Here is a 53006-nt window from a genome sequence, read left to right as displayed (position 1 = left end):
CCCGGGGCCAACAACTCCCCGGCCAGCGCCTCCACATCCAAATACCCGCGTTGCGCATCCTCGCGTCCCTGCATAAGACCAGTCTTAACCACCACGCTCACGAGTCCAGCCGACGCGCCCGCCTCGCGGATAATTCAGCAGTCTCCTAGGCGTCCGGGACGACGGCGATCTCGGTTTCGCTGGGCGGCTTCACCGGGAGGAGGACCAACAGTCCGGCGAGGAGCACCACCATGATCCCCAGGATGCCCCAGCGCTGGGCCTCCCCTTCAGCCACCAGCGGCGTGGCAACGGTGATGCACAGCGTGAACAGCGTCGGGGCCAGGAAGCTGACGGCCCGGCCCGTGGTTGCGTACAGGCCAAACAGTTCTCCGGATTCGCCCTGCGGTGCCAACCTCGCCAGGTACGCGCGGGAGGACGACTGGGCCGGCCCCACGAACAGGCAAAGGAACAGCCCGAACACCCAGAACGTGGTGCTGCCGGCCCAGGCCGTGCCGAAGAAGACGTAGTCGCCGTTGCCCAGCACCAGGATCACCGTCCCGGCGACCAGCAGGCCGGTCAGGGAGCCGAGGATCACGGCCTTGGGACCGACCTTGTCGTCCAGGAATCCGCCGACGATGGCTCCCGCGGCAGCCACGATGTTGCCGAAGATGGCGAAGAAGATGACCTGCGAAAGTTCGAAGCCGAAGGTTCCTGCCGCAATGATCCCGCCGAACGTGAAGACCGCCGCCAGCCCGTCCCGGAAAATGGCGCTGGCCAGCAGGAAGAAAATCGTGTGCGGGCTGGTCCGGTAGATCGCCTTGATCCTGCGCATGAGCAGCCCGTACGACGCGAGGAACCCGAGGTTGGCTCCGCGCCGGGCCCTGGGCAGTTCCGGGACAGCGAACATTACGGGCAGCGCGAAGATGAAGAACCACAACGCCGAGAACACTGCCACCAGCCGGATGTTGAGGCTGTCCTGGGTGGAGGCGCCAAACCACTCGAAGCGGGGCTGGACGAAGAGCTGAAGCACAATCAGCAGGGCCACGATTCCGCCGAGGTACCCCATGCCCCAGCCGAAGCCGCTGACCTTGCCGATGTTCCGCGGCGTGGAGATCTGCGCCAGCATGGCGTTGTAATTGACCCCGGCGAACTCAAAGAAGACGTTGGCCAGCGCGATCAGCGAGACTCCCAGCAGCAGGAACTCCGGGCCGGGGTACACGAAAAAGCAGAGCGCCGTCAGGAGCGCGACGACGGCGGTGTTGACTCCCAGCCACAGCTTGCGCCGGCCGCCGGTGTCCGAACGCTGTCCGGTGACGGGCGCCAGCAGTGCGATCGCCGCCCCCGCGATGGCCAGGGCTCCGCCGAGCACCGCCGATGCCTGGTCTTCGCCGCCGAACGCCTTGGAAGTCAGGTACACCGTGAAGACAAAAGTGGTCATGACGGCGTTGAACGCTGCGGAGCCCCAGTCCCAGGCGGCCCACGCCAGAATGCGCCCCTTGTTCGAGGCCTTGTTCCCGGCTTCGAGTTCCGACGACGGCTGCATGGCCTCGGGAGCGGCGGCGGAGTTCATAGGCAGATGCTATCCGCCCGCGGCGAACACTGACGGGAAACTCTCCCGCGGACCCGGGAAACTTGCGCCAACTTCCGGCGGTGAAGGGAAAAGTGTCAGTGCCCCCTTGATAAACTGTCGGGACCGAACCCAACGAATGACCGCCTGCTCCAACTTTTGATAATCGAATTCCTGACTTTGCGGAGATACCAGTGATCACAGTCCTTGCCGTGCACTTTGCGGTTGCTGCTGTGGCGCCGCTTATCTTCCGGAAATTCGGTCGGAGTTCGTTTTATGCGCTGGCGGCCGTGCCCGCCGGCTCCTTTGTCTGGCTGCTGCTGCAGCACGGCGCCGTCTACGGCACGGCGCCCCAGCACGCCGCTGGAGGTCCGGGACAGGCCGCCGAGGTCATCCCGTGGATCCCTGGCCTCGGCATCGAGTTTGCCTTCCGCCTGGATGCCCTGGCCTGGGTCATGTCCCTGCTGGTGCTCGGCGTGGGCGCCCTGGTTCTCGTGTACTGCGCCCGGTACTTCAAGAACAAGGACAGCTACCTGGGCGGCTTCGGCGCCCAGCTTCTGGCGTTCGCCGGGGCGATGTTCGGCCTGGTCACCGCAGATGACCTGCTCCTGCTGTTCATCTTTTGGGAACTCACCACGGTCCTGTCCTATCTGCTGATCGGCTACGCCCGCACCCGCCTCGCTGCCCGCCGCTCCGCCCTGCAGGCACTCATGGTCACGACGGCGGGCGGCCTTGCCATGCTCGTTGGCCTGATCATGCTCGGGGCCAGCGCCGGCACCTACCGGATATCAGCCATCCTGGAACAGGCGCCCGGGCTGGTCGGCGGGCAAACGGCGGGAGCCGTGGGCGCCGCCGTCGTACTGATCCTTATTGGCGCAGTCACCAAATCCGCGCTCGTCCCGTTCCACTTCTGGCTTCCGGGAGCCATGGCCGCCCCCACGCCGGTGAGCGCCTACCTGCACGCCGCTGCGATGGTGAAGGCCGGCGTCTACATCGTGGCACGGCTGGCCCCGGGATTCACCGATACGGCGTACTGGCTCCCCATGGTGCTTGGGCTGGGCCTCGCCACCATGCTCGTGGGCGGGTACCGGGCACTGCGGCAGACCGACATTAAGCTCATCCTGGCCTACGGCACCGTCAGCCAGCTCGGCTTCCTCACCATGGTGGTGGGCCTTGGCAAACCCGACGCGGCGCTCGCGGGCCTCGCCATGCTGCTGGCGCATGGACTCTTCAAGGCCACGCTGTTCCTGGTGGTTGGCATCATCGACCACCAGTCCGGCACGCGCGATATCCGCAAGCTCTCCGGCGTCTTCCGGTCGTCTCGTGCCCTCGCGGTCGTGGCCGCGATCGGTGCCGCCTCCATGGCGGGTGTCCCGCTGCTGGGAGGCTTTGTGGCCAAAGAATCCGTGCTCGAGGCCTTCGTCCACTTCGCGGGCGAGCCCGGCTACGGACCGTGGGGCGCGGTGGTCCTCGCCGGAGTGGTGCTCGGATCAGTGCTTACTTTTGCCTACAGCGCCCGGTTCCTGTGGGGCGCCTTCGCGGAGAAGCCGGGCGTGGACCGTACGCCGTTCAAGGCAATCAAGCCGTCCTTCCTCGCGGCGCCCGCCGTCCTGAGTTTTCTCACCATCGTTTACGGCCTGTGGCCAGCGCCGGTGGACAGCTGGATCCAGCCGTACGCTGCCCTGTTCGCCGGGGGAACGGCCGACGCCGGGTCCGGCGGAGGTGCCGCCGGGCACCTGGCGCTGTGGCACGGTTTCACTCCGGCGCTGGGGCTGACGGCCGTCACCTTCGCACTCGGCCTTGCCATGTTCTACGCCCGCGGGCTGGTGGACCGAGCGCAGAGCGCGGTCCCCGGATGGATTGACGCGGACCGCGGCTACCAGCTGACCATCGGCGCCCTGGACGACGCCGCCGTGTGGATCACGGGCCGCACGCAGCGTGGTTCGCTGTACTTCTACCTCGCCGTGATCCTGACCGTCGCGTTCGTGCTGCCGCTGACCGCCCTCATCGCCGCTGGCAAGCCGCTGCCGGAAGGGCTGTACTTCATCGACCCCAACTCGCCGCTGCAGATCGTGGCGGGGGCAGGCATCGTGATCGGGGCCCTGGCGGCAGTCCGGGCCAACAAGCGCTTCCTGGCGGTGCTCATGGTCTCGGTGACCGGCTACGGCATTGCCCTGATGTTCGCACTGCAGGGCGCGCCGGACCTGGCGCTGACACAGATGCTGGTGGAAACCATCATCCTGGTGGCCTTTGTCCTGGCCATGCGCAGCCTGCCGGCCGAACTCCGGGACCGCACCGGCGGCAAGTACCGCGTTGTCCGCGTGATCATCGGGCTGGCCTTTGGCGCCACCATGGTCTTCGCCGCCATCCACGCCATGGGTGCCCGGGTTGCTACGCCGGTGTCCCTGGAGTTCCCGAAGCTCGCCTACGAGGGCGGCGGCGGGCTGAACATCGTCAATGTCACGCTCGTGGACATCCGGGTGTGGGACACGTTCGGCGAGATCTCGGTGCTCGCGCTGGCCGCGACCGGCGTCGCCAGCCTGATCTTCATCCGCGGCCGCGGCGACGGCATCCGCGCATCGGCCACAGTGGCCGAGGGCACGGTGGGCCGCCGCAGGGGAGTGGACAAGTCGTCGCGTGACGGCGCCGCCTTGGCGCTGAGCCGCAAGTTCGCCGCCGCCTCCCGCGACGCGTGGCTGGTGGCAGGCCGCACCATGGCGCCCGAACGGCGCTCCATCATCTTTGAAGTGGTCACGCGGCTGATCTTTCACTCGATGATCATCTTTTCCCTCTACCTGCTGCTGGCCGGGCACAACCTTCCCGGCGGCGGGTTCGCGGGCGGGCTCATGGCAGGGCTGGCCCTCACCCTCCGCTACCTGGCGGGCGGACGCTACGAGCTTCGGGAGGCCACCCCCATCAGCGCCGGAACCCTGCTGGGGATCGGCCTGGCAACGGCCGCCGCGTCCGGCGTGGCCCCGCTCCTGCTGGGCGGGCAGGTGTTCCAAAGCGCCATCGTTGAGGTGTGGCTGCCGGTTTTCGGGGACATCAAGTTTGTCACGTCCACCATCTTCGACACCGGCGTCTACATTGTGGTGATCGGGCTGGTGCTGGACGTGCTGCGCAGCCTGGGAGCCGAGATCGACGAGCATTTCGAGGAACAGCCCGGGCAATCCGCCGAGGGGCAATCCGCCGGCCCGCATGCCGAAGCCGAATCCGCCGAAGCCGAATCCGCCGAAGCCGAACCCTCCGAACGCGAACCTTCCGAAACCCAGGCGGCCGAGGACAGCCCGTCTGCCGGGGACCGGGGGCCCGGCGTCCCGGCCGAGACCACCGCGAGGGGACAGGCATGAGCGTCAACCTCACCCTGCTGACACTCATGGGCGCGCTGTATGCGTGCGGCATCTACCTCATTCTCGAGCGCAGCCTCACCCGCGTGCTGCTGGGCCTGATGCTGCTGGCCAATGCCACCAACCTGCTGATCCTTGCCACCGGCGGCTACGCCGGCGCGGCCCCGTTCTTCAGCAAAGACACGGACCCGGGCGCCTACAACGACCCCCTGCCCCAGGCACTGATCCTGACATCGATCGTGATCTCCTTCGCCGTTACCGCCTTTATGCTGGGCATCATCTACCGGACCTGGGTGCTGGCCCGCCAGGACGAGATCCAGGACGACGTCGAGGACCGCCGCGTCGCGGCAACACCCAGCTTCGATGCCGAGGACGACGCCGTTATCCCGGTGGAAACCTCCGAGTTCCCGCTCACCATGCTCGGCTCCGACGGCGCGGCTGTGTCTGACTCGTCCGCAGCTGAAGCCGCCACTGAAGCCGCTCCCGCGCCGGCCGCAGTCCCGGCGGGCGGAGGAACCATCTCCGCCGAAGATGCCGCGCGGGAAGAGAAGCCCGGCTCCGCCAACCTCGACATCAACACTGAAGGAGGCGGAAAGTGAGCATCGCAAGCCTGGCCCCGCTCGCCGTCGTTCTTCCCATCCTGGGCGCAGCCCTGACGTTCGTGCTGATCCGGCGCTCGCGGGCACAGCGGGCAGTGAGCATAGCGCTGCTGTCCCTCACCCTGCTGCTCGAATGCCTGCTGCTGGCCTCCGTCTGGGACGGCGGAACGGAGGCGGTGAACATCGGTGGCTGGCTGCCGCCCTGGGGGATCGTGCTGGTGGTAGATCAGTTCTCCTCGCTGATGCTGGTGGTGTCCTCCGCGGTGAGCCTCGCGGTCCTCGTGTACGCCACCGGTCAGGGCATGGCCGACGGCGACGAGGACGCCCCCGTGTCGATCTTCCACCCCACGTACCTGATTCTCGTGGCAGGTGTCTCGAACGCATTCCTCTCCGGTGATCTCTTCAATCTCTACGTCGGCTTCGAGATCCTGCTGACCGCCAGCTACGTTCTGATGACCCTGGGCGGGACAGGTCCGCGCGTCCGTGCCGGCGTCACGTACGTGGTGGTCTCGGTAGTCTCCTCAGTGCTGTTCCTGATCGCGATCGCCATGATCTACGGGGCCACCGGCACCATCAACATGGCGGACCTCGCCATCAAACTTGCGGAGCTGGACCCGGGCACCAAAACGCTGCTGCACGTCATGCTCCTGGTGGCGTTCGGCATCAAGGCCGCCGTGTTCCCGCTGTCCTTCTGGCTGCCTGACTCTTATCCCACGGCACCGGCCCCCGTGACGGCAGTGTTCGCCGGCCTGCTGACCAAGGTGGGCGTCTATGCCATGGTGCGCACAGAGACCCTCCTCTTCCCCGGCGACACCCTCAACTCACCGCTGATGGTGGCTGCGCTGCTGACCATGGTGGTGGGGATCCTGGGTGCCCTGGCCCAAAGCGACATCAAGCGTCTGCTGTCCTTCACCCTGGTCAGTCACATCGGCTACATGGTGTTCGGATTGGCCATGTCCTCGGTGGCGGGCCTCGCCGCTGCCGTGTTCTATGTGGCCCACCACATCACCATCCAGACCAGCCTCTTCCTGGTCACCGGCCTGATCGAGCGCCGCGGCGGAAGCTCGTCCGTGGACCGGCTGGCGGGGCTGGCCAAGCTGTCGCCGCTGCTGGCTCTGCTGTTCTTCATCCCCGCCATGAACCTCGCGGGCATCCCGCCGTTCTCCGGATTCCTTGGCAAGCTGGGGCTGATGCAGGCCGGCATCCAGCTCGGCACCCCGCTGGCCTACTCGCTGGTCATCGGCGGCGTTGTGACGAGCCTCCTGACCCTGCTGGCGGTGGCCAGGGTCTGGAACCGTGCGTTCTGGCGGAAGGCCGACGACGCCGAGCACCCCGACCCCGTCCTGCTCGCCGACACCAAGGATTCGGCCACGGGCCACCGGGCGGGCAAGCGCAACGTCGTCCTGCTGCCCCGGACCATGGTGGGCTCCACGCTGGGCCTCGTGGTCCTTGGCGTGGCGCTCACGGTCTTCGCCGGCCCGCTCTTCCGGGTGGCGGGCCAGTCCGCTGAGGCCATGCTGGACAGGTCTGCGTACATCCAGGCGGTGCTGGGCGAGCATGCGCCCGTTCCGGGCCTGGCCGTGGGTGGCAGCGCCCTGAAGGGCAGCACCCTGGACGGCAGTGACCCGGGCGGTGGCGGAAAATGAGCCGGAAGCGTATCTCCCTGCGGCAGGAACTGCCGCTGCTTGTATGGCTCGTGATCGTCTGGGGTGCCCTCTGGCAGGACTTCAGTCCGGGCAACCTGCTGTTCGGCGCCCTGCTCGCCGCCGTGGTGGCCCGCCTGTTCTACCTGCCGCCGGTGGAGCTGAGCGGGCGCTTCAGCATCCTCCGCGCCGTCCCGTTCGCCGTGCAGTTCCTTGGCAGGGTGGTGGCCGCCAGCTTCCAGGTTTTTTACCTGGCCGTGGTGCGGGGGCCCAAGGTGACCAACGCCGTCGTCGCCGTTCCGCTGCGGAGCCATTCTGACCTGATGGTGACCGCCACCGGGCACGTGATCTCGCTGATTCCCGGATCGCTCGTGGTGGAGGTGGACAGGTCCACGTCCACGCTCTACATCCACGGCCTGAACGTTAGGAACGCTGACGACGTGCTGAAGCTCCGCAAGGAAGTTCGGGACACCGAGGCGGGGCTGATCCGCGTCATGGGCACGAAGGAAGAACTTGCAGCCCTGAACCAGGAGGTGGGCGCATGATGGAGCTCGTCCTGACCGTGACCGCCGTGGTGTTGTCCCTGGCCGCGGCCGGTGCGATCGTGCGCATCGCCCGTGGTCCGTCGCTGCTGGACCGGGTCCTGGCGGCCGACGTCCTGCTGGCCATCCTGGGCGCGGCGCTGTGCATCGACATGGCCGTGAACAGGCACCTGAACAACCTGATGCTGCTGGTGGCGGTGTCCATCATCGGGTTCATCGGCTCAGTGACGGTGGCGCGCTTCGTGGCCGACCGGCGGGAGCACCTCAATGAATCCTGACGCCAATGCCGTGGACACGGTCGTCGATGCTGTCTCCGCCGTGTTCATGATCGTGGGGGCAGTGATGTCCCTGGCCGCGGCCATCGGCCTGCTGCGGTTCCCGGACCTCATGAGCCGCATGCACGCCGCCACCAAGCCACAGGTGCTCGGGCTGTTCCTGCTGCTTGCCGCCGTGGGCCTGCAGCTGCGCACGTGGTGGGTATGGCCGGTACTGCTCGTGGCGTGGATCTTCCAGCTGCTCACGGTGCCGGTGTCCGCACATATGGTGGGCCGGGCCGGCTACCGCACCAAGCACCTCCACCGGGAACTGCTCAGCACGGATGAGCTGGAAGCCGTTGTACTGAAGGCCGCCGAAGCGGCCAAGGCGCCGGATTCCGACGGCCGGTCACCTGCCGCGGAGTGAGCCGTTGCGTTCAGGCCTGGTCGGTGGGCATGACCCACAGCTCGCCGATGGAGGCGTGCCGTGGCCGGGTGACCATGTAGGCGACGCCGTCGGCGATGTCCTCGGGTGCGAGGACCTCCGTCTGCTCATAGAACGGATCGATCATCTCGCCGCGGACCTCGGGGTTGTTGTGTGACCCCAGTTCGGTGTCCGCGCCGCCGGGTTCCAGGACGCCGACGCGCACGTGGCGCTGGGTGACTTCCTGGCGAAGGGATTCGGTAAAGCCGTTGACGCCGAACTTTGTCAGGTTGTAGACGCCGTAGCCGTTCCAGGCGACCCGCCCGGCGATCGAGCTGATGTTGACGATGTCCGCGACCCGGCGCGTGCCGTCCTCGGCGGCTTTGAGCAGGTGCGGCAGGGCGGCGTGAGTGGTGTGGAGCAGGCCCTGGACGTTGATGGCGATCATGCGGTCCCACTCCGCGGGGTCGGCGCCGACGACCGGGCCAAGGAGCATGAGGCCGGCGTTGTTGACCAGGATGTCCAGCTGTCCGAAGCGCTCCACGGTCCGGTCTACGGCGGCCTGCGCCTGGGCGCGGTCGGTGATGTCGGCTTCGATGACCAACGCAGTGCCGCCGGCTTCTTCGATCTCGGCTGCCAGGGCCTCCAGGCGGTCCCGGCGCCGGGCGACGAGCGCGACGGACGCGCCGAGTGCAGCGAGCTGCCGAGCGGTGGCGGCGCCGATGCCGCTGCTGGCGCCGGTGACGAGGGCGGCAGTTCCGGTCAGTTTCGATGTCATGGCTGGGTTCTCCTCAAGATGTTAGTGCCGGTTTTGGGCCACCGGCAGCCATAGCAGTCCAGCGGGTTGGTGGCGGTGGGCTTTGCGGCGGGTTTGGGAGACGACGGCGGGACCTCCCGCCGTCGTCCGTTTGCGTTGCTGTCAGGCGTCGTCGTGGGCGAGGTTGCCGGAGAGTCGGCGGTGGGCGTCGGCCTGGTCCTGGAGTTCCTTGGCCCGGGTCTCGAATACTCCGACGGCGTCCGCGCCGGCTGCGAACCGCAGCGGCGGCTCATCCAGCTCGGCCAACTGGATCAGTGCGTCGGCGAGCTTCGCCGGGTCCCCGCCCTGCAGGCCGTTCATGCCCTTCCACGCGGCGACCGTCTGCTCTGTCCGCACGGCGTAGTCTTCGATGGTGGATACGGCGTAGCTGGTGGATTCCGGGGTGAGCAGCTCGGTGCGGAAGAATCCCGGTTCGACGATCATGGTACGGATGCCGAACGGGGCGATTTCCACGGCCAGGGACTCCGCCCAGCCCTCGACGCCGAACTTCGACGCTGCGTACGCGGTGAGGAACTCCCCGCCCGTGATCCCGGCGGTCGAGGAGATCGTGACGACCAGGCCCGAGCGCTGGGCCCGCAGGACCGGCAGTGCCGCGCGGGTGACGTTCATGGGCCCGAACATGGTGGTTTCAATCTGTGTCCGGAAGTCGTCCGGGGTGATTTCCTCAAAGAATCCGGCGTAGAAGTTGCCGGCGTTGTTCACCAGGACGTCGATGCGTCCGAAATGGCCAACTGCAGCCTGGATGGCGGCCGCCGCATCCGCAGGGTCAGTGACGTCGAGCTTCACCGCCAGCAGGTTCTCGTTTTCGCCTACGGCCTGGGCGACCCTTTCCGGGTTGCGGCCGCTGGCGACCACCGCGTGGCCGGCCGCCAGGGCCGCCTTCGCGATGTCGGTGCCCATCCCGCGGCCGGCGCCGGTGATGAACCAGACCTTCTTCTCGGTCATGTTTTCCTTCTGCTCTGTCTTGGTTTTCGTCTCAGTCATGGCTTTGGTTTCCCTGGGTATGTGGTCCCGGCTGCGCGTGGGGGCGCATCTCAGGGACGGCGGAGCCACCGGCAGAATCGCCGGTGATGGTGGTTTGGGGAGGCGATGCCGCCCAGCTGGCGAGGAACGCCAGCGCGTTTTCAGACGCGGAGCCCGGTTCGGCGGTGAAGGTGAACAGGGTCTGTCCCTCATCGCCGGGAAGGTCCAGCGTCTCGAACTGCAGGGAGAGTTCCCCGGCGACCGGGTGGTGGAAGCGCTTGGTCCCCGTGGTGTGGATCCGAACATCGTGCCCGGCCCACAGGGCGGCAAACAGACCGCTGCGCGTGGTCAGCTCCCCGACCAGCTCGTTCAGCGCCCGGTCGTGGGGGTTACGCCCTGCTTCCGAACGCAGCATCGCGACCGTGGTGGCCGCGATCGCACGCCAATCGGGGTAGAAATCGCCTGCACGCGGGTCGAGGAAGAGGTAGCGTGCCTGGTTCGGGAGCCGACCCGGGGTGTCCGGCCCCGACGGTCCGGCGAATTTGAACACCTCCGCGTACAGCGCACGGCCCAACAGGTTGGCGGCCAGTACGTCCGAGCGGCCGTTCTGCACCATGGCCACCACTCCGGTCATGCCGTCCAGCAGACGCAGCACCCCGGGACGGACCCGCTGCTGTGCCGGCCGGCGCGGCGTCCGGCGGGCCGGCGCGTTGGCCGTCCGGGCCAAATCCATCAGGTGTGCCCGCTCGGCCTCGTCCAGCTGAAGAGCAGCGGCCACAGCCTCGAGCACGGAGTCTGAGACGCCGCGCACGCTGCCGCGTTCCAGCCGCGTGTAGTAGTCCGTGCTCACACCGGCGAGCTGCGCCACTTCCTCCCGGCGCAGGCCGGGCACGCGCCGCAGCTCTCCATAGCTGGGAATACCTGCCTGCTCAGGGCTGAGCTTCGCGCGCCGCGAGATCAGGAACTCACGGACTTCTTCTTTTCTGTCCACAACCACCACGCTACGCAGCCCGAGAACCCGGTGGCAGTGTCTATCAGACACCCCCAAGCCGCCTGAAACAAAAGGGGCCTGTTCTCTGCCGGAGGCCTAAGCCAGCGCGCTGGCAGGTCCGGATCTCGGTGCAGTTGGTGTCGCCCGCGGTGCGAGATCCATGGTTGTGAGGCGCAGCCACAGCCAGAGCCGCTTCTGCGGGTCGTCCAGATCCAGGTACTCGGCCCAGATCATCTACGCCAACAACTACCAGACGATCCCGCTGCTCATCGTCGCCAGCCTATGGTACCTGCTGATGACAACCATCCTGAGCTTCTTCCAAACCAAACTCTAACGACGGTATGGCCGCGGCTTCGACGTCGCGCCGCGACGGACCCGCCAGCAAAAGGCCCAGCCAAAGACAAGGACAGCATGATGAACACCGCCATGGTGGAAGCCCAGGGTGTCCGCAAGAGCTTCGGCTCAACGGAAATCCTCAAAGGCATTGATCTGAGAGTCGAACGTGGTTCGGTGACCTGCCTGATCGGACCGTCCGGTTCCGGGAAGACCACTTTCCTCCGGTGCATCAACCACCTGGAAAAGGTCGACGCCGGTCGCCTTTACGTAGACGAACACCTGGTGGGCTACACCGAGCGCCACGGACGACTTTACGAAATGAAAGAGCGCCAGACCGCACGCTCACCGCTGAACGCGGGCATGGTTTTCCAACGCTTCAACCTCTTCCCGCACATGACGGTGCTGGAGAACATCGTGGAAGCGCCCGTCCATGTGCTCGGGCGTCCGCGGAACGAAGTCACCGCCGAAGCGCAGACGCTGCTGGACCGCGTCGGGCTCGGCGACCGGGGACACTCCTACCCCCAGGAGCTCTCCGGCGGGCAGCAACAGCGGATCGCAATCGCGCGGGCACTGGCCATGAAACCCAAGCTCATGCTCTTCGATGAACCCACGTCCGCACTCGACCCGGAGCTCGTCGGCGAAGTGCTCGACGTCATGAAATCCCTCGCCGAGGCCGGGATGACCATGGTCGTCGTCACGCACGAACTTGGCTTTGCCCGTCAGGTAAGCGACCAGGTCGTTTTCATGGATCAGGGGGTGGTCGTCGAAAGCGGACCCCCCGCGGAGGTCCTTGGTTCACCGCGGCACGAACGCACCCAGGCCTTTCTTTCAAAGGTCCTCTAAGAACATCAACAACTCCGGCCGGCCACCGCGCCGGTCACACGAAAGGAGTCCTCCCCATGCCTCGACGGCAGGTAACCACAGACCTCGCGCCCAGCCCGGCCGGACCCTACTCCCAGGCGATCGCCGCCAACGGCTTCCTCGTCACCCGGGCCAGACACCCCACGACCCCGGCTCGAACCACCGTCGGTTCATTCCTGGGCGACTTCCTGGTCGAAATCGACGTCGTCGCCGCCATACCGTAGCCAGCCCAGGAACTCCGCTGGGGAATGACCGCGGACCACGGCCCCGTCTGATGCAGTGTCCAGCATTAGTCGGGGCCGTAGTCGGCTCACCCGGAAGTGGCTAGACGATGTCCTGGGTTTTGGCGAAGCGGGTGATCGCCCGCTGTGTGCCCCGGTTGGCCAGCACCTGGATGATGGCGCTCACCGAAGCTGAAATGAGGGCAAAGGTGAGGGCCGAGCGGAGCGTCGTGGGGACGTCGTCCTTCCCGCCCTTGGGCGGCTTGCGGCCCGTGGTCTTTTCCCAGATGGTGTCCACGGCCTTGGTGCCGGCGAATCCGGCGAGCAGGCTAATGCCGGTGCCAAGCAGCTTGATGAAAAAACTCATTCCGAAACTCCTTGCGACGTGAATACAGACTGCCCCTAGCCTAGCCGCATGGACGCATGGATTTCCCGAAGCGCCCGCACCACCAGATCGTGGTCGGCCTTCTGCGGCAACCCTGAGACCGTCACCGTGGCTACCGCACCCACGCCTTCCACGTAAATGGGGAATGAGCCGCCGTGGGCGGCATACCTGGACTGGTCAAACCAGGCGTTGTCCTCGATGCGGCCCCCGCCGAGTCGGCCGCGCAGTCCCACGAGCAGGGACGGTTCCTCGTAGCGTGCTGCGGTCCGCTGCTTGGCCTTGACCCAGTGCTCGTTGTCCGGGGTGGCACCCTCCAGTGCCACATGGAACAGCACGTGTTCGCCCTTGGTGATGTCGACGGCGATGGGCAGGTTGCCGATCTTGCCGAGCTCAACCAGCAGGAGGCCGAGGTTGAGGGCGTCGTCCCTGCCGAACCGGGGAAACTGCAGCTCGGTGATTTCCGCTTCGATGCTGGCGATCAGGGCTGCCAGAGCGCCCGCCGGCTGCTCGGCGGCGGAGTCGGGGTCAAAAGCGGCTTGGCTGCCGGGATCCTGTTGCGTCATGGCCCCAATGTACTCCGCGCTGTCCTCGCGCCGCCCCGTCCCAGGCAACCTCTGTTCGCCGCCCTCTGGCGCCTCCGCGCACTTCCCGGATACCTCCCGGATTGTGACCGCGGCGCCGGTCTTCCGCGGCCGTCCCGGTGTAAACTGGATCAGCCCACAAGGGCAGATTTATCACGACAGGGGAGCGCCGCCGTCGGGCATCACTGGCAACTGCCAGCGAAACCGAGGATGGGCGCTGAGAGTGCGGACCGCCGCAGACCCTCGAACCTGATCCGGCTAGTACCGGCGCAAGGGAGTCGAGTTCTCAAAGTGTCCGGCAGCAGGCAAACCAACCGCCAGCAGCCGGGGAGCGCTTTCCCCTCCTGTTCCTCAGGAGGACCATCATGACAACTGCAACAATCAAGAAGACCGGCTACAACTGGCGCGTGGCTGACATCGTGGTGGCGGCACTGATCGCGGTCGCCGGCGGCGTGATTTTCTGGGCCTGGTCCCAGGGCGCCAACCTCATCTCCGCCCCCGTCAACGCCGTGTACCCGCCCCTCTCCGGCCTCTACGCCGGCGGCTGGATGATTCCAGCGGTGCTCGGCATGCTCATCGTCCGCAAGCCGGGTGCGGCACTGTTCTGCGAAGCCGTCGCCGCCACCGGCGAGCTGATCATGGGCTCGCAGTACGGCACCACGGTGCTGATTTCGGGCATCCTGCAGGGCCTGGGTGCGGAGCTCGTGTTCGCCGCCTTCATGTACAAGAAATTCAACCTCCCCGCTTCGCTGCTGGCCGGCGCGGGTGCGGGCCTGTTCTGCGGCCTGAATGACTCCTTCGCTCCGTGGGGCTGGAACATTGCGTACGCCGCCGGGGACAAGCTCGCGTATATCGTGTTCTGCGCCATTTCCGGCGCGGTCATCGCCGGCGTGCTGTCCTGGATCGCTACCCGCGGCCTGGCCAGGACGGGCGTGCTGAGCTCGTTCGCGTCCCGCAAGGCAGCCACGGAGCCCGTCTTCTCCTGATGCCCGCACATTACGACGGCGGCGTCCGCCCCGCCGCGGTCACCGCCCGCGGCTGGGGCTGGCGCCACGCGGGACGGTCCAGGCCCGCCGTCAACGCGCTGGACCTGGACATCCGGCCGGGGGAGCGGGTCCTGCTGCTGGGACCTTCCGGCGCCGGCAAGTCCACGCTGCTTCACGCCCTCGCCGGGGTTCTGGGTGACGGCACCTCGGGAAACAGCGCGGCCGGCGACGGCGGCCCTGCCGACAGCGACGACGCGGACGAGACCGGCAGCCTGCTGATTGACGGCGAACCGCCGCGCGCGCGGCGCGGCCGCGCCGGCCTCATGCAGCAGGACCCCGAAACGCAGGTGGTCCTCTCCCGCCTCGGCGACGACGTAGCGTTCGGTGCCGAAAACCTCTCCGTGCCCCGCGACGAAATCTGGACCCGCGTCCACGAGGCACTGGACGACGTCGGGCTCGCGCACCTTCCGATGGACCACCCGACGTCGGCCCTGTCCGGCGGGCAGAAACAGCGCCTTGCGCTGGCCGGCATCCTGGCGATGCGGCCGGGGCTCATCCTGCTGGACGAGCCGACCGCCAATCTCGACCCGGCAGGCGTGCTGGAAGTCCGCGACGCCGTGGGCCGCTGCCTCGACAAGACGGGCGCCACGCTGGTGGTCGTGGAGCACCGGGTAGCCGTATGGAAGGACCTGGTAGACCGGATCGTGGTGCTGCAGCCTGGATCCGGCACGCAGCCGGCGGTGCTGATCGACGGTACGCCGGACCAGGTTCTTGAACAAGCGCGCGAGATGCTCATTGCCGCCGGGGTCTGGGTTCCCGGATATGTCCCGGCCGCGCGGCAGCGGACTCTTGCCGGAACCTCGGCTGAAGTCACGGGCCAGCTGCTGCTCGCCGCAGAGGGCCTGGCCGTCTCACGCGAGCGGCCACGCCGCCGCGGCTTCAGGTCCGTTCCGCCCGTGCCTGTCCAGCGGGACATCACGGCCCAGGTCCGCGCCGGCGAAGCGCTGACCATTACCGGGCCCAACGGCGCCGGGAAATCCACGTTTGCCCTGACGCTCGCCGGCCTTATCCCGCCCGTTGACGGCAAGGTGTCCGCCACCGTGGAACTGAGCCGCGGCGCCGGGATCGACCCGTACAAGTGGCGGGCCGAGCAGCTGATCGCGAGGATCGGCACCGTGTTCCAGGAACCCGAGCACCAGTTCGTCACGGGCAGGGTCCTGGACGAGCTGCAGTTCGGCCCGCGGCACATGGGCCACGGCGAAGAGCGAGTTGACGAGCTGCTGGAACGGCTTCGCCTGACCGGTCTCGTGGACGCCAACCCGTACACGCTCTCCGGCGGGGAAAAGCGCAGGCTTTCCGTGGCCACGGTGCTCGCGGCCCATCCCCAGGTCCTGATCCTGGACGAGCCGACGTTCGGCCAGGATGCCAACACCTGGGCCGAGCTCGCCTCCTTCCTGTCCGAACTGCTCGACGCCGGCACCGCCGTGGTTTCCGTGACGCACGACCAGGAATTCACGCATGTGTTGGGCGGGACCGAGTTCAGGCTCGCCCCCCGGGGACTGGGTGAGCCCGGCACGCGTCAGCCGGGCACAGCTCAGCCCGCCACGCGTCAGCCGGGCACAGCTCAGCCGGGCACAGCTCAGCCGGGCACGGCCGGGCACGCCCTCGGCGCACCGGAAGAGGCCGCGACATGAGGGACGCGCTGAGCCTTTCCGGAAACCGGGCGCTGCTGACCCGGGCCAACCCGCTGGCCAAATTCGCCGCCGTCTTCCTCATCACCCTTGTTCTGGCCCTGTCCATCGACTGGATGTCCGCATCCGTGGCGCTGGCCTGCGAACTGCTGCTTTTCCCGCTCGCCGGCCTGACGTTCACGCTGCTCTGGCAGCGCGGCTGGCCGCTGATTGTCGCTGCCGCCGTGGGCGGCTGGAGCACCTCCATCCTGTCGCCGGACAGCGGGAAGGTACTGCTCGACGTCGGCATCTGGTCCATGAGCGAAGGTTCCCTCCAGCTGGGGCTGGGTTTCCTGCTCCGCGGCCTCGCGATTGCTTTGCCGGCGGTGCTGCTGATGAGCTGCACGGACCCCACCGACCTCGCCGATTCGCTGGCGCAGAAGGCCCGCCTGCCGCACCGGTTCGTGCTGGGCACTCTCGCGGCCATGCGACTCGTGGGGCTCATGGCGGAGGAATGGCAGACCATCGGCATGGCCCGGCGCGCCCGCGGCGTGGGGTCCCGGGGCAACCCGTGGCAGCGGCTGCGCGCCACCCTGGGGCAGAGCTTCGGCCTGCTGGTCCAGGCCATCCGGCGCGCGACCCGCCTCGCCGTCACCATGGAGGCGCGCGGCTTCGGCGGGGCCACACGGACGTGGGCCCGCGAATCGACCTACAGTCGCCTGGACATCTGGGTGCTGCTCGGCGGAGCCGTGATCGCGGCCGGCGCCGTGGTTGCTGCCGTATGGGCCGGGACCTGGAACATGGTGTGGCTCGAAGGGTCCTAGGTGTAGTTGGCCAGCGCCGGACTACCTTGTCATCCTCAGTTCGACGAGTCCTTCCCAGTCTTCAATGGCTTCCTTCGTTCCGTTGAACTCGAAGCCGTTGCGGCGGTAAAAGGCCTGGGCCCTGGGGTTGTCCTGGGCCACCCACAGGGCTGCGGGCTCGGCTCCGAGCGTTGCATCAAGAAGCCGTTGGCCCAGCCCGGAACCGTGGTGGGCTTTCAGCACGTAGATGCCCCAGAGCTCAGCCCTGCCGTCGGAACGTGCGTCAGCGGAGCCTGCCGCCGGCGGAAGCAGGCCGAGCGGATGTAGGCGCGGCGGAAGTGAGCCGGCAAATCCCACCAGCCGTCCGCCGACGTCTGCAACGAATTGGCGCCCGGCGTGGGCGCCGTTCAGTAGCCGGAGCCACATGGCCAGCCGCTCGTCCACGCTCTGCCTCGCGAAAAAGTCGGGGGACAGCAGTCCCGAGTAGGTCTCTCGCCAGCACTCGAGCTGGAGTTGGGCGAGGGTTTCCGCGTCTTCGATGGTGGCGGTCCGGATGGTGTCGGTGTGGCGCATGGCCCGAGTCTAACCATGGGTCAGGTCCTAACCACGGGTCAGGCCGGGGCTGCGGAGGCCTCCCGCCGTGCCTGGGCGTCCGGGTCAGATGCAGGAGTAGTCGTAGTCGAAGCCCTTGGAGACGAACTGGGTGAGGATAACCCGGCCGCCGGCGGTGAGGGGCGCGGCCGAGCAGTTGCCCTTGGCCCCGCTGGCCGTGCGGGCGCCGGGGAGCCAGCTGGGGAGGTTGTAGAGGTTGCTGCCGGGGCTGACCTGGCCAACGATCTGTCCCCACTGGACGCCGGTGGAATAGATGCCCACGTCCGCGTCGATGCTGTGGAAGAAGTCCGTCATGCCCTCAAGGTCTGCCCTGTTGGCGTCTTTGTTGCCGGACCAGCTGTTGCCCGTTTCCACATCCAGCCACCACAGATAGTCCTCCGGATTAGTGATGCTGCGGAGGTAGGCGTCATCGAAGGCCTTGGCATATCCGTACATGTAGGCACAGGGGACATCCACCTGCCCCTTGCACTCGCCGTAGGGGTTCGGCACGGTCTTGCCACCATAGTTGTTGCTTGTGGGCCACCAGGATCCGGCACTGCCGGGGTTGGCGGTGTTGACGTAGAGGGCCACGCCCGGCTGTCCAGTCAGGTCGGAAGAGATGTCATCTGCCCAATCCAGTTGCTGATGCAGGCACGGGTTGGTGGTGTTGGCCAGCCCGTTGTTGACGCCGACGATGGCGAACGCCGGGTCCTTGGGCAGGGCCTTGTTGCACTGCGGCCAGGACACGTCGTTGCCGAGCAGCGTGGTGCCGCCTGCCGAGGGCTGGGGCGCGGACGGTTGGGCCAGAGTCGACGGGGCCGCAGGCTGGGCTGGAGCAGCCGGGGCGGTGGCGGACGCCACGGCCGTGGGCTGCATGACGGAGGACTCCAGGGGAGTGCCATCGTCCAGGCGGGGGCCCGGCACGAAGCCCACCGCCGTGGCTACCACGAAGGAGAGAAATGCGGTGGCCTGCTGCCTGGAGGGGCGCTTCTCGCCGAACACCGCGGAGTTGAAAATGGACAAGGCGGCCTCCCGTTCCCTTAACTGGCCGCAACCGGTAGCGTTAGCTTGCTCCCGATGGCTTCCCGGGTCAAGGCCAGCGGCTATGTCGGTCCGCCGCCTCCCCAGACCTGGTGGCCTGCGCCCCGCTGCCTGCTGCCGGTAGCCTAGCCCGGTCTCGTTTATCGCACAGGGCGGGTAAATTCTGGAATCCAACGGGCACTAGCCCGACTCCGCCGCCAAAATACATCATTTGTGATATTTTTTTGTTATGACACAACAGACTGCTGAACACGTTGGACTCATGCTCCGCGACGCCCGCGGGCAGAAGGGCTGGACCCAGGGGCAGCTCGCCGCGGAACTCGGAACCAGCCAAAGCGCCGTCGCCCGAATGGAGCAGGGCAAGCAGAATCTGAGCCTGAAAATGATCCAGCGGCTTGAGGCGATATTCGGCCAGAGCATCGTAAAGCTCGGCAAGTCCCAGATGACCCACCTCCGCGTGGAAGGCGGCCGGACACTCTCTGGCTCCGTTGACGTCAACACCAGTAAGAACGCCGGCGTCGCACTGCTTTGCGCCAGCCTTATCAACCGCGGCACCACCACACTGCGCCGGCTGGCTCGGATCGAGGAGGTCAACCGGATCGTCGAGGTGCTCGTGAGCATCGGCGTCGAATGCATCTGGCTCAACGACAACGATCTGCAGCTCCGCCGGCCCGCCGTGCTGGACCTGGCGTCCATGGACGTTGAGGCTGCCCGCCGCACCCGCAGCGTGATCATGCTCCTCGGCCCGCTGCTGGACGAAACGGCCGAGTACCGGCTGCCCTACGCCGGCGGATGTGACCTTGGCACGCGCACAGTGGAGCCGCACATGCAGGCGCTGCGCCAGTTCGGACTTTCGGTGGAGGCCACCGCGGGCTTCTACACGGTGCAGGCGCCGACGTCGGACGCTCTTGACCGTTCCTTCGTGCTCACCGAGCGCGGAGACACCGTCACCGAAAATGCCATCATGGCCGCCGCCCACCGGGGCGGCACCACCATCATCCGCAACGCCAGCCCCAACTACATGGTGCAGGACCTCTGCTTCTATCTGCAGAGGCTGGGAGTGGAGATCGACGGCGTCGGAACCACCACGCTGAAGATCACCGGCAAGCCGTCCATCGACGTCGACATTGAATACTTCCCCTCCGAGGACCCCATCGAGGCGATGAGCCTCATCACCGCCGGTATTGTGACGAATTCCGAGGTGACCATCCGCCGCGTGCCCATCGAGTTCATGGAAATCGAGCTGGCCACGCTGGAGCAGATGGGCCAGAAGCTCGAAGTTTCGGGAGAGTACATGGCCCGCAACGGCCGCACCCGGCTGGTGGATGTGACCACCAAGCCCTCTGAGCTGCGGGCGCCGGAAGACAAGATCCACCCGATGCCGTTCCCGGGGCTGAACATCGATAACCTGCCGTTCTTCGCCGTGATTGCCGGCAACGCCGAGGGCCAGACCATGATCCACGACTGGGTCTACGAGAACCGCGCCATCTACCTCACGGAGCTGAACAAGCTGGGGGCCCGGGTGCAGTTGCTGGACCCGCACCGGATCTACGTCAACGGCCCCACCCGGTGGCGTGCCGCGGAGATCGGCTGCCCGCCTGCCCTCCGCCCGGCGGCGTGCCTGCTGCTCGCCATGCTTGCGGCGCGGGGCGTGTCTGAGCTGCGCAACATCTACGTCATTGAGCGCGGCTACGAGGACCTGGCCGAGCGGCTCAACACCATCGGCGCCAAGATCGAGTATTTCCAGGACTAGGTTTTCCCAGCACCAACAAAGCGCGAACAGACGCTGGAGCCCCTCCGCAGAGCGCGAGCGGACACTTCCGCCCCTCGGGCCAGCCTGCCGCGGGGCCCCAAGTGTTCGTTCGCGCTTTTCGTCATGTCAGGGACGTTTCGGCTGGTCTGACGGACAATGTACGCATGCGGACTTTTGGGGTCGAGGAAGAACTGCTGATCGTGGACCCGGGCAGCGGGGAGCCGTTGGCGCTCGCTGATGCGCTGCTCTCCGGCCGGAAGCTCGCGGCCGACGACGCCCCGGACAAACCGCGGCTGCTGCAGAAGCAGACCAGACCCGCTTGCGATGACGGGATGGGCTTGAGTGCCGAGCTCAAGCTCGAACAGATCGAGACCCAGACCCGGCCGTGCCTGGATTATGAGGAACTGCTCCGCCAGATACGCGCGGGCCGGGCGATGGCTGATGAGGCCGCCCAGCGGCACGGCGCACGGGTCGCGGCGCTCGCAACCTCGCCTTTGTCCCTCGCAAGCCACACGACGCCGGACCCGCGGTACGCCCGGATGCTCGAGCGCTTCGGCCTGACCGCCCAGGAGCAGCTGACGTGCGGCTTCCACGTCCACACCTTCATCGAATCCCAGGATGAAGGCGTGGCGGTCCTGGACAGGATCCGGGACAAGCTGGCCGTCCTGATCGCGCTCAGCGCCAACTCCCCCTTCTGGCAGGGCGTGGAAACCGGGTTCGAGAGCTACCGTACCCAGGCCTGGAACCGCTGGCCGACATCTGGCCCCACCGCCATCTACGGGAGCCTGTCGGCGTACCGGCGGGTGGTGACCCGCCTGCTGGACAGCGGGGTGCTGCTGGATGAGGGCATGGTCTACTTCGACGCGCGGCTGTCCCGGAACCACCCCACGGTGGAGGTCAGGGTGGCCGACGTCTGCCTCCGGGCCGAGGACGCCGCACTGATCGCCGTCCTGGTCCGGGCGCTGGTGGAGTCCGCCAGCAGGGAATGGCACCAAGGCGTGGAGCCGGCCCCGGTTCCCACGGTGCTGCTGCGCATGGCGGCGTGGCAGGCCAGTAATTTCGGCCTCCGCGGCGAGCTGCTAGACTTCGGCAGCTTCCGGCCCGCGCCCGCCGCGGAGGTGGTGCGCTCGCTCGTGGATTTCCTGGAACCGGTGCTCACCGAGAACGGCGAAATCGACCTGGTGCGGCAAGGGGTCGAGGAGATCCTCTCCCGCGGCACGGGCGCTGCAGAACAGCGCTGCGTCCGGGAGACTGTGATGGAGAAATCCGCGCCCGACGACGGCGGGCTGGGTGCCGTCGTCGCGCACGCCGTGCGGGCCACGCTGCGGGGGACGGTCGGCTATGCCGACGCGGAAGCAGAGCCCGTGCCGGAGCTGCTGCGGGTCCGCCAGTCCTGACCTCCTTTCTGAAGCGCGCCCCGGACATGCGCTGAGTGGCGGGGAGGTTTCCGATGGTCATTTCCCGGCAAACCGCACGAAATATTGTCTGGCTAGGGTGGAAGCACAAGATCCACTCGGGGAAGGCATGACCATGCGTGTAGGTGTCATCCGGGCTTTGACGACGTCAGACCGGCGTCTGCTCAACTCCCACGGAAAGCTGCTGCAGGAATCTTTCGGCTTCGAGGTGACGTCGCGCTGCATTCCGGCCCAGCCGTCGGGCGTCTACGACGCAGAGTCGCTTCGGCTGGCCGTTCCTAAGGTTGTGGAACTGGCGCTCGAAATGGCGGGTGAGGTTGACGCCCTGATTGTCAGCTGCGCCGCGGACCCGGGACTGGCCGAGGTGCGCGCCCTGCTGGATATTCCGGTGGTCGGGGCCGGCTCGTCGGCTGCCGCCGCCGCGCTTACGTTCGGCGGGCGGGTGGGCGTGCTGGGCCTGAAGCAATCGGTTCCCGGACCCATTTCCGACGCCCTCGGCGACCGCATGCTGCTGATTGACGGGCCGGAGGGCGTGGAAACCTCCGAGGGGTTCCTCATGCCGACGGGCATTTTCGATTCCCTCGCTGCGGCCCACATGCTGGTGGATGCCGGTGCTGACGTCATCGTTGAGGCGAGCACCGGCCTGACGAGCATCGGCATGGCGGATGTTTTGCGCCGCAGGCTGGGCATACCCGTTATCGATCCCGTTGTGGCTGCCGGTTCGATGCTCGTCTCTGCGGTGGCGGCCCGGGAGCTGCAGGCAGTCTAAGGCTTGTTAAGCAGCCATCGTGGACGCCTTCGCGCCCGCCACGGCTGACCGGGCCGTCCTCCTGCGTGCCTTCCACCGGTTTGCCGAGCTGGCAACCCGCGTGCACAGGGCCCAGTAGGCCAACCCTGCAGCAAGCGAGGCGGTGACGGCCAGCGCGGGGCTGATCCCGGCCAGGGGCGGATAGACCAGCCAGTGGACCAAGTAGGCGTACAGAGAAGCGCTGGCCAGCACCACCGTCAGGCGGCGGAGGCCCGTCGGCACAGGAATGCCCGGCAGCCACACCAGCACGAGTATGCCGATGAGGAGCGTTGCTTCCCGGTTCGCGTTGTCGAAGAACCCGGGAACAGTCAGCGCTGCAATGGCCGACACGGCGCAGCGGTGGCCCAGGTTCCGGGACCGCGCAATCGCCCAGCCCAATGCGAAGAGCCAGAGTGCCGGCGCTGTGTGTGGCACTCCGGGGTCGATAATCCCGAAGCGGGTGAGAAGCCCGACGCCGGTCAATGCCAAAGGGAAGAGCAGGGGGAAGCGCCGCTCGGCACGGCTTGCCCACGGGATGGCGAGCAGGGCGGTCATGCCGACGAGCAGATAGACGAGCACCTCGATGAACCAGAAGTGCCACTGCGTGGTCACGGCCTCGGGCCCGATGATGGCGTTGAGGAGCACCACGTTGGCAGGACTGTATCTGTCCGTGATCAGGTACGCTGCACCGATGAAGGCCATGCTCGGCACCGCCACCCTGGCCACGCTCTTGAGCTGCCGCCGCAGGCGGGGGAGCCGTTCCCCCGAGAGCTGGAAACGCGCAAAGTTGTAGCCCGCCACGGCCATGAGAACGTGGGCCGTACCCTGCAGGCTGAACAAGCCGACGTGGGTGCTGACGATGCAGACGATCGCGGCCGCCCTGAGGACGATGCTGGTTTCCAGTGGTGCGAAGAACCGCCGCAGCTTCCGGACTGGCACATCCTCGCGGCGCGGCTCCAGATCGCGGACGGGCGTCAGGTGCCAGTCCGCCGGAAGACGCCCCAGAGCCTGCTCGAGCCTGACGGATGCCGCCACATACGACAGGGAATCGCCGCCAAGCGAGACGAAGGTGTCGCTGTCCGAGATGTCCGCCCGCTCCAGGGTGTCCTCGAAAATCCTTCTGACGTTGTCCGGCCCCGTTGCGGCGGCGGGCCCCGATGCCGGCTCCGCCGGCTTGGAACCGGAAAGGGCGAGAACTGCCGGGTAGTCCAGCTTGCCGGTGGCCAGGCGCGGGAGATGTTCGACGGCGTGCACCTCAAGGGCCGCCCGCGGCAGCCCGATGCCCTGCGCGAGGACCTTGCTGAGCAGCTGCGGGTCGTGCTCGCCCTCGACGGCGACGACGAGTCCCTGGTCCGTTCCCGCGCTGGCCGCCTGCACCCCGAGGTCCGCGAGCATCCGTTCCACCTGACCGAGGTCCACGCGCAGTCCCACAATCTTGACGAACCGGCTGCGCCGGCCCACCACCTCGTAAACTCCGGCGGGATGCTGCCTGGCGAGGTCGCCGGTGCGCAGCTCATGGATGGTCCGGCCCGCTGCGAGATCGTCCGGGCTGCCGGCATAGCCCAGCATGACGTTCGGGCCTGTGTAGACGAGCTCCCCGTCGTCCAGCCCTGGGACAGGATCGATGCGGAAGCTCCCGCCGGGCACCGGGATCCCTATGGCGCCGGGAAACGTGCTGGCGAGTCCCGGGGGCAGGTAGGACATCCTGGCGGTGGCCTCCGTCTGGCCGTACATCACGAATAAATCCCAGCCGTTGCGGCGTCCCAGCTCCGCGTAGCAGCGCACCTTCTCCGGGGCCAGGCGGCCGCCGGCCTGGGTGACGTAGCGAAGGAGGGGCAGGTCCATGTCAGCGAACCCCACCCGTTCCAAAAGTTCAAAGGTGTAGGGAACGGCCGCGAAGGACGTCGCCGCCTGGCTTCGGAACAGGTCCCAGAAGCACGGGTCAACGACGGAGAGGTCAGTGAGCACCAGGCCGGCGCCGCGGAGCAGGTGGCTGTTGATCACGGACAGCCCGTAGCAGTACGACATGGGCAGCGTTGTTGCCGCGCGGTCGTGCGGACCGATGCCGAGGTAGTCGGCAATGGACTCGGCGTTGGACTGCAGATTCTGGTGTGAGAGCCGCACGAGCTTGGGGGAGCCGGTGGAGCCTGACGTGCTGAGCAGGAGGGCAAGATCCGGATGCAGTTGGTGCCGCGTCCCGGGCCGGCGTTCCTCCAGGACGGTCTGCCCGTTCGCGGACCTCAGGATGACGTCGGGATCGTAGGCCGCCACGAGGGACTCCAGGGCAGCCGGTTTGTCCTCCGGAAGAAGGATCAGCGGATGGCCGGAGGTCAGCGCCGCCAGGTAGGCGACGAGCGAGTCGAGGTCGTTGGCGGCGGCCAGCGCCACGAGGCGCCGCTCGGTGCCGAGCCGGAGGGCAAGGGCATCGACGCGGTCCGCCAGGTCCCGATAGGTCAGGGCTTGTCCGTCGGTGAGGATGGCGGGCCTGTCCCCGTGGCTCGCAAGATCCGCGGCAAAGGACGCCCGCGCGAAATCCAGTTGCGTGGTCACCCGGACGATGATATTAGCCAAGCCTTACCTAAGTAAAACCGTGACGGGTCTTGTTACGTCGCCTGAAATGAGTCGTTTCAGGCTCCTACAAGGCTGCGGGCGGCTGCCGTGATGTGGCGGGCGGAGATGCCGGCGGCGTCGAGCAATTCCTGGGGTTTGCCGGACGTGGGCAGGGACCCGACGGCAAGCAGGACGGCGTGCAGTTCGGGGGTGTCTGTGCCGGCGAGGGCTTCGAGCACGGCGGATCCGATGCCGCCTTCGGGGTAGTGGTCTTCTGCGACGACGATCCGGCCGCCGGTCTCGAGGCAGGTCCGGCGCAGGGTCTCCGCGTCGATGGGTTTGATGGAGTAGAGGTCGATGACGCGGGCTTTGATCCCGGCTTCGGCCAGTTGCCCGGCCGCCGTGAGGCATTCGTGCAGCGTGACCCCGGCACCGATGAGCGCCACGGCGTCGCTGGGGCCCGCGCGGTGGACTTTGCATCCGCCGAGCGGGAATTTTTCGTCGGGCCCGTAGATGACCGGGTAGGCGCCGCGGGTGGCGCGAAGGTAGGAGATTCCGGCGGTGTCCGCCATGGTCTGGACGAGTTGGGCGGTGGAGGGGGCGTCGGCGGGGTAGAGCACGGTGGAGGTGTGCACGGCCCGCATGGCAGCGATGTCCTCCAGTGCCATTTGCGACGGGCCGTCCTGGCCGATTTCGACGCCGGCGTGGGTGCCAACCAGCCGGATGCTGGCCTGGGAGACGCCGGCCATCCGAATGAAGTCGAAGGGCCGGGATATCAGGAACGCGGCGAAACTGGCCGCGAACGCCACGTAGCCGCGGACCGCGAGCCCGACGGCGGAGGCGATGAGCTGCTGTTCGGCGATAAACATTTCGAAGTACCGTTCCCGGGCGGCGTCCTCGAATTCACCGGCGTGGGTCGAGTTTCCCACTTCGCCGTCCAGAACGACGGTTTCGGGACGCGCGGCCAGCGCGGATACAGCGGCACCAAAGGCGGCCCGGGTCGCCACCTCGTCGCCCACCTCCCAGCGGGGCAGGCGGACAGATGCCAGGGGGTTTGGGGTGATGGCGGGTGTGCCCGGTTCGGGCAGAGCCGTGGTGATCCGCAGGCTGCCGGGCCCGCCGAGGGCTGCCACGGCGCGTTCGGCCATGTCCTTCGGAAGGGCTTTGCCGTGCCAGCCGCTCTGGTCTTCGATTTCGGGCACGCCTTTGCCCTTAATGGTTTTCGCCAGAATGACGGTCGGCTGGTCGGGATTGGAGCGCGCGCGGGTGAGTGCGTCGTCGATCGCGGCAAGATCGTGGCCGTCGATGACGAGGGCGTCGGCCCCGAAGGCTTCCACGCGCCGGGCGTACCGGTCCATGTCCCATTGGAGTTCCGTGGGCCCGTCCTGGCCCAGGCGGTTGACGTCCACGACGGCTGTGAGGTTGCCGAGCTTGTAGTAGGCGGCCTTGTCCAGGGCCTCCCACATGGACCCTTCGGCCAGTTCGCTGTCCCCGCACAGCACCCACGTCTGGTACGGGAGCCGGTCCAGGTACCGTCCGGCCAGTGCCACGCCCACCGCGGCCGGCAGGCCCTGGCCCAATGATCCGGTGGCCACATCAACCCAGGGCAGGACCGGTGTGGGGTGGCCTTGCAGGCGGCCGCCGAACTGCCGGTAGGTATTGATCAGTTCGTCCTCATCGACCACGCCCACCGCCCGGTACATGGAGTACAGCAGCGGGGAGGCGTGGCCCTTGGAAAAAATGAGGTGGTCATTGGCAGGCAGCGATGGCTGGTCCCAGTCATAGCGGAGGTGCCGCTCGAGCAGGACGGCCATGAGATCCGCAGCCGACAATGATGACGTGGGATGGCCGGACCCGGCCTGTGTGCTGCACCGGATGGAGTCCACCCGCAGTTGAGCGGCCAGGCTCCCGATGACGCCGGCCTGTGCTGCGGTCATCGGCGCCGGGGCCAGTCCCTGATGTTCGGTCATCGCAAATCACCTTTCGCCGGCTCAAAGGCGCCCTCGTGTCCGGAACGCCTATACCTGTCATACCCGCAAGCCAGTGCCTGCGGAAGACGCGAGTTGTCCGGCACCGCCCATAGACGTGTGTGAGGGGTGGCTGTGTGGTGGCGCCGGTAGTAAAGTCAGCCCACCAATCAAGGAGGCTCCCATGGCTATGCAAGTCCACCACGTAGCCCAGCTCGACCGGGACGTGGCGCACGAAGTCACCCAATGGCTGAAGTACCTCAAGGGCCAGGTGACAAGCGTTCAGTTCCTCACCACCACCATTCCTGATCCCAAGGACCCGGAGAAGTGGCGGGTGCAGTACGAGGCCTACATCACCTACCAGCAGTAGGCTTCAGGGCTGCAAGCTCACTCAGATCTGCTTGAGCGCCTGCTCCAGGTCCGCGATCAGGTCTTCCGGATCCTCCAGGCCCACCGACAGCCGCACCACGCCGTCGCTGAGCCCGATGGCTGCTCGGCCTTCCGGGCCCATGGCGCGGTGCGTCGTGGTGGCCGGGTGGGTGATGAGGGACTTGGCGTCGCCCAGGTTGTTGGAGATGTCGATGATCTTCAGCGCGTCCAGCAGCGCGAAGGCGGCTTCCTTGCCGGACCGGCCGCCCGACGTCGCGAGTTCCAGTGTGAGCACGGTGCCGCCGGCCTTCATCTGCTTTGCGGCCAGCTCGTACTGCGGGTGGGACTTCAGCAGCGGGTACTTGACCCAGCTGACGGCGGGCTGTTCTTCAAGCCATTCGGCCAGGCGCAGCGCGGTGGCCGAGGAGTGGTTTACGCGCAGCGCCATGGTCTCCAGGCCCTTCGTGAGCACCCAGGCGTTGAACGCGGAGAGTGCGGGCCCGGTGTGGCGCATGAGCTGTTTGACCGGCCCGTCGATAAATTCCTTGGTGCCGAGGATGGCGCCGCCCAGCACGCGGCCCTGGCCGTCGATGTGCTTGGTGCCGGAGTAGACGATCACGTCCGCGCCGAGGTCGCCGCAGCGCTGCAGCAGGGGTGTGGCAAAGACGTTGTCGACCACGACGGTGGCGCCGGCCGCATGGGCCAGTCCGCTGACGGCGGCGATGTCCACGATCTCCTGCATCGGGTTGGACGGCGACTCGAAGAAGACCGCGGCGGTGGGCTCCGAAAGGGCAGCGCGCCACTGCTCCAGGTCCGGTCCGTCCACGAAGACCGTCTCCACGCCCCAGCGCGGCAGGATTTCGTTCAGGATCACAAAGCAGGAGCCGAACAGCGAGCGGGCGGCCACCACACGGTCCCCGGCACCCAGCAGGGCACCCAGGGCGGTGAATACCGCCGACATGCCGGACGCCGTCGCAAAGCACGCCTCGGTGCCCTCGAGCAGGCGGAGGCGTTCCTGGAAGGTGGCCACGGACGGGTTGCCGTAGCGGGAGTAGACGAAGCGTTCGTCCTCGCCGGTGAAGGCCCGCTCGGCCGCGGCAGCGGACTCGTACACGAAGCCCGAGGTCAGGAAAATGGGTTCGGTGGTTTCCTGGAAGTTGGTGCGGTCCAGCCCGCCGCGGACGGCCTGGGTTTCTGGGCTCCAGCCGGCGGCATCTTGATTGAAGGTCACTTAGTTCTTTCCCAGGTTCGTTGGGAGGCCGCGGTTCTTCCAGCCGTTGACGGTGCGCTCGCCGTAACGGTCCGGTTCGCCTTCAAAGCCTTCGAGGACGTTATACGAGGTGAAGCCCGCCTGGGTCGCTGCGACGGCGGCCGCGATGGAGCGCTGGCCGGACCGGCAGAGGAAAACGAGCTCCGTGGAGGTGTCCGCCGGAGCCTGCTGCTTCAGCTGCTCGATGAATGCAGGGTTGGGGATGCCGCCCGGGAAGGTCCACTGGATGAACAGCGGGTCATTCCGCTGATCGTTTGCGGTTGCGGTTTCCGGGATCCCGATGTGGGCCCATTCGCCCTCGGTGCGGACGTCCACCAGGATGGCGCCGTCTTCGAGTTTGGCCCATGCCTCCTGCGGCGTGAGGTCTCCCGCGTAGCTCATGCGTGGCCCTCGAACGCTTCGGCGTTGAGGTCATCGTCCGAGTCCAGCCGGTCCACGGCGGTGGCCACCGCTGCGTCGGCCGTGGCGATGGCGGCGGGCAGGATCACGGCCTGCGCCACGATCACGTCCCTGCCGTTGAAGGCGGCTGCGGGGCTGCCGTGCAGCACATACCCCTCCGCCAGGGCAGCGGAGATGCGTTCACAGAAGTCGCGGTTGTCCGGTCCCGTGATCAGGCGGTAGGACAGCTTTTTCTCAGGTTTATCCTGCTGGGACGGCAGGGTGTCGCCGGCGGGGGCGTCCGACATGACGGATCTCCTTCTCTCACGCTTGCAGCTCGAAGTGGTCGATATGCCGAGTATTCACCTGAGGCACCCCGCCGCGAAAGGGAGGGTTGCCGACCGGCCAGTCAGGGCTTGGCGCCGGTTCTCATTACTCCCCAAAAACGTAACACCGACGACGGCGGCTGGCACCGCCGCCGTCGTCATGTTCCGTAACGCTCGACGCCGGTTGCTTCGGTTACAAAGCCGCTGGCCGGGGGGATAATGACGGGAGATGAACCACCGTAACGCCGGATGAAACCAGGCAACAGTGAATGCGTCGAACGCCAATACAGTCAGTCCCATGCTGCATTTTGGATGGTTTGTGGGCCACGGCTTCGGGGTGCAGGGCTGGGGGACGCCGGGCTACGGCATCGGCTACGACTGGAAGAAGCCCTCGCTGTACCAGCATGCCGTGCGGGAGTTCGAGCGGGCGGGCCTGGACCTGTTCATCATCGAGGACTCCCTCACCGTCCCGGACACCTATGGCGGCAGCGCGGAGGTGAGCCTGGCGCAGGCATCGTTCGCGCCGAAGCACGATCCGCTGGCCCTCGTCCCGTACCTGCTGTCCGCCACCGAGCACCTGGGGATCGTGCCGACCGTCAGTGCCTCGTTCTATCCGCCGTTCACCGCGGCCCGGCTGCTGGCCACGCTCCAGCACTTCTCCAACGGGCAGCTGGGCTGGAACGTGGTGACGTCCGGCAGCGACCTCGCCGCCCAGAACTACGGCCTGGACCAGCAGATCGAGCACGACCTCCGCTACGAGAAGGCCGAGGAGTTCGTGGACGTGGTCCGGAAGCTTTGGCGGAGCTGGGACGGGGACGCCATCGTGGAGGACGCCCAGGGCGGCGTCTTCGCTGACCACACCAAGGTCCGGCCCATCCACCACGCCGGCGAGTTCTTCAAGGTCCGGGGTCCGCTGAACACGGCACCCCTGCCGGAGGAGCCCGTGCTGGTGCAGGCCGGGGCTTCCCCGCGCGGCAAGGCGTTCGCCGGTGGCAATGCCGACGTCGCCATTGCGCTGGCCCGCGGAGCCGACGGCATGAAGGCCTACCGCGACTCCATCCGCTCCGAGGCGGCCGCCGCCGGCCGGAACCCGGACGACGTCAAGGTGCTGTTCGTGCTCAAACCCACTGTGGTGGGCTCCAAAGCAGAGGCGGAGGACTTGCGTGCCGCGCGGAAGGAACTCACGCAGCGGGACATCGACAGCCAGCTCAACTCGATCTCATACCTGTCCGTCATCGACTTCAAACAGTTCGACCTGGACGAGCCCTTGCCGGACCTCACTACCAACAGCAACCAGGGAACGCTGGAGCACTTCTCCAAGGCTGCCCCGCCGGGCTCGACCCTCCGTGAAGTCCTGCAGGCCCGGAGCGGCGGCGCGGGGGACAGCATCGTCGGCACAGCCGAGGAAATCGCGGACCACCTTGAGGAAACGGGCGCCGCGGTGGGCGGGGACGGCTTCCTCTTCTCCGGCTTCGTTGATCCGGCCACTGTCCACGGGGTGCTGGACAAACTCGCGCCGGTGCTCCGGCGCCGGGGACTGCTGCGGACGAGCTACGGCGACGGCGGGTTCCGCCGGAACCTGCTGGATTTTTAGTGCCATGGCCGGCGTCAGAGCGTCCGGGGGCCTTTTGCCGGGAGTCCGGAGGGGCAGCTTCCTGATCGGAACGGCGCACCTCCGCGCCGCCGACGTCGCGCAGGCCGCCGCCGATCCGTCAGTGGAAGTCGTCCTGAGCGCGGAAGCAACGGAGCTCATGGGGCTGTCCCGCGACGTGGTCCAGGCTGCCATCGATTCCGGCCACAGGGTCTATGGGCTCAATACGCTGCTGGGATCGGGCCGGGATACGGCTGTGGAGGAGGAGTCCATCCTTGCCTACCAGGTTCAGGTGGTCCGCTACCACCACAGCGGCGTGGGGGCGCTGCTCGCGCCGGATGAAGTGCGCGCCGTCATGCTGGCGAGGCTCATCGGTTTCACCCGCGGCGGCTCGGGCGTCCGCCCCGAAACAGCCAGATTCTATGCCGAACTGCTCAACCGGGGAGTGGTTCCTGCCGTTCCGCGCGACGGTTCCGTGGGCTCCTCTGACCTGACGCAGCTGGCCGCGGTGGCCGCCGTCGCCATCGGCGAGGGGCAGGCGCTGGCCCCCGACGGCAGCCTGGTGGCCGGTGCCGCGGCGCTCGCCGAGGCCGGCCTTGAGCCGCTGGTCCTGGCCCCCGGCGAGGCACTGGCGCTGGTCAGCGCCAACTCCTACTCAATCGGCGCCGGCGCGCTCGAGCTCGGCCGGCTCCTGCGGTTTGCCGACCTCGCGGATACCGCGCTCGCCCTGTCGCTGGAGGCAACCGCAAGGTACGACGGCGGCGGGAACCTCAGCCCGTTTTCGCCGGCCGTGCAGTCGGCCAAGGCGGTGGACGGCCAAAGAATCTCGGCCGCCAATGTCCGGCGGCTGGTGCGCGGCGGCTGGCTGGAGGACCCACGGCGTGAAGCCTCGGTGCAGGATGCCCTGTCCTTCCGTGCCGCGCCGCAGACGCACGGAGCCTTCCGCGCCCAGGTCACCGCCCTTGCCGATGCGCTCGAGGTGGAGCTCAACGGCCGGGGCGACAACCCGCTGACGGATGTGGTCGCCGGCCGGATGGTTTCCGGCGGGAACTTCCAGCCGATGCAGCTGGCGCTGGCCTTCGAAGCCCTGCGCCTGGGACTGGCGCACGTGGGCATCAGCAGTGAACGGCGGATCGCCAAGCTCTACCCGCCGCAGCGGCTCATCCGGCAGCTGAACCTGGCGGCGGCCCGCAGCGGCACGGCCTTGGCGTCCGAGGAACTGCCTGGCCTGCTCTGGTATTCGGCCGCGGGGATGGCGGCCGAACTGAAGTTCCTCGCGGCGCCTGCAACACTGGGCGCCCCCACGCTGTCCGCCGATGTGGAGGACCACTCGACGCTGGCCCCGCTGGCGCTCCAGCAGCTGGAGCGCTCGGTGGAGGCCGCCGGCAGACTCCTCACGATCGAGGCGCTGACGGCCGCCTATCTGCTGGCGGAAGCGCAGTCGGCGCACACCCGCGGGAGCGAGTCCGCGGATGAGGTGCGGCCGCTCGGCAAGGGGACCGGCGCCGTCGTCGTCCTTTTATCAAAGCTGCTGGCCGAGCAGCTGCCGGCGGCAGCCCTGGTGGAGCGGGGACGGGACGAACTGGGGGAACTGCTGGCGGTGCTCCCGGAGCTGCGACTCCCGCCGCCGGGTGACGTGGACGGGTCGGGAGGAGAAACATGAGCACCATGACAGGCAGGCACGAGCCGCCACGGCATGCGGCGCCAGTCGTGGATCTGGGGGCAGACGCCGGGTCCGTGCTGGCGAAGGTGGGCAACACGCCGCTGGTGCCCCTGCCCGTACTGAGCCGGGGCCTTGGCAGCACGGTTTTCGCCAAGCTGGAATCGGAGAACCCGGGCGGGTCCATCAAGGACCGGACGGCCTTGAGCATGGTCCGCGCGGCCGAGCGCAGCGGCGAGCTGCAGCCCGGCGGCACGATTGTGGAGAGTACGTCAGGGAACACCGGGATCGGGCTGGCCCTGATCGGAGCCCTCACCGGGCATCCTGTGGTGGTGGTGACAGGCGAATCCATCTCCACGGAAAAACTTGAGGCGCTGCGGCGCTATGGTGCACAGGTCCTGTTCACGGACTGGAGCGCCCCGTCGGATTCGCCGGCAAATGCGAGGGCGGTTGCTGCCCGCATCACCGCCGAAACCCCGGGCGCGTGGCGGCCGCTGCAGTTCGACAATCCAGCCAACCCGCGGGCGCACTACGAGGGGACGGCCCCGGAAATCTGGGAGCAGACGGCCGGAAGGATCACGCACTTCGTGGCGGGGGTCGGCACTGGGGGCACCATCACGGGGAACGGCCGGTACCTGAAAGAGAAGTCCGCCGGCCACGTGGAGGTGATCGGCGCCGATCCGTACGGCTCGGTCTACAGCGGCGGTCACCCCGGACAGATCCTGGTGGACGGCGTGGGCAATTCCTGGCCCAAGCCCGACTGGCCGAAGGTCTTTGACCGCGGCCTCCTGGACCGGTTTCTCCGGATCCCGAACGACGAGGTGTACACCACGCTGCACCGGCTGCTCAATGAGGAGGGCCTGTCCCTGGGACCGTCCTCGGGGCTGACCGTGGCGGCAGCACTCCGCGTGGCGCGGGCGGCGCCGCACGGGTCAGTGGTGGTGGCGATAGCTCCGGACACCGGCAGCAACTACCTGAGCAAGGCCTTTAATCCTGTGTGGCTGGCGGACAACCACATCCATCTGGCCGCGGACCTGGCAGACGAGTAGTTCCCCGGCCCGCACCTGCTTGCATCAGGAAGCGGGGCCCCTTTGTCAGGAAGCGGGGCCGCTCGCGGCGGACTCGCGTTCAGACTCTGTCCAGGCGTTCCAGTCCAGCGGGTGCACCGACGGCCGGCCCAGGAGATAACCCTGCGCCGCAACGATGCCGAGCTCGGTGACCGCAGCGAGTTCGGCCAGGGTTTCGACGCCCTGTGCCGCGAAGGCGGCACCGATGTGACGGGCGAGTTCGGCCATGGCGGCGACACGGGTCCGCTGTCCCTCCGAGCGATCGATGTCCGCGATGAACCCGCGGTCCAGCTTGATGATATCGGGGTGGAGTTCCAGGACCTGGTCCATGGAGGTGAATCCGGCGCCGGCGCCGTCCACGGCAATCTGCAGTCCGCGGCGGCGGAGCGGTGCCAGGGCTGCGGTCAGCGACTGGTACTGGTCTCGGGGGACTGCGCCGTTCAGCTCGATGACGATCCGGTCGAGGGCCAGCTGGGAATGCTCCAGCAAACCCTGGATCCGGGGATCCATGCACGTGGCCGGCGTGAGGTTAAGCGCGATGAAGAGGTGCGCGGGGACCGTCTGGGCTGCGGTGAGTGCCCGGAGCAGGGCGGCGATTTCGAGATCGGTACCAAGCCCAACGGATTCTGCCTCGGTGAACCAGTGGTCGGCGCTGGCGCCGTCATCGCTGACGAACCGGGTGAGGGCCTCGACGCCGATCACGTTCCCGGCCGGAAGACTGCGGATCGGCTGGAAGGCCGTCATGAGCATCTTGTCGCCAAGGACGGCTTCGATCCGGTTCCTGCTGCGCCGGGTGAAAGGAACCGGGACAGGCTCGGCTGCCCGGATTGGCACAACTTCGGCCCCTTCATCCTCGCTGTTGGTGATCGCTGTGGTCGCAGTGAGGTGCTGGAGGAGCGCACGTTCGGGGTGATCGGGATGCGCCGCCACCAGCTCGCGGAGCTTGCTGCGTGTCCAGTCGCTCTCAGGATCGGACTCCGCGAGCAGGACGTCGATAATTTCCTGGGCCTGCCAGCGCACAGTTATTTCACCCACGTCACCTGGCAAGGCTGCCTGGGCCCCCCGGCCCTCGGTGGGTAGTGAGTTTGTCAATGAAGGAAGGGAGGTTTCATCCCTGGACATCGGCTATTCCTTTATGGATACTCGCTCCGGCTGAGCCCGGAACCGGGCCCTGCTCCGCTGCATCCCTGCGGGATGTGGCGGCCGGGCCGTTCTAGAAGCGTACAACGGCTGTGAGCGACTTGTCTGCTTTATTCAGTACCCACATTTCACGTGCAACTTTACACGGGTCAGGGCAGCGGCCTTGGGCCGAGGTCCTTCGCGGCCGGGCCCTGGATGACGGTGCCGTCGATGGCGAACCGGGAACCGTGGCAGGGGCAGTCCCAGCTCACGTCCTCCGCGTTGAACCCGACGGTGCAGCCGAGGTGGGTGCAGACAGCCGAGACGGCCTGAACCCTCCCCGCGGGGTCGGTATAGACAGCTGTCAGCTCTCCGTCCAGGTCAACCACCGTTCCTGCTCCGGGCGCAGGGATTGCGAGGTAGGGCTGGACAGCCGGCCCGCGAGCCGCACTGTCCGGCGGGGCGTCCTCCGCCCGGGATTGTGCCGCCGCCGTCATGGGCGTGGGTCGGCTGCTGTCAAACATCGCCGCCCAGGGGTTGTGCCGGCCGCAGAGGGCGTCCGTGAGGATGAGCGCAGCGGCGGTGCCGTTGGTCAGGCCCCATTTGCGCAGCCCGGTAATCACGTGGACGTGCTTGGCGTCGGGGAACAGGGGGCCGACGTAAGGCAACCCGTCCACGGGCATGGCGTCCTGGGTGGACCAGCGGTAGGTGGCCTCGCCGGCTCCGAGGCGCTCGCGGGAGAAGGACGCCAGCCGGGCATACCGCGGGGCGGAGTCGCCGCCGTCGGACACCCGGTGCCCCTCACCTCCGGTGAGCACGTAACTGGCGCCATCGACGTCGACGGTCAGGATGGAGCGCATCGGCTCGTCAACGCTGATGAAGGTGGCATCCAGGGTTGGCCCGCCGGAGCGGCTGGCGACGATATAGGAGCGGTGCGGGTAACACCGCGCGGCGAAGGATCCGCGGTCCCCGAACGGCACATTCGTGGCCACAATGACGTCCCCTGCCCGGACGGAACCTTGCTCGGTGTCCACCACGGCCGGCCCGCCGTCCCGGAGGCCCACGGCCCGGGTCTCCTCGAACACGAAGCTGCCGTCGCCGTCGACTGCGTCGGCGAGGCCCTGGAGGTACTTGAGTGCGTGGAGCTGCGCCTGGCCGTCGAAGCGGACGGCGCCCCGTACTGGAAAGGGCAGGGGAACATCGGTGGTGAAGGAAGACGGCAGGCCGAGCCTGGCAGTGAGGTCGGCTTCTGTCCTGACCAGGTCCAGGGCCGCCTGCGATTCTGCGTAGGTGTAGTTGGCCACGCGCCGGAAGCCGCAGTCGATGCGTTCCTCCGCCACTGTGCGGGCTATGTGCTCGAGCGCGGCCTGGTTGGCCTGCCCGTAGGTGCGCGCGGTGGCGTTACCGTGGCTTTCAGCGAGTTCGGAGTACACGAGCCGGTGCAGCGACGTGACTTTGCCGGTGGTGTGGCCCGTGACTCCGGTGCCCACCCGCGCCGCCTCGATGACCGCGACCGTCTGGCCGGCACGCTTGAGGGCCAACGCCGTCGTCAGCCCAGCCACGCCGCCGCCGATCACCGCAACATCGACCTCGACGTCGGCATCCAGCTGCGGATAGCCGGTGGTTCCGGCGGTCGCCACCCAGAGGGACACCGGCTTGCCTTCGGTCCGCTCAGTCACGGCCCCACCTTTCCTCGGGCGGGGCCTGCCGGCGAGGACCGCTCACGTGTATGACATGTCCGGCTCTTTGCCGCTGTCGTCCTGCACCCAGGTGGTGAAGTCCGCCAGCGACATGAAGCAGTAGTAATCGCAGTACCGCAGGTTCTTTTTCTCCGCCTTGCTCATGACAGTTATTCGTCACCCGCGGCTGCAAGGATGGCGGCCGGCTACCAACAAGGCCAATGGCAACCAGGGTTATCCAGTCCATGTGAGCTCCTCCTGTGCCAGACCATACCTGTAACGCGTCCGGGAAGGAACGGGCTCGAAGCTATGCGTTGGCGGGACGCGCGCGGCGGATCGGGAACATCGTCTGCGGGGGCCCGGCGGCACCCAGGAACTTCAGGATCAGGGCGTTGACTGCGTCCGGCTGTTCGAGGGGAAGCGCGTGCGATGCACCCGGTATGACCGCCAGTTGGCCCTCAGGCAGCGCTTCGTAGAGGGCGACGGTATGGGACAGTGAGACGAGGTCGTCGTCGCCGGACAGCACGAGCACCGGACTGCTGATCTGCGCGACGTCGGCAGCCGTGAGCGTCGGCTCTGCAGCGAACATCGCAAAACTCTTGTTGACGACCTCAGCCAGGTGCCCCGCTCCGTCAGGGGAGCGTTCGATGTAGGCCTTGCCCAGTTCCTGCGCCATCGGCGAATCGGGATCCATCTCCACGGGAACCATGCCGTCGTAGTGGAAGTTCGCCCCGATGACCACGAGCTTCCGCACCAGATCGGGCCGCTGCAAGGCGACGAGCAGGGCGATGATCCCGCCGTCGCTCCACCCCACCAGGTGGGCCGAACCCTCCACGACATTTTCCAGCACACCGATGGTTTCGGCCGCCATGCCGGCGTAGTGGAAGTCGGCGTCGGTGTCGGCCGTGTATCCGTGGCCGCGGCGGTCGAAGGCGACAACGCGGAAGCTTCCGGAAAGGCCCGGCCCGATGCTGTTGAGCAGCTCGTCGCTGTTGCTGAGGCCACCGTGCAGCAGCAGGAGCGGTGTGCCTGACCCGCCCTGGTCCTCGACCCATGTCGGGTGCCCGTTGATTTCCACTGTGCTGGCCATGGTTCGCTATTTTCCTCCAGGCCGGCCAGCACCACAACCGCCGGCGGGCGTTTACTCGATCCCGGCGAACAGCTCGTTGAGCTCGGCGGTCAACTGCTTCCGCAGTGCCGGCGTGCCGATCTCTTTGCCGTCGATGTGGTTCACCGGCGCCAGCAGCCTGATGCTGGAAATCAGCCAGACGGCGTCGGCGTCAAACAGGTCCCGGGGCTCCAGAGGGCCGTAGCCCAGCTCCCAGCCGGCCGCCTTGGCGGCCGCGAACAGCGCCCCCTGGGAGGTGCCGGCGAGGATGCCGCTGTCCAGCTGGGGTGTGATGAGCCGCTTGGCCGTTTCGCCGTCGTCGGACGTTTCGACGTGGGCCAGCAGAACGGTCGACGTCGGGCCCTCCAGCACACGGCCGTCTGACGATGTGAAGATGACGTCGTCGGCGCCCTGCTTGTGGGCGTGGCGCAGGGCGGCCATATTCACGGCGTAGGAGAGCGTCTTGGCGCCGAGCAGCAGCCACGGGGCGCGTTCGGCGACGTCACTGTCGTAGCCCCGGTCCAGCAGGATGACGTCGATGCCCGCCTCGCGCTGCCGGCGTCCGGCCGCGGCCACAGCCGACACCTGGACCCAGCAGGTGGGGGCGGAGGCGCCCTCCGCTCCGCGCGTTACCAGGAGCTTGACCACGGCCTCGTCCTCCTCGGGCGACGCCGCGGGGTTGTCGGAACGGAACGCCGCGACGCCCGTCTCGATGGCCCGCCGCCAGGTCTCCTGGCCGGGGATTTCAAGGTCCAGAGCCCGTGCAGAGCCGCCCAGGCGGTCCAGATGCGCCTGGATCTTGCGGGTCCGGCCTGCCACGGCGAGCATGGACTCGAAAACGCCGTCGCCGCGCGTGGCTCCCTGGTCGGTGGCCATCAGCTGCGGCTGCGCGGGGTCGGCAATCCGGCCGTATTCATAGTCCGGGTCGAGGAATACCAGCACGGTGGCGGAGGCAGGAGAAGTCATGCCTCAAGCTTAGTGCGGGCCGTCCCCGATAGGCTGTGCTGGACCGTCCCTTCCGGAATGCCTCCGAGGGCAAGACATACTGGAGGTTTCACCTGTGTTGTGGCCATTTCCGCTTGCCGGAACCTTGCCGTCCTGGTTGATCCTGCTGCTGGGCACCGCCGACTTCATCATTCGCGTGCTCGCCGTAGGCATCATCCCCGGCAACCGCCGGCCCACCACCGCCATGGCGTGGCTGCTGGGCATTTTCTTCGTGCCGGCCGTGGGCCTGATCCTCTTCCTGCTCTTTGGCAACTTCCGGCTGTCCCGGCGCCGAGTGGAGCAGCAGCAGCTGGTCAGCGAAAGGGTGCGGGCACGCACCTCGGTGCTGTCCGACGTCGGAAGCGACTACTCTGGGCCCGAGTGGGTGCAGTCCGCCGCCGAACTGAACCGCCGGCTGGGCTCGATTCCCATGGTGGACGGCAACTCGGTGGAGCTGATTCCCGGCTACCCGGACTCCATCAGGGCCATGACCGAGGACGTCCGGAAAGCCAAAAGGTTCATCAACGCCGAGTTCTACATCATGAGCACAGACCACGTGACGGATGACCTGCTCACTGCGCTGGAAGAGGCGGCCGACCGCGGCGTCGAAGTCCGCGTGCTCTTTGACCACATCGGCACCCTTCGGGTCAGGGGCTACCGCAAGCTCCTCAAGCGCCTCAGGGCCAGCCGGATCCAGTGGCGGCGGATGCTCCCGCTGCTGCCCATCCACGGCCAGTGGCGCCGGCCGGACCTGCGGAACCACCGCAAGATCATGGTGATTGACGGCGAAGTGGCGTTCACCGGATCGCAGAACCTGATCGAGCCGTCCTACAACAACCCCAAGCACCGCAAGGTGGGGCGTGAATGGGTGGAACTGATGGCCCGGCTGCGCGGCCCCATCGTGCCCACTCTCAACGTCGTCTTCGCCACCGACTGGCTCAGCGAGACGGACGAGTCGCTGGAAGCCCAGCTGCAGGCCCAGCTGGAGCTTCCCGCCGAGACCTCACCCGGCACCGTCACGGCGCAGGTGGTTCCCAGCGGCCCCGGGTTCAGCACGGAAAACAATCTCCGGCTGTTCAACACGCTCATCTACTCGGCCCAGCACCGGATCTCCATCTGCAGCCCGTACTTTGTGCCGGACGACTCACTCCTTTATGCGATCACCACCGCGGCGCAGCGGGGCGTCGACGTCGAACTCTTTGTCTCCGAAAAGGGCGACCAGTTCCTGGTCCACCACGCTCAGCAGTCGTACTACAAGGCGCTGCTCGAAGCGGGCGTGAGGATCTACCTCTACAAGGCGCCCTTCGTGCTGCATGCCAAGCACTTCACCATCGACGACGAAGTGGCCGTCCTCGGCTCCAGCAACATGGACATGCGATCCTTCTCGCTGAACATGGAGGTGTCGGTGATGTTGCTCGGGACGGAGACCGTGAACAGCATGCGTGCCGTGGAGGACACGTACCGTGACATCTCGCACGAACTCAATCTCGAGGATTGGATGCGCCGGCCCCTGGCCGCGAGATACGTGGACAACGTGGCCAGGCTAACGGCAACAGTTCAGTAGATAGCCCGGGGGATCAGCCGGGGAAGTGGGAGCCCAGCGCGGAAAGCACGCCGAACGCCTTGGTGCGGATCTCCTCGTATTCCTCCTGCGCTGCTGAATCCGCCGTGATGGCCCCGCCGACGCCGAGACTGAGTTTCGCCGTCGGCTCCCCTGCAGTGCGGGCCAGGCCGGCAGCGGTCCCGCCGGCAGCCTGGGCGCCAGCTTCGCCGTCTGCCTGGATCACCAGCGTCCGGATGGCGACCGCCAGGTCCGTGGCCCCGTTGAGTGAAAAGTACCCGATCGCGCCGGAGTAGACGCCCCGCGGAGCGTCCTCGAGCCGGTCCAGGATGGCCATGGTGCTGATCTTCGGCGCCCCGGTCATCGAGCCGGCCGGGAAGCACGCAGCCACGGCTTCAGCCCGGGGCGATCCCGGAAGGAGCTGGGCGTCGATGGTGCTCACGAGCTGGTGGACCGTGGCGTAGCTTTCGATCTCGCACAGCCGGCTGACGGTCACTGAACCCGGCACCGCGAAGTGGCTGAGATCGTTCCGGAGCAGGTCGACGATCATGATGTTTTCGGCACGGTCCTTCAGCGAGGTCTCCAGATCGTGCCGCAGCGCCGCGTCCTGCGCGGGATCGGCAGCCCGGCGGCGGGTGCCCTTAATCGGTTCGGCGCGCATGCCGCCGTCGGACGCTATCCGCAGGAAACGCTCCGGGGACGTGCTCGCCACCGTCAGCCCGCCGAACCGCAGGTAGCTCGCGAACGGTGCCGGGTTCCTCTTGCGCAACGCAAGGTATGTGGGCCAGGGGTCGAGCGCAATTGCGGGCACCTCGGCGGTGAGGGCCGTGGTGAGGCATACCTCGTACGAATTCCCCTCCGAGATCTCATGCTGGGCGTCGGCGATCTTGCGCTTGTAGGCGTCCTCGGTATCGCGGCTGGTAAACGCCGGAGCAGGAAACCGCCCGACGGCACTGCTGGGGGAGCCGGCGTTGGTGGGGGTGACGGCCGCAGCGGCCACCGAGGCGCGGGCATTGGCGAGCCAGACTGCTGCGTCGGGGGCATCGAGCGCGAGCAGCCAGGCGGCGCCCTCGGCGTGGTCAAGGACCACGGCCCGCCCGGCGAAAATCAACGCCGCATCCGGGGTATCTGCCGGGACGTCGGAGCCGCCGGTTTCACGCTTGAGTTCGTAGCCCAGGCAGCCAAGCCAGCCCAGGGTGAAATCGCAGGGATAGCCCTCGGGGCCGCGGACCGCTTTCCGGCCCCACACGGTCTCCAGCCACCGGAAGAACCGGCCGGGCACTTCGGCGGTGGCAGACCCTGCGGTGATCCGGTTGGTCCCCGAAGTGTGCCGTGCCGACTGCCCGAACGTGCCGCCGTCGTCCGCCAGAATGCTGAACCGGCTGCGCTCCGCGGCGGGCGTCCTGACGCTCAGCCAGTCTTCTGGGGTGGGCGGGACCAGCGAGGAATCGAGCCAGACGGCATTCGCAGATGTCCCGTACATGGACTCAAAGAGGGCCGCGGCGTCCGGCCTGGCCTCGATGCGCTCGGCCAGGAGCCGGAGACCCCGGCGCGCCGAGAGTTCGGGGACCAGCGCGGTGGCGAGGGCCGGAAGGTAGGTGAGCGCCTGCAGGACGTCTGCCGGGGCGGTGTCGTCGGCCAGGTTGAGGACCCGGATGTCTGCGTGGTCCCGCACGTTGTCCGAAGCGAGGAGCTCCGATTCCTGGGCGGCCCACTGTTCCCAGTACGGCTCGTACGTTAGGCCGTCGCGTTCCAGGGCGCGGGTGCGGCGTTCGTGGTCCGGCGAATCAGCCCAGATGACTGCGTCCAGCAGGGGCCTGGCCGCCGCCGCGGCAGCCCCCACCCCCTCCACGATGACAATCTCGGCGGGCAGCGTGACCCGGGCATCGCCGTCGTAATGCCTTTCCCAGTCCCAGCTGACCCACGTTGCCGGTTCTCCCCGCCGCAGCGGCGACAGCACGGTGGTGACGTAGCGTTCAACGCCCGCGGCGAGCCCGTTCCAGCCGGGGTAGATGTCCTCAAGATGGAACAGCGCGACTTTGTGGTGGTTCCGCAGCCGTGCCGCGAGTTCAATGGCCAGCGTGGTTTTGCCTGCGCCCGACCGCCCATCAATGGCGATGATCACAGGTGCGGGGGTCATGAAATAGAGCGTACCTGCTGGCTGTTCTGAACCTCGAGTAGGGCCTGTTCTTCTGCGATCGCCGCACGGACAAACTGCACGATGCCGGGCACGGCCGCCTGGACCTGGTCCCACACCGACTCAAAGTCGCTGTGGTCCCCGTACCAGGGGTCTTCGATGCCTTGGTCCAGGGGGTCCTTCGATTCGAGGGCGGGATCGAAACTGCGCAGCATTCGGATTTTCTCCCCGGTCTCCCGGTCGGGGGCCGAGGCCCGGAGCCAGCCATAGTGGTCCACGTCCAGGGCCAGGATCAGGTCTCGTTCCGTGTACCACTCGGGGCGCCATTCCCGGGCGATGTGCCGGTCGGAGATGAGATTGTGGGCCCTCAGTTTCCTCGCGGCCCGGGGGTCGATGGGGCGTCCTGCCTCATAGGCGGTGGTTCCGGCGGAGTCCACGACGGCAGCATCGGCGAGCCCTGCCGCTGCGAAGGCCTCCGCCAGCATCAGCTCCGCCATCGGGGACCGGCAGATGTTGCCGGTGCACACCGCGATGATCCGGTAGGGGCTCGACGTTGAGGGCATGCTGCTAAGCATGGGGGATGCCGGCGGCACTTGGCTAGTAAGCAGCCTTATTGTTCAAAACATTTCGTTTAGTGGATCAGCGCCAACAGGATGCCCACGGCCACGAACAGGACGCCGAAAACCCTGTTCAGGACCTTCTGCCCGTGGGCGTTGTGCGTGAAACGCTGGAACGACTTCGCGGCCGCCGCGAAGAAGAACCACATCACCAGGATGTCGATCACCACCACGGTGGCAGTGAGGACCATGTACTGCGCCAACAGCGGCCGTTCGGGGAGGATGAACTGAGGCATGAACGCGAGGAAGAACACGATGGCCTTGGGGTTGAGCAGGTTGACCCAGAGGCCGCGGCGGAACATGGACCAGGCTGGCTCGTTCCGAAGTGCGGCTGCCTTCTCCTGGTCAAGGTCCGGCTTGTGCAGGAACTGGCGGATGCCCAGGTAGACCACGTAGGCGGCGCCGGCGTAGCGGATGACGTTGAAGGCAACGGGCGATCCTGCCACCAGGACTCCGACGCCGAGCGCCACGATGACCACATGAACGATCAGGGCCGCCTGCTGGCCGAGGATTCCCCAGATGGAGCGCCGGAACCCGGAAGTTAGCGAGTTGCTCATGGTGTTGATGGCGCCTGCGCCAGGAGTGAAGCTGATGAGGACGCCGGCACCCGCGAGGGCCAGCCAGAGGGAGAATTGCACCAACCAAATCTTAGTGCGGGATTCCGGGCGCGGAAAAAACCTAGGCCCGCGCGATGACCTCGCCGTTGGGGATGAGGAACCAGCCGTCGTCCGTGGAGCCCCAGCGGTGCCAGCCGGCGGAGATGCGGGTCAGGTCTGCTTCCTGGGCGAAGCCGTATTCGAGGGCCTGCTCAGCGAAGGCCGAGTGCAGCACCCGTTCCCCCCAGACGCGGGCCTGCCAGCGGCGCTGCTGCCCGGTGGCGTAGAGCCAGTTGCTGCTGGTGGGCGCCACATCCGTATAGCCGGCGGCCTGCGCCCAGGAGACCAGGCGGCGTCCGGCGTCGGGTTCGGCCCCGTTCCGCCGCGCGATCCGCTGGTACAGCTCCATCCATTCGTCCAGTTCGGGGATGGCCGGGTACCAGCTCATGCCGTGGAAGTCGGCGTCGCGGACCGCCACGATGCCGCCCGGCTTGGCCACCCTCCTCATTTCCCGCAGCGCCCCCACGGGATCGGTCAGATGCTGCAGCACCTGGTGCGCGTGGACTACATCGAATGTGTCGTCCTCGAAGTCGAGGTCGTAGATGTTGCCGGCCACGAAGTCGACGTTCGCAACACCCCGGTCTGCCGCCAGCTCGCGGGCGTGGGTGATCACGTCCTGGGAACGGTCCAGTCCGGTAACGGTTCCGGGGGCCACCAGTCCGGCGAAGTCGCACGTGATGCTTCCCGGCCCGCAGCCCACGTCCAGCACGGTGACTCCGGGGGTAAGGTGCGGGATCACGAAGGCCGCGGAATTCTCGGCCGTCCGGGAGGCGTGGGCGCGGATCACTGACTGATGGTGGCCGTGCGTGTACACATCGTGCGGCTGCTGCTCACTCATAGGGAAACGCTACTCCTTTTCCGAGGCTTCCCGGCCGGCGCGGACGGTGGCATTGATCATCGAGTTCAAGAACCGTGTCACGGTCACCAGCTCTTCTGCGCTGAACTCTGCCATCGCCGAGCCCATCTGCCGCGCCAGCGGGAGGAACATGGCGCTGCCGTCCCGGTAGGCCTTGTCCGTCATCCGCAGCTGGACCTGCCGGCGGTCCTGGCCCTGGCGCTCGCGGACCAGATGCCCTGAACCGCACAGCCTGTCGACCAGGGCGGTGGTGGCCGGCGAGCTCAGGTTCAGTTCTTTCCGCAGGGTGCCCGGGGTGACCACCTGGTCCGCGGCTGAATGCCGCATGATGACGGCCAGCGCATTGAGGTCGGTGCGGTGCATGTCGTTGCGGCCTCCGGCAGCATCCACATACCGGTTGGCCTCCAAGGTGAATTCCTGGAGCAGCCGCACCAGGGGGGGTGCGCCGGGCAGGCCCGAGTGCTCAGGCAAGCCCGAGTAGTCAGACTGGCCGGGCAGGCCGGCGGGATTTGAGGCCGCTGGATCTACGGTCACGTTGGCCTCCCTCTCCGGTTTCATGCCTTCCGGAGTTTACTCCAGCGGTGCCGTTATCCTGGCCGGCAATCCTTCCGGCTATGTATCTCCATGGTAGAGATAGTCTATGATGGATCAATTCTACTCCGCCGGATTCCACTGGTCCCCGTTCCCGAAGAAGGACCCCATGAAGCAGCCATCCCACAGCAAGCCGCGCCACCCGTTCTGGCTGCGCTGGCTCATTCCCGTGTTCCTCGTCATCGCATGGCTCGCCGTCGCCGGCGTAGGCGGACCGACTTTTGGCCGGCTGGATGAGGTCTCGTCAAATGACCAGGCTTCGTTCCTGCCGGCCGGAGCGGAAGCCACTAAGGCCCAGGGCTGGCAGGAAAAGTTCCGGGATTCGCGCGAGATTCCCGCCGTCGTGGTCATTGAAAGCGACGCCGCCTTTACCCCGGCGCAGCTGCGTGAGGCGGCTGAACTCAAAGGCAAGCTGGAGGCGCTCAAAGCGGGCAGCGCCGTGATTGGCCCTATCCCGTCCAGCGACCAGAAGGCGGTGCAGCTCGTGGTGCCCATCCCGTCCGCCGGCGAGGTGAAGGACGTTGTCCAGGAGCTGCGGAACGAGGTCCTGGCCGGGGCCCCGGCCGGCATGCGGACCTTCGTCACGGGGCCCGCCGGACTGACAGCGGATCTGGTAGGCGCCTTCGCCGGCATCGACGGCATCCTGCTGCTTGTGGCACTGGGGGCGGTATTTGCAATTCTCCTGATCGTCTACCGGTCACTGCTGCTTCCGATTGCCGTGCTGCTCACATCGGTCTTTGCGTTGTGCGCCGCCATCCTGCTGGTGTTCGGCATGGCGAAGCTCGGCTGGATCCAACTCAACGGCCAGAGCCAGGGCATTCTGTCCATCCTGGTGATTGGAGCCGCCACAGACTATGCGCTGCTTTACGTGGCAAGGTTCCGCGAGGCGCTGACCCACACGACCAACCGGACCGCCGCGGTCCTCACCGCCTGGAGGGCCTCGTTCGAACCGATCCTTGCGTCCGGAGCCACGGTGATCATCGCCCTGCTGTGCCTGCTGTTCTCCGATCTCAATTCCAACAAGGCCCTCGGCCCGGTCGCCGCCGCCGGCATCCTCTGCGCGCTCGTGGCCGCACTGACCCTGCTGCCGGCGCTGCTGGCTCTCCTCGGCCGCACCGCGTTCTGGCCCTTCCGCCCCAGGCTGATGCCGGAAGGGGAGCGCGAGCCAGTCCCGGTGACCGGGCTCGAAGGCCAGAAGGGGCTGTGGCGCGCCACCGGATCGCTGGTGTCCCGGCGTCCGCGGACGGTTTGGGTGGCTTCGGTCCTGTTGCTGCTGGCCGCGTCGGCAGGTCTTCTGCAGCTCAAAGCCAATGGCGTCCCTCAGACCGACGTCATTCTCAGCGCCTCCAATGCCGTTGACGGGCAGGACGCCCTGGCCCGCCACTTCGATGCCGGGAGCGGCAGCCCGGCGGTGATCGTGGCAGCTGAGGCCAAAGCCGGCAGAGTGCTGGAGACTGTGAAAGCGTCCGACGGCGTGGGGAACGCCTACCTCCTGGCTGACGGCGCCGTGCCGATCACCGGAGCGCCGGGATCGCCGTCCGTACCGGCCGTCCGCGGCGGGAAAGTGTTGCTCAACGCCACCCTGGACTTCGCGGCAGACTCGAACGACGCTGAGAAGGCCGTGCTGAAACTGCGTGAAAGCGTCGGGGCCGTGGACCCGGGAGCTTTGGTTGGGGGCGTGACGGCCACGGCCCTGGACACCAACACCACCGCACAGCGGGACCTCGTCACCATCATCCCCGTGGTGCTCGGCGTCATTCTGGTCATCCTGATGCTCCTGCTCCGCTCCGTCCTGGCGCCCGTCCTGCTGGTGGCCTCGGTGGTCCTTTCGTATGCGGCGGCCATGGGAGTCTCGGCCCTGGTGTTCAACAACATCCTCGGGTTCCCCGGAGCCGACGCCACGGTGCCGCTGTTCGGCTTCGTGTTCCTTGTGGCACTCGGCGTGGACTACAACATCTTCCTCATGAGCCGGGTCCGCGAGGAGTCGCTGAAACACGGCACCAATGCCGGTATTCTGCGCGGGCTGGGCGTGACCGGCGGGGTGATCACCTCCGCGGGCGTGGTGCTCGCGGCGACCTTCGCCGCCCTGGGAGTCATCCCGATCATGTTCCTGGTGCAGCTCTCGTTCATCGTGGCGTTCGGGGTGCTGCTGGACACGGTGCTGGTCCGCTCCCTGCTGGTCCCCGCCCTGGCTTACGACCTCGGCAGGCGGATCTGGTGGCCCGGCAGGCTGGGCCGCCCGGAGCCGGCTTCCGCGGGCGAGCTTCCGGACGGGGCCGAGGTCCGGGAGACCGGAACCCGGGAGGCCGGCGTGCGTTAGGCCCAGGCCGGTTAGGCCAGGCCGGTTAGGCCCAAGCTGGCAGGCCGGGGTGACCAAACACCCGGCAGGGCGTCAGCGGGGCGTGGGTGCAGTGGAGTTCTCCGCGCGCCACCACTCCACGGTTGCCTTGGCTGCGGCCGCCAGAGGAGTGGGGCGAAGGTCCAGGGCTGCCTCGCTGGCCCCGGAATCCATCACGAACGGTCGCTGGAACTGGTAGAGAGTCTCGCCGAGCTCCCGGATGTCGGCCGAGAACAGGCCCACGGTGCGAAGCAGCCAGCCCGGCAGGGTGCCGACCTTCGGCTGCGGCACCCCGGCGGCATCAGCGAACGCGGCGGCAAGCTCCCGCTGCGTGAGGGCCGGATTGGTGGGAGCGTGCAGCACGCGGTCCCACAACACGGGATTCTGCCCGGCCTTGATCATGGCCGCAGCGAGATCGGGGACGAAGGTGAACGAATGCGGCTGGTCCGCGCTGCCCACCACGCGGAGCTTCCGGCCCGAAAGGATCGCGGGCACCATCCGCTCGCCGGCGTGGGACATCCGCACTCTGGGTCCGAAAAAGTCGCCGGCAACCACACTGACGGTGCCGGTTGCGCTCGCCTGCCGTGCCTTGAGCAGCGCCGTCCGCACTCCGCGCTTGCCGCCGCTTGCTGCGCGCGGGCTGTCCTCAGCCATGACGCGGTCCGGTTCGCTGTACGAGTAGAGACTTTCGGGAAAGACGACGACGGCGCCCGCCTCGCCGGCGGCCGCCAGGACAGCCTGTTCGGCCGCTGGAAGTTCCTGCTCCCAGGCCCCGGCACTGTAGGCGGAACCGTGGATGCAGTGGAAGGCGGCCGTGGCGCCGCGGATGGACCGGGCCACCAAAGCCCGGTCCGATACATCCACGGGCAGCCTTTCCACCAGCGGATGTTCCGGGCCGCTGCCGGACCGCGTCAGCACGCGGACCCTTTTGCCCTGGGCTGCCAGCTGTTCGGCAACCGTCCACCCCACAGGTCCTGCTCCAGTCACCGCAAAGAGTTCTTCTGACATGGCTCCAGGCCTTTCGTGGCAACACAATTCGATTGGAAGAGAAGTAGCAGTCCCAATATTTCAGACTGCGCCTGCAGAAAGCGATCATCTCTTCCTCCCTCAGCCTTGGAGAGCGCCCCGGCTCGACCTGCTGGGCCGGAGCGAAGCGACGCCGGCGCGCTCGGTACGCCGAGCGTTCCAACGATGTAACCTCAGGAGGAGAGGCGGGCATTTGTTTGGCGGAAAGGATGACATGGCGATCACCATGCGCGACGTGGCTCAGGTGGCGTCCGTGTCAATCAAGACGGTGTCAAATGTGATCAACGATCACCCAAACATCAAGCCGGAGACGCGCAGGCGAGTTCTCTTGGCGATCGAGAACCTGGGCTACCAGCCCAATCTCTCTGCGCGCGGACTCCGCTCTGGCCGGACCGGCGTGATTAGCCTCATCATTCCTGACCTGAAGAACGCATATTTTGCTGAGCTGGCAGACGCGGTGATGACAGCGGCCTCCAAGAGGGGCCAGGCGGTGATCATCGAGCAAAGCGGTGGGGAGCGGGACCGCGAACTCGAAATCCTCCATGGCCCGCGCATGAGGATGGTCGATGGCGTCCTGTATAGCGTGCTCGGCCTCGGCCAGGAGGACGTGGGCCTTATAGATATCCCGACCCCGATCGTCCTGCTCGGTGAACGTATCTTTAACGGGCCTGCAGACCACGTCACCATGCACAACGTCGAGGCGTCCGAGGCAGCCACCGGGCATCTCCTTGAACTCGGACGCAGCCGGCCTCTTGCCTTTGGAGCCCACCGCAACGAAGTGATCGGTTCAGCCGGGCTGCGTCTCGAGGGCTACCGCCGGGCCCTGAAACGAGCGGGACTGCCCTACCGGGAGGAGCTCGTTGTCGACGTCCAGACCTGGCATCGGTCCGACGGTGCCCACGCGATGCGGCAGGTATTAGCGTCCGGTGTCACCTTCGACGGCGTGGTGGCATTCAACGACTCCATCGCCCTGGGAGCGATGAGCGTGCTGCAATACGCTGGCCTGAAGGTCCCCGACGATGTAGCCATCATCGGCTTCGACGACATCGACGAGACACGCTACTCCCTGCCAACGCTGTCAACCGTGGACCCCGGACGCCCCCAAATTGCCGAGACGGCCGTGCGCATGCTGCTTGAGCGGATAAACGGCGAAGCTGCGGACATTGCTCCGCGGGAGTTTGAGGCTTCGTTCAGAATTGTCCCCCGTGGATCCACGGGGGAGTCCGGGGCCTCTTTCCCCGAAAGTTAAGTCTTGACTTGTAAGCCGCATCACACCACTATGGATTTACAACGATTACATACATCGATGTAAAAGCTGGCGGAGCCTGCTCCAGGTCTTACCCAAGCCCTTCCCGGGCAGTCCAACGTCCCCGCTGGACAGGCAAGCGTGGAGCCTTCCGCTTCAGACGATGAAGTCCAGAACCTGCAGCACCGAAGGGACCCCTACGTGAACAAGAAAACAGTCGCGGCAGCATTGTCGACGGTCGCCCTGGCGGCGAGCCTCTCCGCCTGCAGCTCCGGTGAGGCCGCTACCGAAAGCGCCAGCACCACCAGTTGCACCAACAAGATTGTCCACGCGGATGCTCCTAAGGTCTCCGTCTGGGCGTGGTATCCGAACATGGCCAAGGTGGTCGACAATTTCAACAACTCCCACACGGATGTGCAGGTCTGCTGGACTGTCGCCGGGCAAGGAGCCCCGGAGTATGCGAAATTCCAGACCGCCATCCAAGCCGGCAAGGGTGCACCCGATGTGATCATGCTCGAAGCCGACCAGCTAACAGGCTTCGAGCTGCAGAATGCATTGGTGGACCTCAGCCCGTACGGCGCAGCTGATGTGAAGAAGAACTTCAGCGACGGCTCCTGGAAGGACGTCTCGCAAGGAGGCTCTGTTTACGCCATCCCCGTCGACGGCGGCCCGATGGCAATGATTTACCGCAAGGACGTGCTCGACAAGTACGGCATCAAGCCGCCGACCACCTGGGCTGAGTACGAGACGGCGGCCCAGAAGGTCAAGGACGCCGGCGGGCCAGCCTTCGGTGACCTGGGGAGCAACGTGCCGGCCGCCCTGACCGCGCTCATGGCCCAAAAGGGCGCGGTTCCGTTCACCTACGACTTGGCGGATCAAAAGAAGATTTCAATCCAGCTGGATAGCCAGCCGGCGAAGGACGTGCTGAACTACTGGGCCGGGCTCGTCAAGAAAGGCCTTGTGGGGACGCAGGACCAGTTCACCACCGACTACATTTCAGGCATGGTCGGCGGCAAATACGCGACGTATATTTCCGCCGCGTGGGCGCCGGGATATCTGACCGGCTCGGGTGTGGGCAAAGGAAAAGAGAAGGGCACGTTCGCCGTGGCAGCCCTTCCGCAATGGGATGCCAGCAACCCCGTTTCTGTGAACTGGGGAGGATCAACCTTTGCGGTCACTTCGCAAGCAGGAGACAAGAAGCTGGCTGCCGAAGTGGCCAAAGGCCTCTATGCCGACGACGCGTCGCTCACAGATGGCTGGAAGACCCAGACCATCTTTCCCCTGAACCAGAACGTGCTGAAGTCGGCTGCGTTCATCAACAACCGCGTCGATTTCTTTAGCGGCCAGACGGCCAACAAGGACATCTATATTCCAGCCGAGAACTCCTACAAGGGCTTCAGCTACAGCCCGTTCACCGTCTACTACTACGCGCAACTGCAGGCCGAGACGGTCAAGATCAATTCAGGCAAAGTCACCGGAGACGAGGCGGCCAGCGAGCTGCAGAACACCATGGTGAACTACGCGAAGAGCCAGGGATTCACAGTCAACTAGCAGCCGGGCCTGCTCCGAAGACCTGATGGTTGGCGGAGCAGGCCGGATCGACCGATAGAAAGACGCAGGACAGATCATGGCAGTTCACGGGTCAACGGTGACACCCTTGACGCAAGATTCTCCACAGGAACTACCGGCTCGCCCGGAGCAGGTGGACAGCAAACGGGCTCCCCGTATCCAGACGGTGATGGCACGGAGGGCGCGGACGGGGTGGCTCTTCATTGCCCCCTTCGGGTTAGTTTTCGTCGCGTTCCTCCTCGCCCCCCTGGCCTACGCCCTTTACCTGAGCCTGTTTACCAAGGGCCTGGCAACCGGTACGCGATTTAGCGGGCTGGAGAACTATTTTCACGCCTTCTCGGATCCGCAATTCCTGAAGGGCGTAGGGTTCGTAGTCCGTTTTTCCTTAGTTCTGATACCGGTGCAAATGGCCGTCTCGCTGGCCGCGGCCCTCGTCCTGGACCACCTCACGACACGACTGGCCAAGTTCTCCCGGCTGATGATCTTCCTGCCGTATGCGGTGCCGGCCGTCATAGGCGCGCTCATGTGGGGGTTCCTTTACAGTCCCTCGTTCGGACCGATGCAGCAAGTGTTCTCCCTTTTTCACGCTTCAGCACCGTTCCTTCTCAGCCAGGACAACGTCTTCTACGGACTGCTGAACGTGGTTACCTGGCAGTGGGCCGGGTACTACATGATTATCGTGTACGCGGCCCTGCAGGGAATCGACCCTTCCCTGTATGAGGCGGCCAAGATAGACGGTGCTTCCACCTGGCAGGTGGCCTTCCGGATCAAAGTGCCCATGGTGTCATCTGCGCTCGTGCTGATTCTTATTTTTGCTCTGATCGGAACCCTCCAGTTCTTCTCCGAGCCGCAGATCCTCGGCCCAGTCGCCAACGGGAGTATCACACCGGACTTCACGCCCAACATCTATGCATTCAACCTGGCCTTTGGCTACGCCCAGTTCAACTACGCGTCTGCCATTTCCTTTTCCCTCGGCATCATCGTCTTTATCGCCGTGTATGCCTTCATGTTCGCCACCCGCAAAAAAGGGAGCACCCTCTCATGACTGCAGTCACGACCAGCGTCCCCGCCCTGGCCCGGCGACCCAAGCCGCGCCGAAATGTGGTGGCCCATGTGTTTCTGGGAGTTTTGGTTCTGTATTTTCTGGTCCCTATCTGGTGGCTCTTCGTGGCGAGCACGAAGGACACGGAGGGTCTTTTTGCCGGCTCCTCCGGCGCCATGTGGTTCGACAAGAACTTCAACCTGGTGGCCAACCTTCAGGACCTTTTCACGTACAACGGCGGAGAGTACCTGCGGTGGCTGGGCAATTCACTGCTATATGCCGTTAGCGGCGGGCTGGGGGCCACGGCGATCTCAGTACTGGCGGGCTACGGCTTCGCGAAGTATAGGTTTCCGGGACGAAACTTGACCTTCTCGTTGCTGCTGGGCGCGGTCATGGTCCCGATGACTGCCCTGGTTATCCCCACCTTTATCCTGCTGTCCAACCTTAAGCTGACGGACACGGTATGGGCCGTCATCCTGCCATCGCTGCTGAGCCCTTTCGGCGTTTACCTCATGCGCGTTTACACCGCCGAGGCCGTGCCGGACGAGCTGCTGGACGCGGCCCGGGTGGATGGTGCCGGCGAGCTCCGCACCTTCTTCCAGGTGGCTCTGCCCCTGCTGCGCCCCGCTCTTGTGACAGTTCTCCTGCTTTCCATAGTTGGGACGTGGAATAACTACTTCCTGCCGCTGGCCATGCTGTCCACTGAAAAGCTCTACCCGCTCACAGTTGGCATTGGGCTCTGG

Annotated in this window: 49 protein-coding genes and 2 riboswitches (1 of these 51 running past the window's edge); of the genes, 25 read left to right on the top strand and 24 right to left on the bottom strand. The window is 66.7% G+C overall.

Annotated elements, in window-relative coordinates:
* Positions 1 to 145: 145 nt before the first annotated feature.
* Positions 146 to 1549, bottom strand: coding sequence for an MFS transporter (locus AC1DDG_RS12255; protein WP_476876274.1), 1404 nt, complete (start codon positions 1547 to 1549; stop codon positions 146 to 148).
* A gap of 191 nt (positions 1550 to 1740) precedes the next feature.
* Between AC1DDG_RS12255 and AC1DDG_RS12250 the strand changes: the two genes are divergently transcribed.
* From AC1DDG_RS12250 to mnhG, 6 genes are read left to right on the top strand one after another with little or no spacing between them, the layout of a single operon-like run.
* Complete coding sequence (locus tag AC1DDG_RS12250; protein WP_476876273.1) at positions 1741 to 4896, top strand: Na+/H+ antiporter subunit A; 3156 nt, start codon at positions 1741 to 1743, stop codon at positions 4894 to 4896.
* On the top strand, positions 4893 to 5492 hold the full coding sequence (locus tag AC1DDG_RS12245) for a Na(+)/H(+) antiporter subunit C (protein WP_476876272.1): 600 nt from the start codon (positions 4893 to 4895) through the stop codon (positions 5490 to 5492). The genes AC1DDG_RS12250 and AC1DDG_RS12245 overlap by 4 nt, the downstream gene beginning before the upstream one ends.
* Positions 5489 to 7138, top strand: coding sequence for a Na+/H+ antiporter subunit D (locus tag AC1DDG_RS12240; RefSeq protein ID WP_476876271.1), 1650 nt, complete (start codon positions 5489 to 5491; stop codon positions 7136 to 7138). Before AC1DDG_RS12245 ends, AC1DDG_RS12240 begins: the two co-directional genes overlap by 4 nt.
* Complete coding sequence (locus tag AC1DDG_RS12235; protein ID WP_476876270.1) at positions 7135 to 7680, top strand: Na+/H+ antiporter subunit E; 546 nt, start codon at positions 7135 to 7137, stop codon at positions 7678 to 7680. Before AC1DDG_RS12240 ends, AC1DDG_RS12235 begins: the two co-directional genes overlap by 4 nt.
* Entirely contained in the window at positions 7677 to 7955 is a 279-nt protein-coding gene (locus AC1DDG_RS12230; protein ID WP_230119175.1) for an MrpF/PhaF family protein, read from the top strand. Before AC1DDG_RS12235 ends, AC1DDG_RS12230 begins: the two co-directional genes overlap by 4 nt.
* A complete protein-coding gene (gene mnhG, locus AC1DDG_RS12225) occupies positions 7945 to 8358 on the top strand; it encodes a monovalent cation/H(+) antiporter subunit G (protein WP_476876269.1) in 414 nt (137 codons plus the stop codon). The genes AC1DDG_RS12230 and mnhG overlap by 11 nt, the downstream gene beginning before the upstream one ends.
* A 10-nt stretch (positions 8359 to 8368) precedes the next feature.
* On the opposite strand, the gene AC1DDG_RS12220 is transcribed toward mnhG, so the two are convergent.
* The 3 genes from AC1DDG_RS12220 to AC1DDG_RS12210 form a co-directional block, all read right to left on the bottom strand.
* Positions 8369 to 9133 (bottom strand): SDR family NAD(P)-dependent oxidoreductase, encoded by a 765-nt coding sequence (locus AC1DDG_RS12220; protein ID WP_476876268.1) that lies wholly within the window; start codon positions 9131 to 9133, stop codon positions 8369 to 8371.
* Positions 9134 to 9274: 141 nt separating this feature from the next.
* A complete protein-coding gene (locus AC1DDG_RS12215) occupies positions 9275 to 10156 on the bottom strand; it encodes an SDR family oxidoreductase (protein WP_476876267.1) in 882 nt (293 codons plus the stop codon).
* Positions 10149 to 11126 carry a helix-turn-helix transcriptional regulator gene (locus AC1DDG_RS12210; protein WP_476876266.1) on the bottom strand — a complete coding sequence of 326 codons (978 nt, stop codon included), beginning with the start codon at positions 11124 to 11126 and terminating at the stop codon, positions 10149 to 10151. Before AC1DDG_RS12210 ends, AC1DDG_RS12215 begins: the two co-directional genes overlap by 8 nt.
* Positions 11127 to 11286: 160 nt before the next feature.
* Between AC1DDG_RS12210 and AC1DDG_RS12205 the strand changes: the two genes are divergently transcribed.
* The 3 genes from AC1DDG_RS12205 to AC1DDG_RS12195 all read left to right on the top strand — a co-directional run bounded on the left by AC1DDG_RS12205 (position 11287) and on the right by AC1DDG_RS12195 (position 12547).
* The gene (locus AC1DDG_RS12205) at positions 11287 to 11460 is read left to right on the top strand and encodes a hypothetical protein (protein ID WP_476876265.1); all 174 of its coding nucleotides are present in this window, start codon (positions 11287 to 11289) and stop codon (positions 11458 to 11460) included.
* Between the two features lie 80 nt (positions 11461 to 11540).
* Complete coding sequence (locus AC1DDG_RS12200; RefSeq protein ID WP_476876264.1) at positions 11541 to 12305, top strand: amino acid ABC transporter ATP-binding protein; 765 nt, start codon at positions 11541 to 11543, stop codon at positions 12303 to 12305.
* A 56-nt stretch (positions 12306 to 12361) separates the two neighbouring features.
* Positions 12362 to 12547, top strand: a complete 186-nt coding sequence (locus AC1DDG_RS12195; RefSeq protein WP_476876263.1) for a hypothetical protein — start codon at positions 12362 to 12364, stop codon at positions 12545 to 12547.
* A gap of 100 nt (positions 12548 to 12647) precedes the next feature.
* Here the strand turns inward: AC1DDG_RS12195 and AC1DDG_RS12190 are convergent, their stop codons facing one another.
* Positions 12648 to 12911, bottom strand: a complete 264-nt coding sequence (locus AC1DDG_RS12190) for a DUF4235 domain-containing protein (protein WP_230119185.1) — start codon at positions 12909 to 12911, stop codon at positions 12648 to 12650.
* A 35-nt stretch (positions 12912 to 12946) separates the two neighbouring features.
* Complete coding sequence (locus AC1DDG_RS12185; protein ID WP_476876262.1) at positions 12947 to 13492, bottom strand: heme-degrading domain-containing protein; 546 nt, start codon at positions 13490 to 13492, stop codon at positions 12947 to 12949.
* 168 nt (positions 13493 to 13660) lie between these two features.
* Positions 13661 to 13804: riboswitch (TPP riboswitch) on the top strand.
* A 71-nt stretch (positions 13805 to 13875) separates the two neighbouring features.
* Between AC1DDG_RS12185 and AC1DDG_RS12180 the strand changes: the two genes are divergently transcribed.
* From AC1DDG_RS12180 to AC1DDG_RS12170, 3 genes are read left to right on the top strand one after another with little or no spacing between them, the layout of a single operon-like run.
* A complete protein-coding gene (locus tag AC1DDG_RS12180; RefSeq protein ID WP_230119187.1) occupies positions 13876 to 14496 on the top strand; it encodes an ECF transporter S component in 621 nt (206 codons plus the stop codon).
* The gene (locus AC1DDG_RS12175; RefSeq protein WP_476876261.1) at positions 14496 to 16190 is read left to right on the top strand and encodes an ABC transporter ATP-binding protein; all 1695 of its coding nucleotides are present in this window, start codon (positions 14496 to 14498) and stop codon (positions 16188 to 16190) included. Before AC1DDG_RS12180 ends, AC1DDG_RS12175 begins: the two co-directional genes overlap by 1 nt.
* A complete protein-coding gene (locus tag AC1DDG_RS12170; RefSeq protein WP_476876260.1) occupies positions 16187 to 16990 on the top strand; it encodes an energy-coupling factor transporter transmembrane component T family protein in 804 nt (267 codons plus the stop codon). The genes AC1DDG_RS12175 and AC1DDG_RS12170 overlap by 4 nt, the downstream gene beginning before the upstream one ends.
* Before the next feature lie 21 nt (positions 16991 to 17011).
* Here AC1DDG_RS12170 and AC1DDG_RS12165 read toward each other — a convergent pair whose 3' ends face one another.
* Together AC1DDG_RS12165 and AC1DDG_RS12160 are read right to left on the bottom strand one after the other, a co-directional pair.
* On the bottom strand, positions 17012 to 17542 hold the full coding sequence (locus AC1DDG_RS12165; RefSeq protein WP_476876259.1) for an N-acetyltransferase family protein: 531 nt from the start codon (positions 17540 to 17542) through the stop codon (positions 17012 to 17014).
* Positions 17543 to 17626: 84 nt separating this feature from the next.
* The gene (locus AC1DDG_RS12160) at positions 17627 to 18583 is read right to left on the bottom strand and encodes a hypothetical protein (protein WP_476876258.1); all 957 of its coding nucleotides are present in this window, start codon (positions 18581 to 18583) and stop codon (positions 17627 to 17629) included.
* A 247-nt stretch (positions 18584 to 18830) separates the two neighbouring features.
* On the opposite strand from AC1DDG_RS12160, the gene AC1DDG_RS12155 reads away from it, so the two are divergent.
* From AC1DDG_RS12155 to AC1DDG_RS12145, 3 genes are all read left to right on the top strand, one after another.
* The gene (locus AC1DDG_RS12155) at positions 18831 to 20354 is read left to right on the top strand and encodes a UDP-N-acetylglucosamine 1-carboxyvinyltransferase (protein WP_476876257.1); all 1524 of its coding nucleotides are present in this window, start codon (positions 18831 to 18833) and stop codon (positions 20352 to 20354) included.
* Positions 20355 to 20518: 164 nt separating this feature from the next.
* On the top strand, positions 20519 to 21751 hold the full coding sequence (locus tag AC1DDG_RS12150; RefSeq protein ID WP_476876256.1) for a glutamate--cysteine ligase 2: 1233 nt from the start codon (positions 20519 to 20521) through the stop codon (positions 21749 to 21751).
* 133 nt (positions 21752 to 21884) lie between these two features.
* Positions 21885 to 22538 carry an aspartate/glutamate racemase family protein gene (locus AC1DDG_RS12145; RefSeq protein ID WP_476876255.1) on the top strand — a complete coding sequence of 218 codons (654 nt, stop codon included), beginning with the start codon at positions 21885 to 21887 and terminating at the stop codon, positions 22536 to 22538.
* A gap of 6 nt (positions 22539 to 22544) precedes the next feature.
* On the opposite strand, the gene AC1DDG_RS12140 is transcribed toward AC1DDG_RS12145, so the two are convergent.
* Together AC1DDG_RS12140 and AC1DDG_RS12135 are read right to left on the bottom strand one after the other, a co-directional pair.
* Positions 22545 to 25106, bottom strand: a complete 2562-nt coding sequence (locus tag AC1DDG_RS12140; RefSeq protein WP_476876279.1) for an AMP-binding protein — start codon at positions 25104 to 25106, stop codon at positions 22545 to 22547.
* 77 nt (positions 25107 to 25183) lie between these two features.
* Positions 25184 to 27076, bottom strand: coding sequence for a transketolase (locus tag AC1DDG_RS12135; protein ID WP_476876254.1), 1893 nt, complete (start codon positions 27074 to 27076; stop codon positions 25184 to 25186).
* A gap of 181 nt (positions 27077 to 27257) precedes the next feature.
* Between AC1DDG_RS12135 and AC1DDG_RS12130 the strand changes: the two genes are divergently transcribed.
* Positions 27258 to 27443, top strand: a complete 186-nt coding sequence (locus AC1DDG_RS12130; RefSeq protein ID WP_476876253.1) for a hypothetical protein — start codon at positions 27258 to 27260, stop codon at positions 27441 to 27443.
* 21 nt (positions 27444 to 27464) lie between these two features.
* Here the strand turns inward: AC1DDG_RS12130 and AC1DDG_RS12125 are convergent, their stop codons facing one another.
* From AC1DDG_RS12125 to AC1DDG_RS12115, 3 genes are read right to left on the bottom strand one after another with little or no spacing between them, the layout of a single operon-like run.
* On the bottom strand, positions 27465 to 28673 hold the full coding sequence (locus AC1DDG_RS12125; RefSeq protein WP_476876252.1) for an O-succinylhomoserine sulfhydrylase: 1209 nt from the start codon (positions 28671 to 28673) through the stop codon (positions 27465 to 27467).
* Complete coding sequence (locus tag AC1DDG_RS12120; protein ID WP_230119198.1) at positions 28674 to 29093, bottom strand: rhodanese-like domain-containing protein; 420 nt, start codon at positions 29091 to 29093, stop codon at positions 28674 to 28676.
* Positions 29090 to 29398 (bottom strand): DUF1737 domain-containing protein, encoded by a 309-nt coding sequence (locus AC1DDG_RS12115; RefSeq protein WP_230119199.1) that lies wholly within the window; start codon positions 29396 to 29398, stop codon positions 29090 to 29092. The genes AC1DDG_RS12120 and AC1DDG_RS12115 overlap by 4 nt, the downstream gene beginning before the upstream one ends.
* 13 nt (positions 29399 to 29411) lie before the next feature.
* Positions 29412 to 29527: riboswitch (SAM riboswitch) on the bottom strand.
* A 187-nt stretch (positions 29528 to 29714) separates the two neighbouring features.
* Between AC1DDG_RS12115 and AC1DDG_RS12110 the strand changes: the two genes are divergently transcribed.
* From AC1DDG_RS12110 to AC1DDG_RS12100, 3 genes are read left to right on the top strand one after another with little or no spacing between them, the layout of a single operon-like run.
* The gene (locus AC1DDG_RS12110) at positions 29715 to 31010 is read left to right on the top strand and encodes an NtaA/DmoA family FMN-dependent monooxygenase (RefSeq protein ID WP_476876251.1); all 1296 of its coding nucleotides are present in this window, start codon (positions 29715 to 29717) and stop codon (positions 31008 to 31010) included.
* Positions 31011 to 31014: 4 nt separating this feature from the next.
* Positions 31015 to 32670: an aromatic amino acid ammonia-lyase gene (locus tag AC1DDG_RS12105; RefSeq protein ID WP_476876250.1), complete on the top strand. Its 1656-nt coding sequence runs from the start codon at positions 31015 to 31017 to the stop codon at positions 32668 to 32670.
* Entirely contained in the window at positions 32667 to 33716 is a 1050-nt protein-coding gene (locus AC1DDG_RS12100; RefSeq protein WP_476876249.1) for a PLP-dependent cysteine synthase family protein, read from the top strand. The genes AC1DDG_RS12105 and AC1DDG_RS12100 overlap by 4 nt, the downstream gene beginning before the upstream one ends.
* A gap of 45 nt (positions 33717 to 33761) precedes the next feature.
* Here the strand turns inward: AC1DDG_RS12100 and AC1DDG_RS12095 are convergent, their stop codons facing one another.
* From AC1DDG_RS12095 to AC1DDG_RS12075, 5 genes are all read right to left on the bottom strand, one after another.
* Positions 33762 to 34769 (bottom strand): EAL domain-containing protein, encoded by a 1008-nt coding sequence (locus AC1DDG_RS12095; protein ID WP_476876248.1) that lies wholly within the window; start codon positions 34767 to 34769, stop codon positions 33762 to 33764.
* Between the two features lie 254 nt (positions 34770 to 35023).
* Positions 35024 to 36532, bottom strand: a complete 1509-nt coding sequence (locus AC1DDG_RS12090; RefSeq protein WP_476876247.1) for an FAD-dependent oxidoreductase — start codon at positions 36530 to 36532, stop codon at positions 35024 to 35026.
* A 42-nt stretch (positions 36533 to 36574) separates the two neighbouring features.
* Positions 36575 to 36697 carry a hypothetical protein gene (locus tag AC1DDG_RS12085; RefSeq protein WP_476876246.1) on the bottom strand — a complete coding sequence of 41 codons (123 nt, stop codon included), beginning with the start codon at positions 36695 to 36697 and terminating at the stop codon, positions 36575 to 36577.
* Between the two features lie 142 nt (positions 36698 to 36839).
* Entirely contained in the window at positions 36840 to 37622 is a 783-nt protein-coding gene (locus AC1DDG_RS12080; protein ID WP_476876245.1) for an alpha/beta fold hydrolase, read from the bottom strand.
* A 51-nt stretch (positions 37623 to 37673) separates the two neighbouring features.
* Positions 37674 to 38606 carry an aminodeoxychorismate lyase gene (locus tag AC1DDG_RS12075; protein WP_476876244.1) on the bottom strand — a complete coding sequence of 311 codons (933 nt, stop codon included), beginning with the start codon at positions 38604 to 38606 and terminating at the stop codon, positions 37674 to 37676.
* Positions 38607 to 38700: 94 nt separating this feature from the next.
* Here AC1DDG_RS12075 and cls point away from each other — a divergent pair, with 94 nt between their 5' ends.
* Positions 38701 to 40188, top strand: a complete 1488-nt coding sequence (cls, locus tag AC1DDG_RS12070; protein WP_476876243.1) for a cardiolipin synthase — start codon at positions 38701 to 38703, stop codon at positions 40186 to 40188.
* A gap of 13 nt (positions 40189 to 40201) precedes the next feature.
* On the opposite strand, the gene AC1DDG_RS12065 is transcribed toward cls, so the two are convergent.
* The 5 genes from AC1DDG_RS12065 to AC1DDG_RS12045 all read right to left on the bottom strand — a co-directional run bounded on the left by AC1DDG_RS12065 (position 40202) and on the right by AC1DDG_RS12045 (position 44922).
* Entirely contained in the window at positions 40202 to 42325 is a 2124-nt protein-coding gene (locus AC1DDG_RS12065; protein ID WP_476876242.1) for a chorismate-binding protein, read from the bottom strand.
* Positions 42322 to 42885, bottom strand: a complete 564-nt coding sequence (locus AC1DDG_RS12060) for a low molecular weight protein-tyrosine-phosphatase (RefSeq protein ID WP_230119209.1) — start codon at positions 42883 to 42885, stop codon at positions 42322 to 42324. The genes AC1DDG_RS12065 and AC1DDG_RS12060 overlap by 4 nt, the downstream gene beginning before the upstream one ends.
* 68 nt (positions 42886 to 42953) lie before the next feature.
* Positions 42954 to 43577, bottom strand: a complete 624-nt coding sequence (locus AC1DDG_RS12055; protein ID WP_476876241.1) for a LysE family transporter — start codon at positions 43575 to 43577, stop codon at positions 42954 to 42956.
* Positions 43578 to 43617: 40 nt separating this feature from the next.
* The gene (locus AC1DDG_RS12050; protein WP_476876240.1) at positions 43618 to 44433 is read right to left on the bottom strand and encodes a methyltransferase domain-containing protein; all 816 of its coding nucleotides are present in this window, start codon (positions 44431 to 44433) and stop codon (positions 43618 to 43620) included.
* A gap of 9 nt (positions 44434 to 44442) precedes the next feature.
* Positions 44443 to 44922: a MarR family winged helix-turn-helix transcriptional regulator gene (locus AC1DDG_RS12045; protein ID WP_476876278.1), complete on the bottom strand. Its 480-nt coding sequence runs from the start codon at positions 44920 to 44922 to the stop codon at positions 44443 to 44445.
* A gap of 229 nt (positions 44923 to 45151) precedes the next feature.
* Here AC1DDG_RS12045 and AC1DDG_RS12040 point away from each other — a divergent pair, with 229 nt between their 5' ends.
* On the top strand, positions 45152 to 47362 hold the full coding sequence (locus AC1DDG_RS12040; RefSeq protein WP_476876277.1) for an MMPL family transporter: 2211 nt from the start codon (positions 45152 to 45154) through the stop codon (positions 47360 to 47362).
* Positions 47363 to 47434: 72 nt separating this feature from the next.
* On the opposite strand, the gene AC1DDG_RS12035 is transcribed toward AC1DDG_RS12040, so the two are convergent.
* The gene (locus tag AC1DDG_RS12035; RefSeq protein ID WP_476876239.1) at positions 47435 to 48388 is read right to left on the bottom strand and encodes an NAD-dependent epimerase/dehydratase family protein; all 954 of its coding nucleotides are present in this window, start codon (positions 48386 to 48388) and stop codon (positions 47435 to 47437) included.
* Between the two features lie 232 nt (positions 48389 to 48620).
* Between AC1DDG_RS12035 and AC1DDG_RS12030 the strand changes: the two genes are divergently transcribed.
* The 4 genes from AC1DDG_RS12030 to AC1DDG_RS12015 form a co-directional block, all read left to right on the top strand.
* Positions 48621 to 49655: a LacI family DNA-binding transcriptional regulator gene (locus AC1DDG_RS12030; RefSeq protein WP_476876238.1), complete on the top strand. Its 1035-nt coding sequence runs from the start codon at positions 48621 to 48623 to the stop codon at positions 49653 to 49655.
* A 198-nt stretch (positions 49656 to 49853) separates the two neighbouring features.
* Positions 49854 to 51203, top strand: a complete 1350-nt coding sequence (locus AC1DDG_RS12025; protein ID WP_476876237.1) for an ABC transporter substrate-binding protein — start codon at positions 49854 to 49856, stop codon at positions 51201 to 51203.
* Positions 51204 to 51279: 76 nt separating this feature from the next.
* Positions 51280 to 52266 (top strand): carbohydrate ABC transporter permease, encoded by a 987-nt coding sequence (locus AC1DDG_RS12020; protein ID WP_476876236.1) that lies wholly within the window; start codon positions 51280 to 51282, stop codon positions 52264 to 52266.
* On the top strand, positions 52263 to 53006 hold the 5' portion of the coding sequence (locus AC1DDG_RS12015) for a carbohydrate ABC transporter permease (protein ID WP_476876235.1). 153 nt of this gene lie beyond the right edge of the window; 744 of the gene's 897 nt are visible here — the first part of the coding sequence; the start codon lies at positions 52263 to 52265; its stop codon lies off the right edge, out of view. The genes AC1DDG_RS12020 and AC1DDG_RS12015 overlap by 4 nt, the downstream gene beginning before the upstream one ends.

The organism is Arthrobacter sp. 10L430 (assembly GCF_056395245.1).
Note: the sequence above shows the minus strand (reverse complement) of the source record. Positions and strands in the feature narration are given on the sequence as shown.

Coding starts and splice junctions, on each gene's coding strand:
- AC1DDG_RS12255 (WP_476876274.1), bottom strand. CDS start 1,549: ATGAACTCCGCCGCCGCTCCCGAGGCCATGCAGCCGTCGTCGGAACTC.
- AC1DDG_RS12245 (WP_476876272.1), top strand. CDS start 4,893: ATGAGCGTCAACCTCACCCTGCTGACACTCATGGGCGCGCTGTATGCG.
- AC1DDG_RS12235 (WP_476876270.1), top strand. CDS start 7,135: ATGAGCCGGAAGCGTATCTCCCTGCGGCAGGAACTGCCGCTGCTTGTA.
- AC1DDG_RS12230 (WP_230119175.1), top strand. CDS start 7,677: ATGATGGAGCTCGTCCTGACCGTGACCGCCGTGGTGTTGTCCCTGGCC.
- mnhG (WP_476876269.1), top strand. CDS start 7,945: ATGAATCCTGACGCCAATGCCGTGGACACGGTCGTCGATGCTGTCTCC.
- AC1DDG_RS12220 (WP_476876268.1), bottom strand. CDS start 9,133: ATGACATCGAAACTGACCGGAACTGCCGCCCTCGTCACCGGCGCCAGC.
- AC1DDG_RS12215 (WP_476876267.1), bottom strand. CDS start 10,156: ATGACTGAGACGAAAACCAAGACAGAGCAGAAGGAAAACATGACCGAG.
- AC1DDG_RS12205 (WP_476876265.1), top strand. CDS start 11,287: ATGGTTGTGAGGCGCAGCCACAGCCAGAGCCGCTTCTGCGGGTCGTCC.
- AC1DDG_RS12200 (WP_476876264.1), top strand. CDS start 11,541: ATGAACACCGCCATGGTGGAAGCCCAGGGTGTCCGCAAGAGCTTCGGC.
- AC1DDG_RS12195 (WP_476876263.1), top strand. CDS start 12,362: ATGCCTCGACGGCAGGTAACCACAGACCTCGCGCCCAGCCCGGCCGGA.
- AC1DDG_RS12190 (WP_230119185.1), bottom strand. CDS start 12,911: ATGAGTTTTTTCATCAAGCTGCTTGGCACCGGCATTAGCCTGCTCGCC.
- AC1DDG_RS12185 (WP_476876262.1), bottom strand. CDS start 13,492: ATGACGCAACAGGATCCCGGCAGCCAAGCCGCTTTTGACCCCGACTCC.
- AC1DDG_RS12180 (WP_230119187.1), top strand. CDS start 13,876: ATGACAACTGCAACAATCAAGAAGACCGGCTACAACTGGCGCGTGGCT.
- AC1DDG_RS12175 (WP_476876261.1), top strand. CDS start 14,496: ATGCCCGCACATTACGACGGCGGCGTCCGCCCCGCCGCGGTCACCGCC.
- AC1DDG_RS12170 (WP_476876260.1), top strand. CDS start 16,187: ATGAGGGACGCGCTGAGCCTTTCCGGAAACCGGGCGCTGCTGACCCGG.
- AC1DDG_RS12165 (WP_476876259.1), bottom strand. CDS start 17,542: ATGCGCCACACCGACACCATCCGGACCGCCACCATCGAAGACGCGGAA.
- AC1DDG_RS12155 (WP_476876257.1), top strand. CDS start 18,831: ATGACACAACAGACTGCTGAACACGTTGGACTCATGCTCCGCGACGCC.
- AC1DDG_RS12150 (WP_476876256.1), top strand. CDS start 20,519: ATGCGGACTTTTGGGGTCGAGGAAGAACTGCTGATCGTGGACCCGGGC.
- AC1DDG_RS12145 (WP_476876255.1), top strand. CDS start 21,885: ATGCGTGTAGGTGTCATCCGGGCTTTGACGACGTCAGACCGGCGTCTG.
- AC1DDG_RS12135 (WP_476876254.1), bottom strand. CDS start 27,076: ATGACCGAACATCAGGGACTGGCCCCGGCGCCGATGACCGCAGCACAG.
- AC1DDG_RS12130 (WP_476876253.1), top strand. CDS start 27,258: ATGGCTATGCAAGTCCACCACGTAGCCCAGCTCGACCGGGACGTGGCG.
- AC1DDG_RS12120 (WP_230119198.1), bottom strand. CDS start 29,093: ATGAGCTACGCGGGAGACCTCACGCCGCAGGAGGCATGGGCCAAACTC.
- AC1DDG_RS12115 (WP_230119199.1), bottom strand. CDS start 29,398: ATGTCGGACGCCCCCGCCGGCGACACCCTGCCGTCCCAGCAGGATAAA.
- AC1DDG_RS12110 (WP_476876251.1), top strand. CDS start 29,715: ATGCTGCATTTTGGATGGTTTGTGGGCCACGGCTTCGGGGTGCAGGGC.
- AC1DDG_RS12105 (WP_476876250.1), top strand. CDS start 31,015: ATGGCCGGCGTCAGAGCGTCCGGGGGCCTTTTGCCGGGAGTCCGGAGG.
- AC1DDG_RS12100 (WP_476876249.1), top strand. CDS start 32,667: ATGAGCACCATGACAGGCAGGCACGAGCCGCCACGGCATGCGGCGCCA.
- AC1DDG_RS12085 (WP_476876246.1), bottom strand. CDS start 36,697: ATGAGCAAGGCGGAGAAAAAGAACCTGCGGTACTGCGATTACTACTGC.
- AC1DDG_RS12080 (WP_476876245.1), bottom strand. CDS start 37,622: ATGGCCAGCACAGTGGAAATCAACGGGCACCCGACATGGGTCGAGGAC.
- AC1DDG_RS12075 (WP_476876244.1), bottom strand. CDS start 38,606: ATGACTTCTCCTGCCTCCGCCACCGTGCTGGTATTCCTCGACCCGGAC.
- AC1DDG_RS12065 (WP_476876242.1), bottom strand. CDS start 42,325: ATGACCCCCGCACCTGTGATCATCGCCATTGATGGGCGGTCGGGCGCA.
- AC1DDG_RS12060 (WP_230119209.1), bottom strand. CDS start 42,885: ATGCCCTCAACGTCGAGCCCCTACCGGATCATCGCGGTGTGCACCGGC.
- AC1DDG_RS12050 (WP_476876240.1), bottom strand. CDS start 44,433: ATGAGTGAGCAGCAGCCGCACGATGTGTACACGCACGGCCACCATCAG.
- AC1DDG_RS12040 (WP_476876277.1), top strand. CDS start 45,152: ATGAAGCAGCCATCCCACAGCAAGCCGCGCCACCCGTTCTGGCTGCGC.
- AC1DDG_RS12035 (WP_476876239.1), bottom strand. CDS start 48,388: ATGTCAGAAGAACTCTTTGCGGTGACTGGAGCAGGACCTGTGGGGTGG.
- AC1DDG_RS12030 (WP_476876238.1), top strand. CDS start 48,621: ATGGCGATCACCATGCGCGACGTGGCTCAGGTGGCGTCCGTGTCAATC.
- AC1DDG_RS12020 (WP_476876236.1), top strand. CDS start 51,280: ATGGCAGTTCACGGGTCAACGGTGACACCCTTGACGCAAGATTCTCCA.